Origin of the sequence: Aeromonas sp. 11P (genome assembly GCF_051920165.1) — a bacterium.
GTDB classification, from domain to species: domain Bacteria; phylum Pseudomonadota; class Gammaproteobacteria; order Enterobacterales; family Aeromonadaceae; genus Aeromonas; species Aeromonas veronii.
In genome coordinates, this window is sequence record NZ_JBQBDJ010000004.1 from 2,662,768 (window position 1) to 2,720,000 (window position 57,233).

The 57,233-nt window shown below is 60.9% G+C and carries 46 protein-coding genes, 1 tRNA gene, 3 rRNA genes and 2 pseudogenes (2 of these 52 only partly in view); 16 read left to right on the plus strand and 36 right to left on the minus strand.

The window, feature by feature from the left end:
- Window positions 1–211: the 3' end of a ferredoxin-type protein NapF gene (locus tag ACTG1P_RS12275; protein WP_005339657.1), read on the plus strand. It extends 311 nt beyond the left edge of the window; the window shows 211 of its 522 coding nt (coding positions 312–522); its start codon lies off the left edge, out of view; its stop codon occupies window positions 209–211.
- Window positions 212–283: 72 nt separating this feature from the next.
- Here the strand turns inward: ACTG1P_RS12275 and ACTG1P_RS12280 are convergent, their stop codons facing one another.
- The 6 genes from ACTG1P_RS12280 to ACTG1P_RS12305 all read right to left on the minus strand — a co-directional run bounded on the left by ACTG1P_RS12280 (window position 284) and on the right by ACTG1P_RS12305 (window position 6,892).
- The gene (locus tag ACTG1P_RS12280; protein WP_005339654.1) at window positions 284–736 is read right to left on the minus strand and encodes an Rrf2 family transcriptional regulator; all 453 of its coding nucleotides are present in this window, start codon (window positions 734–736) and stop codon (window positions 284–286) included.
- Window positions 737–1,069: 333 nt separating this feature from the next.
- Window positions 1,070–1,909, minus strand: a complete 840-nt coding sequence (locus tag ACTG1P_RS12285; protein WP_429191534.1) for a PfkB family carbohydrate kinase — start codon at window positions 1,907–1,909, stop codon at window positions 1,070–1,072.
- A 106-nt stretch (window positions 1,910–2,015) separates the two neighbouring features.
- Window positions 2,016–2,987, minus strand: coding sequence for a LysR substrate-binding domain-containing protein (locus ACTG1P_RS12290; RefSeq protein WP_005356189.1), 972 nt, complete (start codon window positions 2,985–2,987; stop codon window positions 2,016–2,018).
- 183 nt (window positions 2,988–3,170) lie between these two features.
- The gene (locus ACTG1P_RS12295) at window positions 3,171–3,899 is read right to left on the minus strand and encodes a glutamine amidotransferase-related protein (RefSeq protein WP_005357481.1); all 729 of its coding nucleotides are present in this window, start codon (window positions 3,897–3,899) and stop codon (window positions 3,171–3,173) included.
- 83 nt (window positions 3,900–3,982) lie between these two features.
- On the minus strand, window positions 3,983–5,479 hold the full coding sequence (locus ACTG1P_RS12300) for a CoA-acylating methylmalonate-semialdehyde dehydrogenase (RefSeq protein WP_440001389.1): 1,497 nt from the start codon (window positions 5,477–5,479) through the stop codon (window positions 3,983–3,985).
- Window positions 5,480–5,560: 81 nt separating this feature from the next.
- On the minus strand, window positions 5,561–6,892 hold the full coding sequence (locus ACTG1P_RS12305) for an aspartate aminotransferase family protein (RefSeq protein ID WP_064337567.1): 1,332 nt from the start codon (window positions 6,890–6,892) through the stop codon (window positions 5,561–5,563).
- Window positions 6,893–7,078: 186 nt separating this feature from the next.
- Between ACTG1P_RS12305 and ACTG1P_RS12310 the strand changes: the two genes are divergently transcribed.
- The 6 genes from ACTG1P_RS12310 (at window position 7,079) to ACTG1P_RS12335 (ending at window position 13,582) form a co-directional block, all read left to right on the plus strand.
- On the plus strand, window positions 7,079–7,621 hold the full coding sequence (locus tag ACTG1P_RS12310; protein WP_224969097.1) for a cupin domain-containing protein: 543 nt from the start codon (window positions 7,079–7,081) through the stop codon (window positions 7,619–7,621).
- Between the two features lie 124 nt (window positions 7,622–7,745).
- On the plus strand, window positions 7,746–9,242 hold the full coding sequence (locus ACTG1P_RS12315) for an aldehyde dehydrogenase (protein WP_422840142.1): 1,497 nt from the start codon (window positions 7,746–7,748) through the stop codon (window positions 9,240–9,242).
- 126 nt (window positions 9,243–9,368) lie between these two features.
- Window positions 9,369–9,539: a hypothetical protein gene (locus ACTG1P_RS12320; protein ID WP_005341999.1), complete on the plus strand. Its 171-nt coding sequence runs from the start codon at window positions 9,369–9,371 to the stop codon at window positions 9,537–9,539.
- A gap of 125 nt (window positions 9,540–9,664) precedes the next feature.
- Complete coding sequence (gene rarD / locus ACTG1P_RS12325) at window positions 9,665–10,561, plus strand: EamA family transporter RarD (RefSeq protein WP_219264990.1); 897 nt, start codon at window positions 9,665–9,667, stop codon at window positions 10,559–10,561.
- A 292-nt stretch (window positions 10,562–10,853) separates the two neighbouring features.
- Complete coding sequence (locus ACTG1P_RS12330; RefSeq protein ID WP_440001390.1) at window positions 10,854–12,350, plus strand: methyl-accepting chemotaxis protein; 1,497 nt, start codon at window positions 10,854–10,856, stop codon at window positions 12,348–12,350.
- Window positions 12,351–12,472: 122 nt separating this feature from the next.
- Entirely contained in the window at window positions 12,473–13,582 is a 1,110-nt protein-coding gene (locus ACTG1P_RS12335; protein ID WP_440001391.1) for a YeeE/YedE thiosulfate transporter family protein, read from the plus strand.
- A 79-nt stretch (window positions 13,583–13,661) separates the two neighbouring features.
- On the opposite strand, the gene ompA is transcribed toward ACTG1P_RS12335, so the two are convergent.
- From ompA to ilvG, 6 genes are all read right to left on the minus strand, one after another.
- Window positions 13,662–14,756 carry a porin OmpA gene (ompA, locus tag ACTG1P_RS12340; RefSeq protein ID WP_440001392.1) on the minus strand — a complete coding sequence of 365 codons (1,095 nt, stop codon included), beginning with the start codon at window positions 14,754–14,756 and terminating at the stop codon, window positions 13,662–13,664.
- Between the two features lie 289 nt (window positions 14,757–15,045).
- Window positions 15,046–16,566, minus strand: a complete 1,521-nt coding sequence (ilvA, locus tag ACTG1P_RS12345; RefSeq protein ID WP_440001393.1) for a threonine ammonia-lyase, biosynthetic — start codon at window positions 16,564–16,566, stop codon at window positions 15,046–15,048.
- Window positions 16,567–16,569: 3 nt separating this feature from the next.
- Window positions 16,570–18,411, minus strand: a complete 1,842-nt coding sequence (gene ilvD, locus ACTG1P_RS12350; protein ID WP_139741313.1) for a dihydroxy-acid dehydratase — start codon at window positions 18,409–18,411, stop codon at window positions 16,570–16,572.
- A gap of 144 nt (window positions 18,412–18,555) precedes the next feature.
- The gene (locus ACTG1P_RS12355; RefSeq protein ID WP_040067634.1) at window positions 18,556–19,500 is read right to left on the minus strand and encodes a branched-chain amino acid transaminase; all 945 of its coding nucleotides are present in this window, start codon (window positions 19,498–19,500) and stop codon (window positions 18,556–18,558) included.
- Window positions 19,501–19,512: 12 nt separating this feature from the next.
- A complete protein-coding gene (gene ilvM / locus ACTG1P_RS12360) occupies window positions 19,513–19,791 on the minus strand; it encodes an acetolactate synthase 2 small subunit (protein ID WP_005342011.1) in 279 nt (92 codons plus the stop codon).
- Complete coding sequence (ilvG, locus tag ACTG1P_RS12365; RefSeq protein ID WP_440001394.1) at window positions 19,788–21,434, minus strand: acetolactate synthase 2 catalytic subunit; 1,647 nt, start codon at window positions 21,432–21,434, stop codon at window positions 19,788–19,790. The genes ilvM and ilvG overlap by 4 nt, the downstream gene beginning before the upstream one ends.
- Window positions 21,435–21,818: 384 nt before the next feature.
- Between ilvG and ACTG1P_RS12370 the strand changes: the two genes are divergently transcribed.
- The 3 genes from ACTG1P_RS12370 to ACTG1P_RS12380 all read left to right on the plus strand — a co-directional run bounded on the left by ACTG1P_RS12370 (window position 21,819) and on the right by ACTG1P_RS12380 (window position 25,331).
- On the plus strand, window positions 21,819–23,333 hold the full coding sequence (locus ACTG1P_RS12370) for a YifB family Mg chelatase-like AAA ATPase (RefSeq protein WP_440001395.1): 1,515 nt from the start codon (window positions 21,819–21,821) through the stop codon (window positions 23,331–23,333).
- A 126-nt stretch (window positions 23,334–23,459) separates the two neighbouring features.
- The gene (locus ACTG1P_RS12375; protein ID WP_440001396.1) at window positions 23,460–24,359 is read left to right on the plus strand and encodes an acyltransferase; all 900 of its coding nucleotides are present in this window, start codon (window positions 23,460–23,462) and stop codon (window positions 24,357–24,359) included.
- A gap of 6 nt (window positions 24,360–24,365) precedes the next feature.
- Window positions 24,366–25,331, plus strand: a complete 966-nt coding sequence (locus tag ACTG1P_RS12380) for an acyltransferase (protein ID WP_278170047.1) — start codon at window positions 24,366–24,368, stop codon at window positions 25,329–25,331.
- On the opposite strand, the gene ACTG1P_RS12385 is transcribed toward ACTG1P_RS12380, so the two are convergent.
- Together ACTG1P_RS12385 and ACTG1P_RS12390 are read right to left on the minus strand one after the other, a co-directional pair.
- On the minus strand, window positions 25,256–25,759 hold the full coding sequence (locus ACTG1P_RS12385; protein ID WP_278170049.1) for a DUF523 domain-containing protein: 504 nt from the start codon (window positions 25,757–25,759) through the stop codon (window positions 25,256–25,258). The genes ACTG1P_RS12380 and ACTG1P_RS12385 overlap by 76 nt on opposite strands.
- Window positions 25,756–26,406 carry an NUDIX hydrolase gene (locus tag ACTG1P_RS12390; RefSeq protein WP_005339607.1) on the minus strand — a complete coding sequence of 217 codons (651 nt, stop codon included), beginning with the start codon at window positions 26,404–26,406 and terminating at the stop codon, window positions 25,756–25,758. Before ACTG1P_RS12390 ends, ACTG1P_RS12385 begins: the two co-directional genes overlap by 4 nt.
- A 74-nt stretch (window positions 26,407–26,480) precedes the next feature.
- On the opposite strand from ACTG1P_RS12390, the gene ACTG1P_RS12395 reads away from it, so the two are divergent.
- Complete coding sequence (locus tag ACTG1P_RS12395; RefSeq protein ID WP_005356142.1) at window positions 26,481–27,116, plus strand: nicotinamidase; 636 nt, start codon at window positions 26,481–26,483, stop codon at window positions 27,114–27,116.
- A 101-nt stretch (window positions 27,117–27,217) separates the two neighbouring features.
- Window positions 27,218–28,396 (plus strand): nicotinate phosphoribosyltransferase, encoded by a 1,179-nt coding sequence (gene pncB / locus ACTG1P_RS12400; protein WP_005339605.1) that lies wholly within the window; start codon window positions 27,218–27,220, stop codon window positions 28,394–28,396.
- A gap of 72 nt (window positions 28,397–28,468) precedes the next feature.
- Here pncB and ACTG1P_RS12405 read toward each other — a convergent pair whose 3' ends face one another.
- The 9 genes from ACTG1P_RS12405 to rph all read right to left on the minus strand — a co-directional run bounded on the left by ACTG1P_RS12405 (window position 28,469) and on the right by rph (window position 38,200).
- Window positions 28,469–29,077, minus strand: coding sequence for a thiol:disulfide interchange protein DsbA/DsbL (locus ACTG1P_RS12405; RefSeq protein ID WP_005356138.1), 609 nt, complete (start codon window positions 29,075–29,077; stop codon window positions 28,469–28,471).
- A gap of 137 nt (window positions 29,078–29,214) precedes the next feature.
- Window positions 29,215–30,204 carry a serine/threonine protein kinase gene (locus ACTG1P_RS12410; RefSeq protein ID WP_440001397.1) on the minus strand — a complete coding sequence of 330 codons (990 nt, stop codon included), beginning with the start codon at window positions 30,202–30,204 and terminating at the stop codon, window positions 29,215–29,217.
- Between the two features lie 103 nt (window positions 30,205–30,307).
- Complete coding sequence (gene ccoG / locus ACTG1P_RS12415; protein WP_005357450.1) at window positions 30,308–31,759, minus strand: cytochrome c oxidase accessory protein CcoG; 1,452 nt, start codon at window positions 31,757–31,759, stop codon at window positions 30,308–30,310.
- Between the two features lie 155 nt (window positions 31,760–31,914).
- Window positions 31,915–32,178 (minus strand): YihD family protein, encoded by a 264-nt coding sequence (locus ACTG1P_RS12420; RefSeq protein WP_005339598.1) that lies wholly within the window; start codon window positions 32,176–32,178, stop codon window positions 31,915–31,917.
- Window positions 32,179–32,208: 30 nt separating this feature from the next.
- Entirely contained in the window at window positions 32,209–33,363 is a 1,155-nt protein-coding gene (locus tag ACTG1P_RS12425; protein ID WP_005339596.1) for a GGDEF domain-containing protein, read from the minus strand.
- A gap of 127 nt (window positions 33,364–33,490) precedes the next feature.
- Window positions 33,491–33,880 carry a Cu(I)-responsive transcriptional regulator gene (cueR, locus tag ACTG1P_RS12430; RefSeq protein ID WP_005356117.1) on the minus strand — a complete coding sequence of 130 codons (390 nt, stop codon included), beginning with the start codon at window positions 33,878–33,880 and terminating at the stop codon, window positions 33,491–33,493.
- On the minus strand, window positions 33,881–36,310 hold the full coding sequence (locus tag ACTG1P_RS12435) for a heavy metal translocating P-type ATPase (RefSeq protein WP_439981496.1): 2,430 nt from the start codon (window positions 36,308–36,310) through the stop codon (window positions 33,881–33,883).
- Between the two features lie 178 nt (window positions 36,311–36,488).
- A complete protein-coding gene (pyrE, locus tag ACTG1P_RS12440; RefSeq protein WP_010676102.1) occupies window positions 36,489–37,142 on the minus strand; it encodes an orotate phosphoribosyltransferase in 654 nt (217 codons plus the stop codon).
- A 341-nt stretch (window positions 37,143–37,483) separates the two neighbouring features.
- A complete protein-coding gene (gene rph / locus ACTG1P_RS12445; RefSeq protein ID WP_005339589.1) occupies window positions 37,484–38,200 on the minus strand; it encodes a ribonuclease PH in 717 nt (238 codons plus the stop codon).
- Window positions 38,201–38,347: 147 nt separating this feature from the next.
- Here rph and ACTG1P_RS12450 point away from each other — a divergent pair, with 147 nt between their 5' ends.
- Window positions 38,348–39,211 carry a YicC/YloC family endoribonuclease gene (locus ACTG1P_RS12450; protein WP_005342032.1) on the plus strand — a complete coding sequence of 288 codons (864 nt, stop codon included), beginning with the start codon at window positions 38,348–38,350 and terminating at the stop codon, window positions 39,209–39,211.
- Between the two features lie 120 nt (window positions 39,212–39,331).
- On the opposite strand, the gene ACTG1P_RS12455 is transcribed toward ACTG1P_RS12450, so the two are convergent.
- Window positions 39,332–40,237, minus strand: a complete 906-nt coding sequence (locus ACTG1P_RS12455; protein WP_199415282.1) for a LysR substrate-binding domain-containing protein — start codon at window positions 40,235–40,237, stop codon at window positions 39,332–39,334.
- A 121-nt stretch (window positions 40,238–40,358) separates the two neighbouring features.
- Between ACTG1P_RS12455 and ACTG1P_RS12460 the strand changes: the two are divergent.
- Window positions 40,359–41,485: pseudogene (locus tag ACTG1P_RS12460) on the plus strand (S-(hydroxymethyl)glutathione dehydrogenase/class III alcohol dehydrogenase).
- Window positions 41,486–41,533: 48 nt separating this feature from the next.
- Window positions 41,534–42,370: an S-formylglutathione hydrolase gene (fghA, locus tag ACTG1P_RS12465; protein ID WP_439981497.1), complete on the plus strand. Its 837-nt coding sequence runs from the start codon at window positions 41,534–41,536 to the stop codon at window positions 42,368–42,370.
- A 50-nt stretch (window positions 42,371–42,420) separates the two neighbouring features.
- Here the strand turns inward: fghA and ACTG1P_RS12470 are convergent, their stop codons facing one another.
- Window positions 42,421–43,143 carry a head GIN domain-containing protein gene (locus tag ACTG1P_RS12470; RefSeq protein ID WP_439981498.1) on the minus strand — a complete coding sequence of 241 codons (723 nt, stop codon included), beginning with the start codon at window positions 43,141–43,143 and terminating at the stop codon, window positions 42,421–42,423.
- A gap of 363 nt (window positions 43,144–43,506) precedes the next feature.
- On the opposite strand from ACTG1P_RS12470, the gene ovoA reads away from it, so the two are divergent.
- On the plus strand, window positions 43,507–45,657 hold the full coding sequence (ovoA, locus tag ACTG1P_RS12475) for a 5-histidylcysteine sulfoxide synthase (protein WP_440001398.1): 2,151 nt from the start codon (window positions 43,507–43,509) through the stop codon (window positions 45,655–45,657).
- A 79-nt stretch (window positions 45,658–45,736) separates the two neighbouring features.
- On the opposite strand, the gene ACTG1P_RS12480 is transcribed toward ovoA, so the two are convergent.
- From ACTG1P_RS12480 to ACTG1P_RS12530, 11 genes and pseudogenes are all read right to left on the minus strand, one after another.
- Entirely contained in the window at window positions 45,737–46,687 is a 951-nt protein-coding gene (locus tag ACTG1P_RS12480) for a bile acid:sodium symporter family protein (protein WP_440001399.1), read from the minus strand.
- Between the two features lie 295 nt (window positions 46,688–46,982).
- Window positions 46,983–48,428 carry an amino acid permease gene (locus ACTG1P_RS12485; protein ID WP_005339571.1) on the minus strand — a complete coding sequence of 482 codons (1,446 nt, stop codon included), beginning with the start codon at window positions 48,426–48,428 and terminating at the stop codon, window positions 46,983–46,985.
- A gap of 166 nt (window positions 48,429–48,594) precedes the next feature.
- Window positions 48,595–48,933, minus strand: coding sequence for a tRNA-binding protein (locus tag ACTG1P_RS12490; protein ID WP_005342042.1), 339 nt, complete (start codon window positions 48,931–48,933; stop codon window positions 48,595–48,597).
- 76 nt (window positions 48,934–49,009) lie between these two features.
- Window positions 49,010–50,453: pseudogene (locus ACTG1P_RS12495) on the minus strand (amino acid permease).
- Between the two features lie 102 nt (window positions 50,454–50,555).
- Window positions 50,556–51,011 (minus strand): beta-galactosidase subunit beta, encoded by a 456-nt coding sequence (locus ACTG1P_RS12500; protein ID WP_440001400.1) that lies wholly within the window; start codon window positions 51,009–51,011, stop codon window positions 50,556–50,558.
- A complete protein-coding gene (ebgA, locus tag ACTG1P_RS12505; protein ID WP_440001401.1) occupies window positions 51,008–54,082 on the minus strand; it encodes a beta-galactosidase subunit alpha in 3,075 nt (1,024 codons plus the stop codon). The genes ACTG1P_RS12500 and ebgA overlap by 4 nt, the downstream gene beginning before the upstream one ends.
- A gap of 321 nt (window positions 54,083–54,403) precedes the next feature.
- Complete coding sequence (gene ebgR / locus ACTG1P_RS12510) at window positions 54,404–55,369, minus strand: transcriptional regulator EbgR (protein ID WP_181269806.1); 966 nt, start codon at window positions 55,367–55,369, stop codon at window positions 54,404–54,406.
- 165 nt (window positions 55,370–55,534) lie between these two features.
- Window positions 55,535–55,649 (minus strand): 5S ribosomal RNA (gene rrf, locus ACTG1P_RS12515).
- A gap of 27 nt (window positions 55,650–55,676) precedes the next feature.
- Window positions 55,677–55,752, minus strand: a tRNA-Thr gene (locus tag ACTG1P_RS12520).
- Between the two features lie 46 nt (window positions 55,753–55,798).
- Window positions 55,799–55,913 (minus strand): 5S ribosomal RNA (gene rrf / locus ACTG1P_RS12525).
- 78 nt (window positions 55,914–55,991) lie between these two features.
- Window positions 55,992–57,233, minus strand: a 23S ribosomal RNA gene (locus ACTG1P_RS12530); it runs 1,648 nt beyond the window's last position.

Here is a 57,233-nt window from a genome sequence, read left to right on the forward strand (position 1 = left end):
GGTGCAGACCCGGGTGCAGATCGAGGAGAGCTGTCAGGCACGGCAGGGCTTCTACTGCCTGCTCTGTGAAGATGCCTGCCCCCAGCAGGCGATCAAGGCCACCGCCGATGGCATCAACGTCAATATGGATGCCTGCAATGGCTGCGGTGCCTGCGGCCTCGCCTGTCTGCACGGCGCCATCACCCTGATCCGCCAGCCGGGCAGTCGTTAAAAACCACCTGTGTACAAAAGCAAAAGGGGCCATCAGGCCCCTTTCACATCTTGTTCGTTATGCCGCGCCCCGTCAGGCCATGGTCACAATAGTCTCTTGCTCGATGCCCAACAGATGGCAGAGACGGTTCGGATCGCGCACCGCATCGGCCAGGGTGTACTCACCCAGCACTTCGAGGAAGGCGTTCATGGCGCGGCGCAGGATGCCCTGAATGCGGCAGCCGCCGGAGAGACGGCAGTTCTCGCGCTTGCAATCGACCGGACAGAGCACATGCTCCATGTCCATCACCACATCCCGCAAATTGATGGAGACCGCCGATCGACCGAGGCGGATACCGCCATGTTTGCCGCGTACCGTCTCGATGTACCCCTTGATGCCAAGCTGGTGCACAATTTTGACCACGTGGTTGCGAGAGATGCCAAAGGTATCGGCCACTTCGGTAATGGTCGACAGACGATCCCCCGGCTGAACCGCCAGGAAGGTCAGGGTACGCAGGGCGTAGTCGGTAAATCGTGTCAGTTGCATGGTCGCACTTGCCTCTTACTACAAGCCAGGAATCAGGACGACAACATTGAGCTAAGAGGCAGGAGACAACCGGTTTGCCTCTGTCCACCAGAGGGGGGCCTGTCTCTTAATCTGAGTTGCGGAGTGACAGGTTAAGAGCAGCACAACCGGGTGTCGATGAAGATGCACATAAATCGACACTTTCTTTGATTGATCGCAAACTTGCCGGGTTAGCCCGGCGTTTACCCGCTTTATGGCGGGTAAATCTCCCGAATAGTCCCCCTCACCAAGCCCCTTCGACCAGCAGTCATATGGCCCGCGAACCGCCCCTCAATCGACCGGCAGAGAGGTGGTTCAGTGGGGCTGTTTCAGCCAGTTTTTCAGCGCGACCGAGGGGATGGAGCTCTCGGAGGCGACGGCAAACGCGCCCCAGTCCACCGCACACTGCAACGCATCCTTGATCGCCATGCCCCGCGCCAATCCGTGTATCAATCCGCCGGCGAAAGCATCTCCCGCCCCCGTGGTATCGACCACCGAGACGGGCCGAGCGGCAACCCGGATCTGCTCATCGCCGTGGATGGCCACTGCGCCCGCCTTTCCTTCGGTCAGCACCAGCCATTCGAGCTGCTCCCCCGCCAGCTGGCGGGCATGCTGCCAGTGGTCGCTCACCTCGCCGAGATCGGAGCGGGAGGCCACCAGCACATGGCAGGGACGGCGCGCTTGGCCGCCCTTGGGATACTGGGCCACCACGAAGCTCTTGCCGAGCATCTGGCGCATGTAGCTGATGATGGCGGTACCGGGATAGTTCACATAGAGGCAATCCACACCCTCCAGCGGCAGATCGCCGGGCAGATCGGGGCGCCGCGGGCGGCGCAGTATGGTGCGCTCGCCGGTGGAGTCCACCAGAATGAGCAGCTCGCCAGTCTCGCCACCAAAGCGCTCCACATGGCTGCAATCCAGCCCGTAACCAGCCGCCTGCTCCAGCAGCCAGTCGCCGGTCTCGTCCAGCCCGATACGGGAAGCGATGGTCACCTCGTGGCCCGCCCACACCAGCCCTATGCCGGTATTGGCGGCACCACCTCCCAGCCTACGACCCTGATCCACATATTGCAGCCGGGCCCCCGCCACCAGAGGTTCGGAGAGGGAGAGCACATGATCACAGTTGAGATTGGCAAGCAGCAGAATGCGGGACATAGAGACCTCGGACGATGGAGATAGCCCAAAAGAGACAGGCTGAACCCCGAGTAGAGCCCAGCCTGACAGAAGAGACAACCGGCAGCGATCGGGAATCCGATCGGGATCAATAGATGGGCAGCTCCACCCCGGCCAGCAGCTCGTCAATGCGCGCCTGACTCGGCTGCTGCATCACGCTCTGAATCACCTCCTTGGTGAGGTGGGGCGAGAAGGAGCTGATGAAGTCATACATGTAGTTCTGAAGCAGGATGCTCTTGCTGAAACAGATCTGCGCCGGGCAGGGCTTGAACAGGTGCTCCAGATTGATGGAGACCAGCCCGGGGCTGTCGGTGTCGTTGGCCACCAGCGAGGAGATGATGCCGATGCCAAAGCCCAGCTCCACATAGCGCTTGATCACTCCGGCATCCATTACCGTCATGTAGTAGCTCGGGGTGAGACCGGCGGCATGGAATACCTCGTCCTGCACCTGCCGACCAGTGGCGCCACTCTCGTAGCTGAGGATGGGGTAGTGGCAGAGCTGCTCCAGGGTCGGCTTCTTCACCTTGGCCAGCGGGTGATCCTGCGGCACCACCAGCGAGAGGGTCCAGAGGTAGGCGGGCAGCGCGATCAGCTCCTTGTCGAAGCCAATCTCGTGGGCAACGATGGAGAAATCGGAGTAACCCTTGCTGATCTGCTCCTTGCTCGCCGACATCACCGGATGGAGGTGGAACGAGATCTTGGGATACTTCTTGGTGAAGTAGGTGACCGACTTGGGCAGCAGGTAGCGGGCGATGGTGTGGGTGGTGTGAATATTGAGGGTGCCCACGGTCGGGTCCAGATACTCGCGGGAGATCGCCTTGATCTTGCTCTCGATGTTGAGCATAGCCTCGGCACACTTGATGATCTCTTCCCCCACCGGCGTGATGCGGTGCAGGTGTTTGCCACGGCGCTCGAAGATCCGCACCCCCAGCTCGCTCTCCAGCAGGCCAATCTGTTTGCTGACCCCCGGCTGACTGGTGAAGAGCGCATCGGAAGCCACGGACACATTGAGGTTGTGGTCCCGGATCGCGATCAAATACTTCAATTGCTGTAGTTTCAAGGCGTCACACTCTCACACTGGTTTGGCTCAGACAGTTTTGGCTCAGGCCGGGACGGCAATCAAGCCAGACAAACAGGCCGCCACATGGGCGGCCAGTGTACCATCCGATCCCGACATCTCAGCGCTTGATCCTTCATTTTGCTACAAAATCTAGCATCCGAAGGGGTGGCTGACAAACCGGGCTCAGGCCGCGCCAGCCCGCAGCGGCAGGATCCCCAGAAACTGCAGCAGCCACTGCATCATGGTCGCCGAATCCACCTCTCCCTCCAGCGAGGAGAGGCTGCTCTGGTAGCGCTCGTCGGGCAACAGGCCACGGCGCCGCTCGATCAGCGCCCGGTTGTACTCCACCGAGAACTCCGGATGCCCCTGAATGGCGACGATGTGATCCCCCTGCAAAAACATGAAGTTGGGACAAAAATCGTTACCCGCCAGTCGGGTTGCCCCCGGCGGCAGCAGGGCCACCTGATCCTGATGGCTCGCCAGAATGCGGATCTGATCCCGCGCCGGCGCCATCCAGGGCTCATCTGCCAGCATGGGATGCACCGATACTCCCAGCCCCCATCCCTTGGTGGACTTCACCACCTCTCCGCCCAGCGCTTGGGCGATCACCTGATGACCGAAGCAGACACCGGCCAGCTTGACGTCGGCATCGTGCGCCTGACGGATCCACGCCCGCAGTGCCTGAATCCAGGGGATATCGCTGTAAGCATCGTGGCGCGAACCTGTGATGAGCCAGGCATCGCACTCGTGCAGATCCTCCGGCAATTCCCCATCAAGAGCCGACCAGACCCGAAATTCCAGCTCGGGGGCCAGGGCCGCAAAGCCCCTGATAAACATCTCGGAGTAAACGGGGCCAAAACGATCCGCCAGATCGGGATCGAGCCGGTCACAATCGAGAATTCCCAATCGCATCTGTTGTTCCTTTACAGAGTTCGCCCCCGCCAATCATTGACCGGCGGGGGCAAGAGGTTAGGCCATGAGCACGCGCCAGCGCGTCACTTCATGGTCGGCATGGAGAACTCGGCACCACTGCGCAGGCTCTGGGGCCAGCGCGCCGTCACCGTCTTCATCCGGGTATAAAAGCGAACCCCGTCCGGCCCGTGCATGTTGAGCGGCCCGAAGATGGAGCGCTTCCAGCCGCCAAAGCTGTGAAACGCCATCGGCACCGGAATGGGAACGTTCACCCCTACCATACCGACCTGCACCCGCGCCGTGAAGTCCCGCGCGGTGTCGCCGTCGCAGGTAAAGATGGCGGTGCCGTTGCCGTACTCGTGCTCGTTGATGAGCCGCAGCGCCGTCTCGTAGTCCGGCACCCGTACGATGGAGAGCACAGGGCCGAAGATCTCCTCGCGATAGATGCGCATCTCCGGCGTCACCTCGTCAAACAGGCAGCCCCCGATAAAGTAACCCTCGTCATGGCTCAGCGTGCGGCCATCGACCCGCAGCGCGGCCCCTTCGGCCACCCCCTGATCCACGTAGCCACGCACCTTGGCCAGATGCTCCTTGCTGATGAGCGGCCCCATCTCGTTCTCCGGGCTCTGGCCCAACCCCGGGCCCACCCGCAGTTTTTCCACCAGCGGCGTCAGCTTGGCTACCAGCGCATCGGCGGTCTCGTCACCCACTACCACGGCCACCGAAATAGCCATGCAGCGCTCACCCGCGGCCCCATAAGCGGCCCCCATCAGGGCGGAGACCGCCTGATCGAGGTCTGCATCCGGCATCACCACCATGTGGTTCTTGGCGCCGCCCAACGCCTGCACCCGTTTGCCGTGGGCCGACGCGGTGGCATAGATGTACTGGGCGATGGGGGTGGAACCGACAAACGACACGGCCCCTACTCGCGGGTCGGTCAGCAGCACATCCACCACCTCCTTGTCACCGTTCACCAGGTTGAGCACGCCGTCAGGCAGACCAGCCTCCTTGAGCAGCTCGGCCATCCGCAGCGAGAGAGAGGGATCCTTCTCGGAGGGTTTGAGAATAAAGGTGTTGCCGCAGGCGATGGCGACCGGGAACATCCAGAGCGGCACCATGGCCGGGAAGTTGAACGGCGTGATACCAGCGCAGACCCCCACCGGCTGCATCATGGAGTAGCTGTCTACCCCGCGACCGACGTTGAGGGAGTGCTCCCCCTTGAGCAGATGGGGAATGCCGCAGGCAAACTCCACCACCTCCAGCCCGCGGGTCAACTCACCCTGCGCATCGGAGAAGACCTTGCCGTGTTCGCGACTGATGAGCTGGGCAAGCTCGTCCCTGTGCTGCTCCATCAACTCCTTGAAGCGGAAAAAGACCCGGGCCCGCACCAACGGCGGGGTTTGCGACCAGTCGGCAAAGGCGCGCTCGGCGATGGCGATCGCCTCCTGACACTCGGCGGCGCTGGAAAGCCCCACGCTCCCCTGCTGCTTGCCGCAGGCGGGATTGAAGATGGCACCCTGGCGCTCGCTGCGACTCTCCTGCGGCTGGCCGTTGATGAAGTTGCTGACCCTGTATGTCATGTATCCTCCGTGATAACTGATGTGGTAAATGCGCTGAGCAAACCAACGCAAAGCCCCGCCAGTGCGGGGCCATCAAATGGGTTAGGGTTGTGCCTGCAGGGCATCCTGCAGCAGGGTGAAGAGATCGTCGATCTGGCTGCGCTCGATGATGAGGGGCGGCGACAGGGCGATGATATCGCCGGTCACCCGGATCAATGCCCCCTTCTCGAAGCAGCGCACGAACACCTCATAGGCGCGCTTGCCCGGCGCATCCGGCATGGACTCCAGCTCGATACCCGCCACCAGCCCGTAGTTGCGCACATCCTTCACATGCTTGCAGCCCTTCAGCGAATGGGCCGCCTCCTCCCAGTAGCCCGCCAGATCGGCGGCGCGGCTGAGCAGGTTCTCGTTGCGATAGATCTCGAGGGTCGCCAGACCCGCAGCCGCAGCCACCGGATGGCCGGAGTAGGTGTAGCCGTGGAACAGCTCGATAGCCCCCTTGCCTGCCGCCATCATGTCGTCATAGATATGCTTCTGCACCAGCACCGCGCCCATGGGGATAGCGCCGTTGGTCAGCCCCTTGGCGCAAGTGATCATGTCGGGGATGACGTCGAACTCCTGTGCGGCGAAGGGGGAGCCGAGGCGACCGAAACCGGTGATCACCTCGTCAAAAATCAGCAGGATGCCGTGCTTGGTGCAGATCTCCCGCAGCCGCTTGAGGTAGCCTTTGGGGGGCATCAGCACGCCAGTACTGCCAGCGATGGGCTCGACGATCACCGCCGCGATATTGCTGGCATCGTGCAGGAAGACGATCTTCTCCAGCTCGTCGGCCAGCGCCACATCCTCCTCGGGCAGCCCTTTGGTGAAGGCGTTCTTGGCGATGTTGAGGGTATGAGGCAGATGATCCACCCCGGTCAGCAGGGAGCCGAACCACTTGCGGTTGCCGGGAATGCCCCCCACCGAGATACCGCCAAAACCAACCCCGTGATAGCCACGCTCGCGGCCAATCAGCCGGGTGCGGGTGCCCTGACCGCGAGCCCGCTGCCAGGCCAGCGCGATTTTGAGCGCGGTATCGACCGACTCGGAACCCGAGTTGGTATAGAAGACGTGGCCAAACCCCTTGGGGGCGATCTCCACCAGCCGGTTGGCCAGCTCGAACGGCAGGGGGTGGCCCATCTGGAATGTGGGGGCAAAATCGAGGTGGGAAATCTGCTGGGAGACCGCCTCGGCAATCTCGCGCCGACCATGGCCCGCGTTGCAACACCAGAGTCCGGCTGTGCCATCCAGTATCTTGCGGCCATCCTCTGAGTGATAATACATCCCCTCTGCCGACTTCAGGATGCGCGGCGCCGCCTTGAACTGCTGGTTGGCGGTGAACGGCATCCAGAAGGCGGACATGTCGGAGGGCGTATTGATGTCGCTGATCGGTTTCATGGTCACCTCATCCTTAAGGTGTTTAGCAACTGTCGGCCAATGCCTATTAAATTAAACACCTGAATCCATAAAAAAGGGCCCGTTATCGCCCTGTCTGGTGCCACCCCTAGCTAGACGCATCAGCAGGGTGGTATAAGATATTTAACACAATTTTAATAATAGTAAACAGTCAAGGAGTGTCTATAGATGGATATCGGTCACCGCCTCAAGGCGGTTCGCACCAAGGCAGCCCTCTCCCAGCGCGAGCTGGCCAAGCGCTCCGGTGTGACCAACGGATTTATCTCCCAGATCGAGAAAAATCAGGTGAGCCCCTCTGTCGCCTCCCTGCGCAAGGTGCTGGAAGGCATCCCCATGTCGCTGGCCAGCTTCTTCACCGAAGAGACTGAAATGGGCACCGAAGTGATCTTCCGCGCCGCCGATATGCCGGATCTCGGCACTCACCCCATCAGCTACCGACTGGTCGGGCACAGCCGTGCCAACCGCGCCATCGGCATGTTGCAGGAGGTGCTGCCACCGGGGGCCGACACTGGCGACGAGATGCTGAGCCACGAGGGTGAAGAGTGCGGCATCGTCATCAAGGGCGAAGTTGAAGTGACCGTGGGCGAGCAGATCTACCTGCTGGGCGCCGGGGATGGCTACTACTTCGACAGCCGCACCCCCCACCGTTTTCGCAATAGCGGCGAGCAGGAGTGCGTGCTGATCTCGGCCAACACCCCCGCCAGTTTCTGACATTCAGACGCGCATCGGCAGGGGAGCAATGTTTAATGAATTGTTACAAGATGGATTTACAAGCGGCTGGATGTTTAGCATATTGATACGCGGAAACTGACTTTTGCCGGTTCAAGGAGTGAACATGAGTGACCTGACCCTGGCCCAGTGGCAACACAAGGCCGCCCATCTGACCCTGCCCTCGCAAGCCTTTATCAACGGCAGCTATCGGGATGCCGTCAATGGCGCCACCTTCGATTGCATCAACCCGGCCAACGGCAAGCTGCTGACCAAGGTGGCAGCCTGCGATGCCGCCGATGCCGAACTGGCGGTACAGGCTGCGCGTGACGCCTTCAACGACAAGCGTTGGAGCGGCCTGCCGCCGAAACAGCGCAAACAGATCATGCAGCGCTTCGCCGAGCTGATGCGCCTCAACAAGGTGGAGCTGGCGCTGCTGGAGTCGCTGGATATGGGCAAACCCATCGGCGATGCCATGGGCTATGACGCTCCGGCCGCCGCCAACTGCATCGCCTGGAACGCCGAAGCGATCGACAAGATCTACGATCAGGTCGCCCCAGTGGAGGAGTCAGCACTGGCACTGGTGACCCGCGAAGCGCTCGGGGTGGTCGCCGCCATAGTGCCCTGGAACTTCCCGCTGGTGATGGCCTGCTGGAAGCTGGGCCCGGCGCTCGCTACCGGCAACTCGGTCATTCTCAAGCCTTCCGAGAAATCCCCCCTGACCGCCCTGCGTATCGCCGGTCTAGCCAAGGAGGCGGGTATTCCGGACGGCGTGTTCAATGTGCTGCCGGGCTTTGGCCACACCGTGGGCGAGGCGCTGGCCATGCACATGGATGTGGACTGCATCACCTTCACCGGCTCCACCAAGATCGGCAAACATCTGGTGGAGTGCTCCGGCAAGTCCAACCTCAAGCGCGCCTTTATGGAGTGCGGCGGCAAGAGCCCCAACATCATACTGGCGGATGCGCCGGATCTGGACGCCGCGGCCAAGAGCGCCGCTGGCGCCATCTTCTACAACCAGGGCGAGGTGTGCACCGCCGCCTCTCGGCTGCTGGTGCAAAACAGCATCAAGCCGCAATTTATGGAGCGACTGCTGGCCCATGCCCGCGAGTGGATCTCGGCCAACCCGCTCGACCCTGCGACCCGTATCGGCGCCATGGTGGATCACATCCAGATGGAGCAGGTGCTGCGCTATATCGAGATTGGCAAGCAGGAGGGAGCCAAGCTGCTGCTGGGCGGCAACCGCACCAATATGGAGAGTGGCGGCTTCTATATCGAACCCACCATCTTCGACGACGTGACCCCGCAGATGCGCATCTTCCGTGAGGAGATATTCGGCCCGGTGCTGGCTGTGACCGGCTTCGATACGCTGGAAGAGGCGATCACGCTGGGCAACGACACCGACTATGGGCTGGCGGCGGCGATCTGGACGGCGGATCTCAACAAGGCGGTCAAGGGCTCCCGCGCCCTACGCGCCGGTACCGTGTTCGTCAACAACTGGGACGGCGGTGACATGACCATGCCATTTGGCGGCTTCAAACAGTCCGGTAACGGTCGCGACAAGTCACTTCATGCGCTGGAGAAGTACACCGAGCTGAAAAGCACCTGGATTCAGCTGGAATAACACGACAAAGCAGCACTATCGGATCAAAAAGGGGGAGAAATCCCCCTTTTGCATTTTTGGCCTTCCATCACCGGGCTCAATCCTTATAATGATAAAAAAGCCAACATGTTAAATATAAAGACAAAAATGCTATTTTTTCTGGGAAGCGTACTTTTTCTGGTGATCGGTTTGCCCCTGCTGTTCTTCGTGCTGGGGCACGGCGAGGCCTACGTGACCTGGGGCCCCTGGATCTCCGCCATCGCCCTGATGTTGTGGCTGTTGATGGATGTCGACAAGATCCGCCGCGGTAAAGGCTGATCGGCCAGCCACACTCCTCTTATTCCTCAAACTTCGTTTATTCGCTTCTTTCCCCGCAAAAGGATCGCTACACTGATTTTTTGCGATGTTTTCCCGCATCCAACGCTTCAGTAAAGGTCATCCGCATGCCGCAACAGATCCAGCGTCAGGGCGTCATCTACGCCCTGTGCGCCTATACCCTTTGGGGCATAGCCCCCATCTATTTCAAGACCATCTCTGCCGTCCCGGCCGCCGAGATCCTGACCCACCGGATGATCTGGTCCTGCGTGCTGCTGATGGTACTGACGCTGGCAGGGCGCCAGTGGCACAAGGTGCAGGCTGTGCTCCGCCAGCCAAAAGTGCTGCTCACCCTGGCGTTTACCTCGGTCACCGTCGGCGGTAACTGGCTGCTGTTTATCTGGGCCATCAACAACGGTCACATGCTGGATGCCAGCCTCGGCTACTACATCAACCCGCTGTTCAACGTGCTGTTGGGAATGGTGTTTCTGAGCGAGAAGCTGCGCCGCCTGCAGTGGTGGGCAGTGGCGCTGGCCTTTGCCGGCGTGGCCATCCAGCTTATCGCCTTTGGCTCCTTGCCCTGGATTGCGCTGGTGCTGGCGTCGAGCTTTGCTATCTATGGGCTGGTGCGCAAAAAACTGGCCCTCGATGCCCTCACCGGTCTGCTGATCGAAACCATGATCATGCTGCCACCAGCGGCCATTTATCTGTGGGGCTTTGCCGACAGCCCTACCAGCCATCTCACCCAGAACGACTGGCACCTCAACCTGCTGCTGATCGCCGCTGGCGCCGTCACCACGGCCCCCCTGCTCTGCTTCACCGCCGCCGCGACCCGGCTCAAGCTCTCCACCCTGGGCTTCTTCCAGTACATAGGCCCCAGCCTGATGTTTATCCTCGCCATCACCCTCTATGGGGAAGCACTGGCGATGGACAAACTGCTCACCTTTGCCTGCATCTGGAGTGCGCTGGTGCTGTTCAGTCTGGATGGGCTGCGCAGCGGTAAAGCCGCGCCAAGCCGGACCTGACCCCTTCGACCCCGGCTCATCTGCCGGGGTTCTTTTTCATGCCACCAGCGGCCTTCAAACTGCGACTTCCCCTTATCCAGAGCCGACTCACCATCGACTGGCCACGGCCGAGTCGCATCATCCTGACAGAGAGCTATGCTATCCATGAACGGAGCCGAATGGAGGCAGCATGCTCAAGCACATTCACAACAGATCCCTGCTTTTTAGCCAAATTCTGGGGGGCATAGTTATTATCACGCTGATCTCTATCAGCTTTTTCGGGCTTTATTCGGTCCGGAGCGCAGCCGACCAGATGGGACAAGGGAAGGACGTGGTAGCTGATATTCTGCCGCCGCCTCTCTACCTCATCGAATCCCAGTTGCAGGTCTACACCCTGCTCCATGCCAAACCGGAGGAGCGGGAGGCCCTGCTGCAAACCCTCACCCGGCTGCAGCAAGAGTTCGAGAGCCGCAACCGCTTCTGGCAAGAGAGCAATCTGAACAATTCCCTCAGGGAGTTGCTGCTGGGGGAACAAAAAGTGCAGGGGGAGCAGTTCTGGCAACTGCTCAACGCCCAGTTTGTCCCCGCCATCAAGGCGGGTGATATTGCAACGGCCACCCATATAGCCACGAAACTTCATGCGATCTATAGCGCCCACCGGCTCGGAGTAGACGCCACCGTCATCAGCGGCAACCAGTATGCCGCCGAACAGATGGCCCATCTCGCCAACACCACCCGGCTCTGTTACGGCCTGCTGTTGTGCGCCGCACTGCTGGGGGCCGGGCTCATCTTCTGGCTGGGACGCCCCACCCTGCAGCGACTGCTGGCCGCCGGCAAGGCCACCGCAGCCATCGCCCAAGGAGAGTTGAATCGCCCCATGCCGGAGCCGGGCCTAGACGCCATCGGCGAGCTGATCCGTCAGATCGGGGCCATGCGTGACCAGCTGGCTACCCTGGTGGAGTCCCTGCAGCGCAACGCCAGTACGCTAGATGATCGCGCCACCAGCCTGACTGCCATGGCACAACGGCACACCGATGACAGTCAGGCACAGGTTGGGGCGGCCCAACATATCGAACAAGCCATCGAGCAGCTCACCCACTCCATTGAACAGGCGGGTAGCCAGCTGCATCAGGTGGGGGAGCAAACCCTCCAATCAGCCAACCGGGCACAAGAGGCAACGCACGCGATTCACACCGTAGAACAAGTGATCGAGGAACAAGCAACGGGTGTGAAGCGGGTCTCCCACACCATTTCGGATCTGGCCGGCCTCTCGCAGCAGATTGCCGGGCTGGCGGGTGCCATTCACGGTATTGCGGAGCAGACCAATCTGCTGGCGCTGAACGCTGCCATTGAAGCGGCACGGGCAGGTGAACAGGGGCGCGGTTTTGCTGTGGTAGCTGATGAAGTACGCTCACTGGCGACCCGCACCGGTAGCGCCACCACCGAGATCAACACCATCATCGGCAAGATCCAGGATGTCAGCCAGCGCGCAGCCAGCGAGATGGATACCGAGCTGACCCGAGTTGAACAGGCTGTCGCCCACGCGATGACGGCACGTCAGAGCGTCGCCCGGATCGCACAGAGCTGCGAGGAGATCAATCAGCGGATCGCTCAGGTCGATCAGTTGATGGACGATGAGACCCGGCTGGTGCAGGGGATCCACCATCAGGTCGGCGAAATGTCGCGGTTGGCGGCCGAGGTCAACCGGAGCGCCAGTCAGGCCGCCGAAGAGGCGACCATCGTCGCCCAGCACGCCCGCATCCTGACCAGGCAGACTCACCACTTCCATCTCGACACCACTCACCATTGATCCTTCGGCGCTGATGAGAGTCAGCGCCCCCTTTTTCTCTGCATTGGTTAAATGGGTAGCATTAGACTCCACGAGGGAATAGGATCCGCCCCTCTAAAAACCAACTGCAAGGATCAACTGACATGAATCGAAAATGGTCGCTCCCCATCGTGGCACTCGCGGGGGGAGCGTTACTCTGGCTCGGCAACACCTTTGGTATGAAATGGGCTTTGATGGCCCTGATCGGATTCGGCTTCGGCTTCACCCTCTCTTTCAGTCGCTTCGGCATCGTCTTCGGTTGGCGCGAAATGCTGACCAAGCGCAACAGCTACTACGTGCGGGTTCACCTGCTCACCATCGCCATCGAAATTCTGCTGTTCACCATATTTCTCTCCTTTAGCCACGCCCTCTTTGGCGATGCCATGGTGGGTAACGTGATGGCTATCGGCATTCCCTTCATCGTCGGAGCCTTCCTGTTCGGCATCGGCATGCAGCTGGCTGGCGTCTGCGCCACCGGCACTCTTTACTGCTGCGGCGAGGGGCAACCCCGCTTCTGGCTGGTGCTGATCTGCTACGGCATCGGCACCCTCATCAGCAACCAGTTCCGCCCCGAACTGGAGGCCACCTTCTCCAGCCATGTGGTGCTGGCCAAGGATTTGACCGGCAATATCTGGAGCGGCATGCTGCTCAACCTGGCTCTGGTCGCTGCGCTGTTCCTGCTGTTTCGCAACAGCGAATTCAAGCGTACCGGCGAACTCAAGCCCCTCTTCAGCGGCGGCAACCTGTTCTGGCGCGATGGCCGCTTCACCGTGCTGACCGGCGGCATCATCATCGCGATACTCAACTCCACTGTCGTTGCCCTGCACGGCTCGGCCTGGACCATCACCGGCGCCGTCTATGACATGGCGTTGCGCGGAGCCTCCCTGTTTGGCCTGTTCGAGGGGAACCCCAAGCTGGCCCAGCCACTCTTCATCAACCCCATGGTCGGCATGTTCTGGCTTGGTATTCTGGGGGCCATGCTGGCGCGCTGTTTGAGCGGTGGCGGCACCTTCGCCCCGATGCGGATCGGCAACAGTCTGGCCTCCATCATTGGCGGCCTGCTGATGGGGATGGGCGCCATGTACGCCGCCTGCAACCTCGGCGGTTTCTTTGATGGCACCGCCTCCGGCAGCCTGCACGGCTGGGTCTGGATGCTGATGGCCCTGGCTGGCAGCCTCATCGGCATCCGCCTGCGCCCGCTGTTCGGGCTCTGAGGCTCGACATCGTAAACACCCCATAAGAAACGGGAGGCCAAGCCTCCCGTTTTTACATTTATCGCTCCCGTCGCTCTGCTTATTGGACAGGCTGGGAAACCCCTTCCAGATGGATTTCCACCCGGCGATCCGGTGCCAGACAGGCAATCAGCTCCTGCTTGGAGCGGCTGGCACAGCTGTTGCCAGTGACAGGGTTGGCCTTGCCACGCCCTTCGACCCGTACCTTGTCGGCATACAAGCCTTTGGATACCAGATAGCTGGCCACACTCTGGGCCCGTTTCTCGGATAGCGCCAGGTTGTAGTTGTCGGAACCGATGCGGTCGGTATAACCGACCACGGTCGCGACGCCATCTTTCGGATTGGCCGCCACAATCTGGCTGAACAGGGCATCGAGCGCCTGATTGGCAGCCGGTTTCAGGGTCGCCTTGTTGAACTCGAACAGCACATCGGAACTCAGACTGAAGGTCTTGGGCTCAACCACGGCTACAGGTGCCGGTTCGGCTGCCGGAGCGGGTGCCGGTGCTGCGACCTCGCCACCTTGCTGACCGAACCGATAGAGCATCCCGAACGAAATCAGGCCGTTATCCATCTCGATACCGGAGCGATCGAGAGACGCATCTCCCAGCGGCGTGGTGTACTGGTACTCCAGACGGGCAGCCCAGTCACGATCGATGGCGTATTCGGCACCCAGCGCCCCGACAAATGCGGCGCCATGCTTCTTGCCGGTCTCGCTGGTATTGGCGAAGCTGATCTCGCTATCCGTCCAGGCATAAGCGCCGCCCAGTCGGCCATAAAGATCGAGCACGTTGGTGGCCGGGAAGCTGATCTTCATGGTGGCCTGAATCATCTGGCTCTTGGCTTCAGTATTGAGAGTATTGGTGCCAGTGCCCGAAGTGGTGTCGTATTTGCCCAGCCAGTCATAACCCAGCTCGAAACCCAGGTTGGGGTTGAGCTGATAACCGGCGAACAGACCCAGACCCAGATCATCCGTGTTCTCGCTGGTATTACCTAACGTCTGGGCAATCGACTCGGCATACTGGTTGTGGTCAACGCCATAGTAATTGGACCAACCGGCCTTGCCACCGACATACCAGGTATTGTCCTGAGCGGCGGCCTGCACGGCGCCGGCCGCCAGCAAACCACTGACCAATACGGCAAGCATGGATTTGTTCATATTTTCGCCTCTGCAATAAGTCGTTATGGGCGCCTGAGTGCGCACTTTCCCTGTGTGAAGCCGTCAGGCGGCCTCTCCGCTATTCAGGGTATCCCATCCGAACGCAGCCTCAAATGACCAAGCCATCAGGAGTGTGAGCTTGCCAGCAATATCCGGCGTAAAAATCACCTGTGTACCTATTCACACTGTTTTGCCAGTTAAACCATGACGTTGCGTCGTACGGAGTGGACCTATCCACACGCAGCAATAGAAAAGGGAGGCATAACGCCTCCCTTGAAGCCCCCCTTGCTCAACTAGCCAGAAACAGCCGATAGGCAGGGTCGTCGCTCACCTCTTTCCAACCGTAGCCAATCTCGTGCAGGTAGTTGTGGAAGGCTGCCACGTCTTCATCCGGCAGCTCGAAGGCGCAGAGCACCCGGCCGTAGTCGGCACCGTGGTTGCGGTAGTGGAACAGGCTGATGTTCCAGCGACAACCGAGGGTCTCGAGGAAGCGCATCAGGGCGCCAGGCTGCTCCGGAAACTTGAAACTGTAGAGCCGTTCGCCGAGGGGCCGGGCTGGGCGGCCGCCAATCATGTAGCGCACATGATTCTTGGCCAGCTCGCTCTCGGTCATGTTGACCACCGGATAGCCGTTGCCACCGAGCTGATCGATGATCTGGCCCAGCTCTTCATCACCTCCGGTGAGGCGCACCGAGACGAACAGCGACGCCTGCTCGGCATCGGCGTAGCGATAGTTGAACTCGGTCACCATGCGGGGTCCCAGCTGACGGCAGAAGTCGAGGAAGGCCCCTTTGCGCTCGGGGATAGTCACCGCCAGCATGCCCTCGCGCTTCTCGCCGATCTCGCAGCGTTCCGACACGTAGCGCAGGCTGTGGAAGTTGACGTTGGCACCGGACAGAATGGCCGCCATCCGCCCCCCTTTGACCTGCTCCCGCTCGCTGTAGGCCTTGAGGCCCGCCAGCGACAGGGCCCCCGACGGCTCGGCGATGGCGCGGCAGTCGTCGAAGATGTCTTTCAACGCGGCGCAGATCTGGTCGTTGGAGACTGTCACCACCTCGTCCAGATACTGGTTGCAGAGGCGGAAGGTCTCCTCGCCGATGCGCTTGACCGCTACACCGTCAGCAAACAGGGAGACGCGCTCCAGATTGACCGGCTCACCGGCCGCCAGCGCGGCCTTGAGGCAGGCGGAGCCCTCCGCCTCCACCCCGATCACCTTCACATCCGGCAGCAGCTGCTTGATATAGACCGCAACCCCGGCGGCCAACCCGCCACCGCCCACCGGCACAAACACGTGGGTGAGGTGGGTATCCTGCTCCAGCAGCTCCTTGCCGATGGTGCCCTGCCCGGCGATCACCTCGACGTCATCAAACGGCGGGATCAGGGTGTAGCCCTCCAGCTCGGCGAGGCGGCGACTCTCGCCGTAGGCCTCATCGAAGCTGTTGCCGAACAGCATGACGTTGCCGCCCTGCCGGCGCACCGCGTCGATCTTGATGTCCGGCGTGGTCTTGGGCATCACGATGATCGCCTTGATACCGAGCTTGGCGGCCGACAGGGCGACCCCCTGCGCGTGGTTGCCAGCAGAAGCGGCGATGACGCCGCGCACCTTCTGCTCCTCGGTCAGGGTGGCGATCTTGTGGTAGGCGCCGCGCAGCTTGAAGGAGTGGACCGGTTGCAGATCCTCCCGCTTCAGGCTGACGTGATTGCCGAGCCGCTCGGAGAGTTTCTTCAGGGTTTGCAAAGGGGTGACCCGCGCCGCCTCATAGACGGGTGAGAGCAGCACCTTGCGTAGATAATCCGCCGCAGAGACCATGATTTATTCCCCCAGCATTGAGCGATCGCGCACCGCGCCTTTATCGGCGCTGGTGGCGAACATGGCGTAGGCGCGCAGGGCAAAGGAGACCTGACGCTGACGATCGAGCGGCTTCCAGCCACGGGCCTCGACGGCGACACGGCGGGCAGCCAGCACGCTGTCGGCCACTTCCAGCACCATGCTGCGGGCCGGGATATTGATGCTGATGATGTCGCCATCCTCCACCAGACCTATGGTGCCGCCGGAAGCGGCCTCCGGCGAGACGTGGCCGATGGAGAGGCCCGAGGTACCGCCGGAGAAGCGACCGTCAGTGATCAGGGCGCACGCCTTGCCCAGGCCCATGGATTTCAGATAGGTAGTGGGGTAGAGCATCTCCTGCATGCCGGGGCCCCCTTTCGGCCCTTCGTAGCGGATCACCACTACCTCGCCCGCTTTCACTGTGCCGTCGAGGATACCGCTCACCGCGCTCTCCTGACTCTCGAATACCCGGGCCGGGCCACGGAAGGTGAGGTTCTCCTCATCTACCCCGGCAGTCTTGACGATGGCGCCGTTGACCGCGAGGTTACCTGAGAGCACCGCCAGACCGCCCTCCTGGCTGTAGGCGTTATCCAGCGAGCGGATGCAGCCTTCGGCGCGGTCCAGATCCAGCTCTGGCCAGCGGCAATCCTGACTGAACGCCTTGGTGGTGCGGATCCCGGCCGGGCCGGCGCGGTAGAAGTCCACCACCTCCTGACTCGGCTGACGGCTGACGTCATATTCATTGAGCTGTTCGACGAGAGAGCAACCCAGCACGGTACGGGTATCCCCATGCACCAGACCCGCTTTTTCCAGCTGGCCCAGAATGGCGACCACGCCGCCGGCACGGTGCACATCTTCCATATGGTACTTCTGGGTAGAGGGTGCCACCTTGCAGAGCTGCGGCACCTTGCGCGACATGCGGTCGATATCGGCCATGGTGAAGTCGACGCCAGCCTCCTGCGCCGCCGCCAGCAGGTGCAGCACGGTATTGGTGGAGCCGCCCATGGCGATGTCGAGCGCCATGGCATTCTCGAACGCCGCCTTGGTGGCGATGTTGCGCGGCAGGGCCGAGGCATCGTCCTGCTCATACCAGCGCTTGGCCAAAGTCACGATGCGCTGGCCCGCCAGCTTGAACAGCTGCTCACGATCGGCGTGGGTCGCCAGCATGGAGCCGTTACCCGGCTGGGAGAGACCCAGCGCCTCGGTCAGGCAGTTCATGGAGTTGGCGGTAAACATGCCGGAACAGGAACCGCAGGTGGGGCAGGCGCTGCGCTCCACCTGTTCGCTCTGGGCGTCCGACACCTTGGGATCGGCGCCCTGGATCATGGCATCCACCAGATCCAGCTTGATGATCTGGTCGGAGAGCTTGGTCTTGCCCGCTTCCATCGGGCCGCCGGAGACAAAAATGACCGGGATGTTGATGCGCAAGGCGGCCATCAGCATCCCCGGGGTGATCTTGTCGCAGTTGGAGATGCAGACCATAGCGTCGGCGCAGTGGGCGTTGACCATGTACTCCACCGAGTCGGCGATCAGCTCGCGCGACGGCAGGGAGTAGAGCATGCCGCCATGGCCCATGGCGATGCCGTCATCCACAGCTATGGTGTTGAACTCCTTGGCAACGCCACCCGCGGCTTCGATCTCGCGGGCCACCAGCTGGCCCAGATCCTTGAGGTGGACGTGGCCCGGCACGAACTGGGTGAAGGAGTTGACCACGGCGATGATGGGTTTGCCGAAATCCTGATCGGTCATTCCGGTGGCGCGCCACAGGGCGCGGGCCCCGGCCATGTTACGTCCGTGGGTGGTGGTGGCGGATCTCAACTTCGGCATTGTCTCTACTCCCTGAATGCCCATATGGGCTCGATGCGTTATGCGGTGATGATACGAGTGGATCGGAATCGATCCTGGTGAAGGCTCCTCTGGAAAGCGCTCACCAGAAGCGACTCGGGGAGGCATGACGCCTCCCCTCTCTCATCAGTCGTTGACTGGGGTAAGCCAGCCCCACTTGTCTTCGGTCTTGCCGTTAAACAGGCCAAAGAAGGCGTTCTGCAGCTGCTCGGTCACCGGGCCACGGCTGCCAGCGCCCACCTTCATCCGATCGACGGAGCGCACCGGGGTCACCTCGGCCGCCGTGCCGGTCATGAAGATTTCGTCTGCGACATAGAGCGCCTCGCGGGGCAGCGCCTGCTCGCGCACCTCGTAACCCAGATCGCGGGCCAGCGTCATGATGGTGTCACGGGTGATGCCCGGCAGGATGGCGGCGGTAGCGGGCGGGGTGAACAGCACACCGTTCTTCACCAGAAACAGGTTCTCCCCCGCCCCTTCGCTCAGGTAACCGTTCACATCCAGCGCCAGCCCCTCGGCGAAGCCATTGCGCTTGGCCTCGCGGCTGATCAGCTGGGAAGATAGGTAGTTACCACCCGCCTTGGCGCCGGTGGGAATGGTGTTGGGAGCGAGCCGGTTCCAGGAGGTGACGCACACATCCACCCCGTTTTTCAGCCCCTCCTCCCCCAGATAGGCGCCCCACGGCAGGGCGGCCACCATCAGGTCGGCCTTGGCATCCAGCGGCGGATGCAGCCCCAGCCCCACATTGCCGACAAAGGCCAGCGGGCGCAGGTAGCCGCTCTTCAGGCCGTTCTCGCGCACCACGGTGCGGCAGGCTTCATTCACTTCGGACTCGCTGTAGGGGACGTCCATCCAGTAGATCTTGGCGGAGTCGAACAGGCGGCGGGTGTGCTCCTGCAGACGGAAAATGCAGGTGCCTTTGGGGGTATCGTAGGCACGCACCCCCTCGAACACCGAGGAACCATAGTGCAGGGCGTGGCTCATCACGTGCACCTGGGCATCTTGCCAGGGCACCAGTTTGCCGTTGAACCAGATGTATTGCGGGTGAGTGGCGGATTGGGAAGGCTGTGACATTGGCTTGGCTCCTTAAGCTCTGATCCGGGGTTGCTGTTCCAGTGCATCGACCCGGGAGACGTCCACCAGCTTCACCAGCTGGCTCCACAACTGCTGGATGGGACGCACCGACTCGACAGTAACCGTGATCCGCAGCTGTTGGCAATCCTGCTCCATATTCAAGGCGCAGAGATTGAAGCCGCGGTGGCGCACCACCCGCAGCACCCGCTCCATTACTTCCGGTCTGGGCTGGGCATGGATATGCAGGGTGTGCTGTGCAAATGCTGGCTGTGCAAGGGTGTGCGGGTTCATGGGCGTTGCTCCATCATCTTGTGGTTGGCGACTCCCGGCGGAACCAGGGGCCAGACATTTTCTTCCTCTGAAATGGCCACATGCAGCAGGTAGGCACTCTCGCTGGCCAGCAGGCGATCGAGGGCGCCAGCTATCTGATCCTTGCATGTGATGGTCTCGCCCGGAATGCCGAAAGCGGCAGCCAGGGCGACGAAATCGGGGTTGTCGGAGAGGATGGTCTCGCTGTAACGGCCATCGAAAAACAGCTCCTGCCACTGGCGCACCATGCCGAGGCGCTGGTTATCCAGCAGCACCATCTTCACCTTGAGCTGGGCCCGGCGGATGGTGCCGAGCTCCTGCACGTTCATCATGAAAGAGCCATCACCGCTCACCAGCACCACTTCATCCTCCGGGCGCGACATCTTGGCGCCGATGGCGGCGGGCAGACCAAAGCCCATGGTGCCGAGACCGGCGCTGGAGAGGTGGTTGCGCGGGCTGGTGAAGCGCATGTGCTGGGCGACCCACATCTGGTGCTGACCCACGTCGCAAGCGACCACGCTGCTCTCCGGCAACTTGGCAGAAAGCTGCTTGAGCAGCGCCGGGGCGTAGATGGCCTTACCCGGGTGGTCGTAGCGAAATGCATATTCGCGGGCCATGGCGGCGCAGTGTTCACGCCATGGGGCGATGTCGAGAGTCATGGCGAGGCGTGGCAACACCTGTTTGAGATCCGTGGTGATACCCACCTCGGCGGCGCGGCGCTTGCCGAACTCGGCGGCATCCACATCGAGATGGATCACCTTGGCCTCGGGAGCAAACTCCTCCAGCTTGCCGGTCACCCTGTCGTCGAAACGGGCCCCCACCACCAGCAGCAGATCGCACTGCTGCACCGCGTAGTTGGCAGCCTTGGTGCCGTGCATGCCGAGCATGCCCAAATAAACGAGGCTGTCGGGATCGAGCGCACCAATCCCCTTGAGAGTGGTGACCGCAGGCATGCCGGTGGCGGTGGCAAAGTCACGCAACTGCTGCTCGGCATTGGCCATGCCCACTCCTCCACCGACGTAGAGCACCGGACGCTCGGCGGCAACCACCAGGGTGCGGGCTGCGGTCAGCTCCGAGGGGTTGAGCGCTTCCGGCTCTTCCACCGCAAACAGCGGGCTCTGGGGCGGCACGGCAGCCAGCTGCACATCCTTGGGGAGATCGATCAGCACAGGACCGGGGCGCCCTTCGGTGGCGATGGCGAAAGCTTCTGCCAACACGCGCCCCAGATCGGCGGCATCGGTCACCATAAAGGAGTGCTTGGTGCAGGAGAGAGACATGCCGAGTACGTCGACCTCCTGAAACGCATCGGTGCCGATAGCAGAACAAGGCACCTGACCGCTGATGGCCACCAACGGCACCGAGTCGAGCAGCGCCTCCGCCAGACCGGTTACCAGATTGGTGGCGCCGGGGCCGGAAGTAGCGATGCAGACCCCCACCTGACCGGAGGCGCGAGCATAACCGACCGCGGCCATGGCGGCACCCTGCTCGTGGCGGCAGAGCTGATGGGCCAGACCACCGTCATACAGAGCATCGTAGACCGGCATGATGGCCCCGCCCGGGTAACCAAACACCTGGGTCACACCCTGTTTCTTGAGAGCCTGTACCAAAAACTGCGCGCCGTTCATGTGGAAAATCCTGTCCTTTGGTCGAAAAAAAACCCCCGAGCTGTGGGGCTCGGGGGTCGCTTGTTTCGTTCTGTCCGGTGGTGGGTCTATCCCTTGTTCCGTGCAGCTAAACGAGCCCCGAGCGGTGAGATAATAATCACCACTAGGACCACAATAATGCTGACGAAACGGGAGGCCATGTTCATAGTTACAACCGGAAATCCTGTGAAATTGGGGCGATTTGCACCGCGAATGGCTATTAGAACTAGCACGGTGATTTTTATTGGGCAAGCCTTTTTTCTGTGACAACCCACTGATTTTGGCTATTCCCCAGCCGGAACTCTGGAATAAAAAACCAACAACAAGCAGTTAGTCAGAACATATATCAACTCAAGGACGGGATTTATGTCATTAGCTGTGGTTTATAGCCGTGCCAGCCTCGGGATCGCGGCCCCGCAAGTTACAGTGGAAGTTCATCTCTCCAACGGCCTGCCCGCCTTCAACATGGTCGGCCTGCCGGAAACCTCGGTGAAAGAGTCGCGGGATCGGGTGCGCAGCGCCCTGCTCAACGGCAATTTCGAGTTCCCGAGCAAACACATCACCGTCAATCTGGCGCCCGCCGACCTGCCCAAGGAGGGAGGCCGCTTCGATCTGGCTATCGCTATCGGCATTCTCGCCGCTTCCAAGCAGATACCGGCAAAATATCTGCTCGATCACGAATTTTTAGGGGAGTTGGCCCTGACAGGCGAAATTCGTCCCGTACTCGGGGTGCTGCCCGCCGTGCTCGCCTGCCGGGATGCGGGGCGCACCCTGCTGGTACCGCGAGAGAACGGCCCGGAAGCCTCTCTCATTCAGGATGCCGAGGTGCGCACCGCCCACCAGTTGCTGGCCGTTACCGCCTGGCTGGCCGGTCAGTACGAACTGCCGCTGCCGGCTCAACAAAGCTCGGAGAGCCTGCCCGACGTACCAGATCTGCAGGATGTTATCGGCCAGTCTCAGGCCAAGCGGGCGCTGGAGATCGCCGCCGCCGGCAGCCACAACCTGCTGTTCATCGGCCCGCCCGGCACTGGCAAGAGCATGCTGGCGAGCCGCCTTCCCGGCATCTTGCCGCCGCTGAGTGAGCAGGAGGCGCAGCAGACCGCCGCCATCCACTCCATCGGTGGCCTCACCCCGCGCGCCGGTCACTGGCACCACAGGCCCTACCGCACGCCGCACCACAGCGCCTCGGCGGTGGCGCTGGTGGGGGGTGGCAGCCACCCGCGGCCCGGCGAAATTTCGTTGGCCCACAACGGGGTGCTGTTTCTGGATGAACTGCCGGAGTTCGAGCGCAAGGTGCTCGACTCCCTGCGCGAGCCGCTGGAAACGGGCCACATCACCATCAGCCGGGCCGCCCGTCAGGTCGATTTTCCCGCCCGCTTCCAGCTGGTCGGCGCCATGAACCCCAGCCCCTGCGGCCACTATGGCGATGGCCAGACCCGCTCCAGCCCGGATCAGATCTTGCGCTACCTCGGCAAGCTCTCCGGCCCCTTTCTCGACCGCTTCGATCTGACTGTGGAAGTGCCACTGCTACCCAAGGGGAGCCTGACCGGCAAGGCGGAGCGGGGGGAGTCGAGCCAGCAGATCCGCGATCGGGTGCTGGCGGCGCGAGAGCGCATGCTGAGTCGTAACGGCAAGCTCAACAACCTGCTGGATAGCCGTGAGATAGAGGATATTTGCCGCTTATCACCGCAAGATGCCGAATTTTTGGAGAACGCCATCCAGAAGCTGGGGCTCAGCATCCGGGCCTGGCATCGCATCCTGCGGGTGTCACGTACCATCGCCGATCTGGCCGGGCAACCCGCCATCGGCAAGGAGCATCTTATCGAGGCGCTCGGTTATCGCGCCATGGACCGGCTGCTGTCGCGACTGCGCAGCAGCTGACAGAAGGGAAAGGGTGAATCCGACCCCATAACGGCTCTGAATGGTCTCACGGGCAATCGGCTGATATTATGGCCACAGATCTGACCACTTGATGGCCCTTTATCGACAGCAAGACGGACCCGACTCATGCCCAACAAGCTGACAGAGCGACTGCGCGGCAGCCTCTCCACCCTGCTCTATTTTTTCAACACCCTCTTCTGGTTTGTCCCCATCTTCTCGCTGGGTCTGCTCAAGCTCCTGCTCCCCCTCAAGGGGTGGCGCACCCTCTGCAACTGGCTGCTCGATGGCTGTGCCAGCTGCTGGATCGGTTTCAACAATCTGATCCAGAAAACCATCATCAAAACCCCTTTCGAGGTGGTCGGAGTGGACAAAGGGCGCCGGAATGAGTGGTATATGGTGATTGCCAACCATCAATCCTGGGTCGACATACTGGTACTGCAGCGGGTTTTTAACCAAAAAATCCCCTTCCTGAAGTTTTTCCTCAAGAAAGAGCTGATTTGGGTACCTTTTCTCGGTCTGGCATGGTGGGCGCTCGACTTCCCCTTCATGCGTCGATATTCCAGGAAATTTCTGGAAAAGCATCCCCATCTGGAGGGAAAAGACATTGAAACAACCCGTAAAGCCTGTGCCAGGTTCCGCCACATTCCGGTGAGTGTGATGAACTTCGTCGAAGGCACCCGCTTCACCAAGGGCAAACATCAGAAGCAGGGTTCGCCCTATCGTCACCTGCTCCACCCGAAAGCAGGCGGCATCGCCTTTACCCTGGCAGCCATGGGTGACCAGTTGCATCAACTGGTGGATGTCACCATCGCCTATCCGGACGGCATCCCCAGCTACTGGGACTTCATGTGTGGCCGAGTCGGGCAAATCAAGGTTCAGGTCCGCTATTTGCCGATCGACCGCAAGCTGGTGGGGGATTACTTCAATGACCCCGAGTTCCAACAAGAGTTTCAACAGTGGTTGAACGGGATCTGGCACGAAAAGGACCAGACCCTGAGCCAACTGCTGGCAACCAAGGCGCAGTAAACATTCATGCTATCCCTGCTTCCCGGCCCGCTGGTGCTGATCATCAGCGCCGGCCTGACCATTCTCTTTACCGCCTTGTGCGCCAGCCTGATCCTGCTGGTGTCGCTGGCCAAACTAATACTGCCGCTCCCGGCCTTTGGCCGCGCCTGCAGCCGCCTCAACAACCGCTTCATGAGACTGTGGCTAGCCTGCAATGCGCTGGTGATCAGCCTCACCACCCGTATTGACTGGCAGGTGGAGGACAATACCAAGCTGCGCAAGGATGGCTGGTATCTCATCATCAGCAACCATATGAGCTGGACCGATATCGTGGTGCTCGGCCACCTGTTCCGGGATAGGTTGCCGGTGCCCAAGTTCTTTATGAAACACGAGCTGATCTATATCCCGCTGTTGGGGCTCGCCTGCTGGGGGCTCGATATGCCCTTTATGCGCCGCTATTCACGAGAATTTCTGTTACGAAATCCGCACCTGCGCGGCAAGGATATCGAGACCACCCGCAACGCCTGCGAGAAGTTTCGCCACATCCCCACCACTGTCATCAACTTCGTGGAAGGGACCCGCTTCACCGAGCAGAAACGGGATGCGGCCCGCTCCCGCTATCGTCACCTGATGCCGCCCAAGGCGGCGGGGCTGGCCTTCACGCTGGCCGCCATGGGCGAACAGTTCGACAGCCTGATCAACGTCACCATCCGCTATCCGGACAACGCCGAGACCCCGTTCAAGGACTTCCTGATGGGGCGGGTAAAACGCATTCAGGTGCGGATTGAGGAGCTGCCGGTGAATGAGCAGCTGATAGGAGATTACTTCAACGACAAGCAGTTCAAGCGCGGTTTTCAGGAGTGGCTAAACCAGCGCTGGCAGGAGAAGGACGAGATGCTGGAGGGGTGGCAGAGCGGTCAGGCGCCGCTGCCGGTTGCCGCCAAATCCGGGGAGGAATCCAAAGAGAGCGCAGAAGCCAACTCGGCCAACTGATCTTCGGAAAAGACAGCAATCCCATGGCGGCGCAGCAGGGCGGTGGTCTTGCCCTCGCCCGCCACAGAAACACCTTCGAAGCGGCCGTTATAGATACGGCCGCTGCCACATGAGGGGCTCCCCTCTTTCAGCAGGGCGAAGCGAATGCCCTGCGTCTGACAGATTTCCAGCGCCAGCTCGGCGCCGCGATCAAACTCGGCAGTCACATCCACTCCGCTCGCCGTCACTACGCGCTCGCCCTGCCGCTCGGCAGGAGGGCGCGGGGTCAGCAAACCGCCCGCCACTTCGGGGCAAAACGCCAGTGCCCGCCCTTCGGCACCCAGCGCACTCAGCCAGTCGCTGACAATCCCCTTGCTCTGACCGTCGTAACGCACCGGCTGACCCAGCAAACACGCGCTGACCAGCACACGAACGGGATCCGCACTCAAGCTTCCGCTCCATGCATCACTTGATCGAACATCACGCAGCAGGGACTCTCCAACCGGTAGAGAATAGCAGGGCGCTGTTTGCCGGTGCGTTTGCGGCCGGTATCTACCAGAATGTCGGCGCGATGGATCCGCTTGCGAAATGCCGCCGTATTCATGGGTGTTTGCAGGATGATTTCGAAGGCGCGCTGCACCTCGGAGAGGGTGAACTCGGGCCCCAGCAGTTGTAGCGGCAGGGTGCTGTAGCGGCTCTTGATGCGCAGCCGCTCCAGCCCTTTGGCGATAAGCTGGACATGGTCAAAGGCGAGGCTCAGCCCCGGCAGGTTGGCGAGTGGATGCCAGCAGCCGTGGATCGCCTCCACTTCCGGATCGACCAGACAGAGATAGACCAGGGTCGTGGACCAGCCGCGGGGATCCCGCTCCAGATTGCCGAGGGTGCAGACCTGCTCGCTGTAGCAGTGACCGAGCCCCCACTCCGCCAAAAGACGGCGCTGGGCGGCATCCAGATCCCGATCCCGGGTCTCGTCGATGCGCAGCGCTGGCAGTTGCCAGCAGTGGGCAAAGGGGGGACGATCGCGGGTCTCGAGGAGCAGCTCGAGCCGCTCCTCATGCAACCGCAGCACCACCATATCCAGACTCATTCTCAGCATGCCGATCGCCCTGCTCGCCTTCCATTAATGTTTGGTAGATAATATCACACGAATAGTATGTGCAGGAGCCAATCATGGGAACCGTCGCCAGCCTGGATATTGATGCGCAGAAGGGCTTTACCCCCCTCTGCCCGAACGAACTGCCCGTCGCGGGCGGTGATGATATTGTGGCTGCGCTCAACGCTCAGGCCACCCTCGCCACGCTGCGGATCGGCAGCAAGGACTCTCACCCTGCCAATGCCGACTGGGCCGTTTCTGATCCCGCAGGCATGCTGCTGCCGCTGGATCTGCCCAACGCCGACCTCACTTGGCCGGTGCACTGTGTACCGGGCAGCAAGGGCTTCGAGCTGCTCGACGGCCTGCCCGCCCCCATCGACTATGACTTCTTCGTCTGGAAGGGGGTCGAACCGGATCTCCATCCCTACGGCACCTGCTTCCACGACCTGGCAGAACGGCGCAGCACCGGACTCATCGAATTCCTGCAAGCCCGCCAGGTCGATACCGTACTGGTCGGCGGCCTCGCCACCGACTACTGTGTCAAAACCAGCGTGCTGCAACTTCGCCGCGCCGGTTTCCGGGTGATCGTCCATCTCGATGCCTGCCGTGGCATCGCGCCCGCGACGGTTGCCAGCGCCCACACCCAGATGATTGAGGCTGGCGCCGAACTGGCCCAGACCCTGATCGATGTACAACGCCTGCTGGACGCCTGATATGCCACCGATTCTTACCAGCCTGCTCGACACCGACGCCTGCACGTTACATATGCGGCAGGGGAGCTCCATCGTGCTCACCAGTCTGCGAGGAGCCTGATATGCCCCCAATCCTCACCAGCCTGCTCGACACCGATGCCTACAAACTGCATATGCAGCAGGCGGTGTTCCATCGCTATCCGGATGCCGAGGTGGTGGCCGAGTTTCACAGCCGCAATGAAGAGGATCTGCTGCCCATGATGGGGCAGATCGAGGAGCAACTGCGCCTCGCCGGATCCCTGCGACTGACCAAGCCAGAGCTCGATTTTCTGGCCGAGCGTCCCTTCTTCACTCCTGACTACCTCGACCACCTACGCCGCAAGCCGCTCGACGCCTCCCTGCTCAAGGTGTTCGAGCAGGATGGCCGCATCAATGTGCGGGTCGAGGGCCCCTGGCAGGATGTGATCCTGTGGGAGATCCCGGTGCTTGCCATCATCAGCGAGATGCGCAACCGCTTCCGCTATCCCCAGTTCGGCGTCAGCCACGCACTGGAGCGGCTCGATCAGAAGATCGACAAGCTGGAGAAGGAGCTGAGCAGCGACGAGATGAGCGAGTTCAACCTCATCGACTTCGGCACCCGCCGCCGCTTCTCTCACGCGGTACAGGATGCGGTAGTGGGTCGCCTCAAGGAGCGTCTGCCGGCGTTTCGCGGCACCAGCAACTACATGCTGGCCCAGAAGTACAAGCTGCCCGCGGTCGGCACCCAGGCCCATGAGTGGTTCCAGGCGCACCAGCAGCTCGGCTTCCCGCTGGAGCACAGCCAGCGCGCTGCCCTCACCAGCTGGCTGGACGAGTTCACCGATCATCTCGGCATCGCCCTGACCGACTGCATCACCATGGATGCCTTCCTGCGCGACTTCGACTTCGAGCTGGCCAGCAGCTATCAGGGCCTGCGTCACGACTCCGGCGATCCCGTAGTGTGGGGCGAGAAGGCGATCAGCCACTATCAGCGCCTCGGCATCGACCCCACCGACAAGACCCTGGTCTTCTCCGACGGGCTCAACCTCGACAAGGCGGTGCAGCTGTTCCGCCACTTCCGTGGCCGCATCAATACCAGCTTCGGCATCGGCACCAAGCTCACCTGCGATCTGCCCGGTGTCAGCCCGATGAACATCGTCTTCAAGCTGATCGAGTGCAATGGCGGCCCGGTTGCCAAGATCTCCGACAGCCCGGGCAAGACCCTCTGCCGGGATGCGGAGTTTATCCGCAACCTCAAGCAGGCGTTCCACGTCGGGGTCTGATCTTTCCGAGCACCAGAAAACAAAAAGCCCGCCGGTTCGCACCGGCGGGCTTTTTTATCGACTCAAGGGGTATCAGTCTTTCTTGGCCAGCAGGAACTGCACCAGCTTGTTGAACTGCTCTTGAGAGGTGATGGATTCAATCTTCACCATGTACTTGCCGTTCACCAGGAAGGCCGGTACACCGCGAATGTTGTAGCTCTCGGTGTTGCGATCGAACTGGGAGACCATGCCGGAGACGGCGAAGCTGTCGACGGCACCGTCGAACTCTTCAGCCGGTACGCCGTTGTCCACGAAGATCTTCTTCACATCGTCACGGCTCATCGGCGGCTGACGCTGGGTGTGGATCTTGTTGAAGATGGCCGGAGTCAGCTTGGCTTCGGCATTGAGCAGGCTGGCAACGGCGTAGGCACGCTGCATCTCGGGGCCCATCTCGCGGCCGAGGAAAGCAACCGGGTTCTTCTTGAGGGGCACACCCTCTGGCAACCCGGCCTTCAACTGTTCAACGATCGGTTCGAAGGTAGCGCAGTGCGGGCAGTAGTAGGAGAAAAACTCCATCACTTCCGGCTGGGCACTGCCAGTCTGTTTGACCACATCGTAGTTGACGCCTTCCTTGAACTCGGGGGCGGCGTGAACCATGGGGATCATCAGCATGGCAGCAAGGAAAAATAGAACTTTTTTCATGATGTTTCCTGTTAAGGGATCACTGTGAGGCACGCCCGGCGAACCGAAGCAGTGCCAAGCCTATTGTTTCGCCATGCTGACGTCAATGGTCAGAGCCGGAGATCGAGTCCCCCTTGCCGCGCAAGATCCCTTCTATTTCACCAGTTTGGCATCAGGCTCAACGGCGGTGCCTTCAGCGCCTCCAGCTGATCGTGCAGGGTCGCTATCTGCTGGCGCCAGTAGTGATCGGTATTGAACCAGGGGAAGTGACGGGGGAAGGCGGGATCTTCCCAGCGCCGAGCCAGCCACGCCATGTACTGAACGATGCGCATCGCCCGCAGCGGCTCGATCAGCGCCAGCTCCCGCGAGTCGAACTCCATAAACTCCTCGTAGCCCGCCAGCAGGGTGTCGAGCTGGATCTGCTGCTCGTGGCGCTCGCCGCTGAGCATCATCCAGAGATCCTGAATCGCGGGGCCGGTGCGGCAATCATCGAGGTCGACAAACATGGGGCCATCACGCCACAGGATGTTGCCCAGGTGACAATCGCCATGCAGGGAGATCTGCGCCACATCGAGGGTCATGGCGTCGCTGACATGTTTAATCAGCTCGTCGAGTACCCCGAAGAATTGCTTCGCCAGCCCGCTTGGCAGCCACTCGCCAGACGCCAGCAGCTGACGCGGTTCATGCAGCATGCTCTCCACATCGAGCCGCACTCGATGGTGGAACGGCTTGCTGGCACCGATCTGATGAATGCGGCCGAGGAAACGCCCCACCCACTCCAGTTGATCGAGATTATCCACCTCGAACTGGCGGCCACCGACGCTCTGCCAGATGGCAAAGGGGTAGCCCTCGTGCTCCAGCAGGGTCTCGCCAGCAAAGGCGAGTGGCGCAGCGACCGGGATCTCAGCCTCTGCAAGGCGGGTGGCAAACTCGTGCTCCTCGAGGATCTGGGCCCGACTCCAGCGGCCGGGACGGTAGAACTTCACCACATAGCGGCGACGATCCTCATCCTGAAACTGATAGACCCGGTTTTCGTAACTGTTGAGCTCGATAAGGCCGGAGTCGAGCCGCAGGCCACTGAGATCGAGCGCATCCATGATGAGGTCGGGATTGAGGTCGGAATAGTTGAAACGCATGTCATCCACCATAAGAAAGGGGCGCCGTTGCGCCCCATTCTATCACTACTGACCAGCATTGCCGTGCTCGCTGGTGACCGGACTGGTGTCACGCCAGGCCCGCAGCCACACGCAGTTACAACCGGCTGATAAACTTGCTGCCCTGGCGCAGGTTGCCCTTGCTGTCATCGGGCGCCGCCCCCTCCCGTTTCAGCACGAACTGGATATCCAGCGCCGGCCGTTTCAGGTTGTAGGGATCGACCGCCAGACTGACCGGCAGGGTGTAGATCTCGCCCGCCTTCAGGGTCACTTCACGGGGGCCGAACCACTGATACTCGGGCAAGCCCTCCACATCCAGCTGGTAGGTCTGGGACTGCAGGGTCTTGTTGAGGATCTTGAGGGTATAGGTGTTCTCGATAAGCCCCTCGCTGTTCTCGCGGAACAGCTGGTTGCGATCCCGCAGGATATCGAGCCCCATCGGCATGATGGACATGGCGTTGTAGACAAAGACCCCCAGCATCACTGCCATCACCAAGCCGTAACCTATCAGCTTGGGCCGCGCCACATGAGTGGAGTCGTTGGCCAGCTTGTGTTCTGTGGTGTAGCTGATGAGCCCTTTCGGGTAGCCCATCCGCTCCATGGTCTGGTCGCAGGCATCGACGCAGGCGCCGCAGTTGATGCACTCATACTGCAAGCCGTCGCGGATGTCGATACCGGTCGGGCAAACCTGCACGCAGAGATCGCAGTCGATACAGTCTCCCAGCCCCATCGCCTTGGGATCCGCCTTGCGGGAGCGGGCGCCACGGGTCTCGCCACGCTTGGTGTCATAGCCGACGATGAAGGTGTCCTTGTCGAACATGGCGGACTGGAAGCGGGCATAGGGGCACATGTGGATACACATGATGGCACGCATCCAGCCCGCGTTGCCGTAGGTGATGATGGTGAAGAAGATCACCCAGAACAGCACCCATCCGCTGGCCTGCAGAGTGAAGAGGTCCGGCACCAGTTCAGTTACATCCTGGAAGTAGGCGACAAAGGTCAGGCCGGTCACCAGCGAGATCGCCAGCCAGGCCAGATGCTTGGCTCCCTTGCGGGCCAGCTTCTCGCCGCTCCAGGGCGCCTCGTCCAGCTTGCGCCGCTTGTTGGCGGGCCCTTCCAGCTTCTCTTCAAACCAGATGAACATGAAGGTCCAGACCGTCTGCGGGCAGAGATAGCCACACCAGACCCGACCGAGGAAGGTGGTAATAAAGAAGAGTCCGAAGGCGGCGATCATGAAGAGCCAGGCGAGCAGAGTCAGATCCTGCGGCCAGATGGTGGCGCCAAAGATATGGAACTGCTGGTGACCGAGGTCGAACAGCACCGCCTGTCGCCCGTCGTAACGCAGCCAGGGCAGCAGCACGAACAGCGCCACAAAAAACCAGCCCATGGCCTTGCGCATCCGCTGCCAATAACCTTTCTGGGCCCGCACATAGATGCGGTTGCCCGGATTGAATCTGTCGTCGCTGGCTTTGAACGTATTGGGGTTGAAGGTCCCGGTTACGCCCTTGTCGGTGACGTCCTTGATATCGATTTTATCGTGGTCGGCCATTGCAAGACATCGCTCCCTTATTTGTTATGGAGCGGATTATATCTTAAACAGCATGCTAATTGTGTGGATTAGATGTATCTAATATTGGGGTTGGATCGCAATTTTTGGCAACAAAAAAGCGCATCACCCCAGGGTGATGCGCTTCCAACAAAGATTCACTTGATTCCGCGTGCCTTGAGCAGTGCCTCTTTGAAATCGGGCACATGATCCTTGGCCAGACCGGGGATCATCGCCTGCTTGTCGGATTCCCGCATCTTGAGGTGATAGATCAGCATGTCGTCGGTCAGCTCGGACAGAGGCCCTTCAAATCCCGCTTCTTGGGCCAGTTTGGCAACAAACTGCACCAGGCTGAGATCCTGTTCCTTGATCCAGGCAGGCTGCAACAACTCCAGCAGCTCTTCGATACGATGACATTGCATAGACAACCTCTTTAATCTGTCACGTTAAATTCAGGCAACCTTACCCATCAAGGCTACTTCGATTCGATCCCGCCCATTATGCTTGGCCTGATAGAGTGCCGCATCCGCTTTTTGGATCAAATCGGCGATTTTCATGCTGTTGTCCGGTATCAGTGTCGCAACACCAAAACTACATGTGACCCGACCGGAGACCAGTGACTTCTGGTGCGGGATGGCCAGCTCCTTGAGCGCCTGCCGCACATTGTCCGCCACCTGCAGTGCCCCCTGCATGCCGGTGCAGGGCAGCAGCAAGGCAAACTCTTCGCCCCCGTAACGGGCCGCCAGATCGTCCTCGCGCCGCTCCACCTCGGCCAGCAGCCCCGCCACCTGTTGCAGGCAGTCATCCCCCAGCTGATGGCCGTAGAGATCGTTGAACTGCTTGAAGTAATCCACATCCACCAGCACCAGCGACAGCGGCGCCCGGGCGCGGTGACAGCGCCGCCAGGCCCGCTCCAGAGAGTCGTCGAGGTGAGCGCGGTTGGCGATGCCGGTCAGGCCGTCGAGGCGGGAGGTGAGACGCAAATGCTCGGAGACCGCCTTCAGTTCGGCAACCAGCTCGGCGTTGGAGAAACGGTGGTGGAGCGAGGCGATCTGATCCCGCCGCATCCGGCGCAGCAGGGTCGGCAGAAAGACAAACAGATAGCCCGCCAGCATGCAGGAGACGATCCGCTCCTGCTCGTTGCCATTGCCAAGCTCGAACAGCATCGCCATACCCAGCGGCAGGGCGGAACCATAGAGGGTACGGCGGCTGCCAAACAGCATGATGGCGCTGCCGGTAAGAATGAGGCTGGAGAGCATCATCATGGCGGCCCGATAGGTATCGGGCAACTTGTCCATGTAGAGCAGTACCCCGAGAGCCCAGATGATTGAGGTGATGGTGGCTCCGATAAAGAGCTCCCGCTCCAGCACTGGCAGCGGTGTCTGGTGCAGGCGGGCTCGACGCCAGCGCAGGTGCCAGCCCCGACCCAGCAGCCACAGAAAAGTGCCTGCCAGCCAACCGAGCGCTTCGATGGCGGGTAGATAGTCGTGAAACAGCAGACTCCAGCCAAATGCCAACACGCCCAAACAGGGGAGACTGAACGATGCATGGGTATAGAGCTGGGCCATAATGGCCTGCTTAACCTGGCGTGTCACACTCTGGGTCAACTGAGTACTCCTGTACAAGAGCCGAGCAGTCTACCATTACCCCCTGACCCGCAACAATAAAGCGCCGCTTATTAAGAAGTTAATCAATCAATAACGATTTCTTCTGCGCTGGCAGGTGAGTCCTTGCTCACCCCTTCTCCAATTCGTCGAGGATCGGGCACTCGGGATTTTCATCCCCGTGGCAGCAGCAAACCAGCCCTTCCAGGGAGGTAAGCATGGCCTGCAAACCGGCAATGCGGGCGCGCAGATCGACGATCTTCTCCTGCGCCAGCTTCTTCACCTGGGCGCTGGTTCTGTGTTCGTCCCGATAGAGCGCCAGCAGCTCCTGACACTCCTCCAGATTGAAGCCGGTCTCCCGCGCCCGCTTGACGAAACGCAGCTCGCGCAGCGCCCCTTCGGTGTAACTGCGATAGCCGTTGTCACTGCGTACCGGGGCTGTGATGAGGCCAATGCTCTCGTAATAACGGATGGTCTTGGCGGTCAGCCCAGTGGCCTTGGCAACCTTGCTGATGTTCATTTATGCCTCCTTACTGATCGGGTTGGATGCTGGCCCGTGCGCCGCCCTGGGCTGCCAGCGTTTCAATAACAGGGAATTGCTCAAAACGGTAATGCTGCTCAGGGCCATGGCCCCCCCCGCCAGCTCGGGGCTCAGGTAGCCCAGCGCCGCCAGCGGAATGCCGATGATGTTGAACACGAAGGCCCAGAACAGATTCTGCTGTATGGTGCGCCAGGTGGCCGCCGAGATGTCGATGGCATCGGCCACCAGCCGCGGGTCGGATCGCATCAGGGTGATGGAAGCGGTCTCCATCGCCACGTCGGAGCCGGAGCCCATGGCGATGCCGACGTCCGCCGCCGCCAGCGCCGGGGCATCGTTCACCCCGTCCCCCACCATAGCCACCAGCCCGCGGGTTTGCGCCCGCAGCGCCTCCACTTTCTCCACCTTGCCCGCTGGCAGCACGGAGTCAAAGGCCCCGTCCAGCCCCAGCTTGGCGGCAATATGGGCCACCGGCGCCGGTGCATCGCCGCTCACCAGCCAGCTGGCGATGCCGCGCTGGCGCAGGGTGGCGATGGCTTCCGGACTCTCGGGGCGCAGGGTATCGGCCAAAGCAGCGATACCAACCACAGCACCGTCGATGGCCACCCAAACCCGGGTCGCCCCATCGGCGGCTTGTTCATCCTGTTGCGGCGGTTCAATGCCGAGCTGGGCCAGCAGGGCGGCGTTGCCGATGGCCACCTCATGGTCCGCCACCAGGCCTTTGATCCCGGCACCGACCCGCACCTCGACCTCCTCCGGCTGGGGCAGCACCACGTCTGTGCCGACCGCCTCTCGCATGGCCAGCGCCAGCGGGTGTTCGCTCGCCTGCTGCAGGGCGGCAGCCAGATGCAACTGCTCAGCAGTGCCGCTCCAGCTGGCCAACACAGGCTTGCCCTGAGTGAGGGTGCCGGTCTTGTCGAAGATCAGCGCCTTGATGGCGTGGGCCTTTTGCAGGGTATCCACATCCTTGATCAGGATGCCGTGGCGCGCCGCCCCCCCGGTGCCAGTGACGATGGCGGCGGGAGTCGCCAATCCGAGGGCGCAGGGACAGGCGATCACCAGCACTGCCACCGCTGCCAGCAGCGCCTGCGCGAAGTCATTGCTGATGGCGTACCACACCAGCAGGGTAAACAGGGCGATGGCCATCACCACCGGCACAAACACGGCGGAGACCTTGTCCACCAGCTGTTGCAGCGGCGCCTTGCCCATCTGGGCGCTCTCGACCAACGCGATGATCTTGCTGAGGCTGGAATCCTCCCCCACGGTAGTGGCCTCGATCTCCAGCACACCAGAGCGGTTGATGGCACCGCCCAACACCTTGTCGCCCTCGCCGCGCGGCACTGGCAGGCTCTCGCCGGTGAGGATCGACTCATCCAGCTCGCTGGCACCGCTCACGATTTTGCCATCCACCGGCACCCGCTCACCCACCAGCACCCGCAGCCGATCGCCACGCAGCACCTCGTCGATGGCGACGCTCTGCCAACTCTCGCCACGCCAGACGGTGGCGGTTTCCGGCCGCAGCGCCATCAGTTCGCGAATGGCGGACTGGGTGCTGCGTCTGGCCCGAGCTTCCAGCAGTTTTCCCAACGAAATCAGGGTAATGATGATGGCGCTCGCCTCGAAATAGAGCTTGCCGCTGGCAGCCATCCCCAGCGTCAACAACAGATAGAGGCTGTAGAAGTAGGCGGCGCTGGTACCGGTGGCCACCAGCACATCCATATTGGCTGCGCGGTTCTTGATGGCGAGCCAGGCGCCTCGATAGAAACGAGCGCCGATCCAGAACTGCACCGGGGTGGCAAGCAGCAGCTCCAGCCAGGCGGGTAGATGCCAGGGGAACAGTCCGGCCATGGCCAGCATCCCCACCAGCAGCGGCAACGTCAGCAAAGCCGAGACGATGACCCGGATCTGCGCCTGACGGGCTGTGGCAGCCTCCTGCGCTTCCCGCTCCAGCAACTGCTGGCGGCGGCCGCTGGCCGAGCCTTGTGCCAGCTGAGCGCCAAAGCCGAGCGCTTCGATCTGCCCGCGCAAAGCGGCCGGGGTCTGCATCCCGGGTACCAGCACAATCCGGGCCTGTTCGATGGAGAAATTGACCTCGGCCGAGATAACGCCGGGCAGTGCGGCCAGCATCTTGTTCAGTCGAGCCGAACAACCGGCACAAGTCATGCCGGTAATTTGGAACAAAAAGGTCTCGCTGCCGTAGTCATAACCCTGACTCTTGATACTGTCGAGCACCGCAGGCAAACGGTCGGGGCTGGCCAGCTCGATGGCCGCCTGCTCCAGCGCGAAGTTGACGGTGGCCGATACCCCGTCGAGTTTGTTGAGACTGGCCGCGATACGGCCTGCACAGTTGGCACAGCTCATGCCGCTCAGCGGCAACTGCAGATGAATCGGTGATTGAAGATGAGTGGTCATGTTGTTCCTCCCCGGAACCCGTCGGCACCACAAAACGCCGACTGGCAAACCCTAACCTTTACCGTAAGAGTAAGCTCAAGCCACATGATCCACTTTTTGCAGATGAAAAAACGGCACCCGTTTGCTGCCAGAGAGCAAACGGGTGCCGCATTCAGCTATTGCGCGGTGTGAGCGGAGCTCAGATACCGTACTGGGCGCGATAAGCCTTCATGGCCGCCAGTTGCGCCGCCAGCTCCGGCTGCTCGGCCTGCTTCTCCTCCAGATACTGGATCAAGTCGCTCATCTGGATGATGGCGATGATGTGAGCGCCGTAGTCACGCTCCACCTCCTGAATGGCGGAGAGCTCGCCCTTGCCCTTCTCCTGACGGTCCAGCGCGATCAGTACGCCAGCCAGCGAGGCGCCGTTGGCCTGGATCAGATCCATGGATTCACGGATGGCGGTGCCGGCGGTGATGACATCGTCCACCAGCATGATCCGTCCCTTGAGCGGGCTGCCCACCAGATTGCCACCCTCGCCGTGATCCTTTGCCTCCTTGCGGTTGAAGCACCAGGGCACGTCCACATCGTGCTGCTCCACCAGTTGCACTGCGGTAGCGGAGGCGATGGGGATCCCCTTGTAGGCCGGACCAAACAGCACATCAAACTCGATACCGGCATCCATCAGAGCTGCGGCATAGAAGCGGCCGAGACGGGCCAAATCGCGGCCGCTGTTGAACAGACCGGCGTTGAAGAAGTAGGGGCTTTTACGACCGGATTTCAGGGTAAATTCACCGAATTTGAGAACCTGTTTCTCCAGGGCGAACTCGATAAATTGACGCTGGTAGGCTTTCATTCTGGCTCCTTGCTTGGCTTGTCGTTGTCTTGTGTGGGGGTATAAAAAAACGCGGTCAATGCCGCGTTTGCAGGATCTGTTGACGCTTCGTCACAGCCGCGACGGAGTCGGTTTTTGCGCAGAACTAGGCATGAGATGCGAAGTTTGGTAATCCAAACGAGGCATCGAATAACGACGTTATGCACAAAAACCGCCCCGTCCCTACGGGTTGCGTGGCAAAGGATGCCACGCGTTGTTGCAGGACTTGCCAAGGGAATAACCATTGGCGGCATCCTGCGCCTAGCCTGGCATCCTTTAACACTGCAACGCGACTTGTGCCGAAACATCAACAGGTCCTGGTATCAGGAGAGCGACTGCTTCTGCAGCGCAATGATGTCGGCGATGCCGCCCTTGGCGAGCGCCAGCATCTCCAGCAACTCCTCATGGGTGAAAGGCTCGGCCTCCGCGGTGCCCTGCACCTCGATGATGCGACCATCTTCAGTCATCACCACGTTCATGTCGGTCTCGGCGGCGGAGTCTTCGATGTACTCCAGATCGCAGATAGCTTCGCCCTGATACATGCCGACGGAGACGGCGGCGATCATCTGCTTGAGCGGGCTCTGCTTGATCATGCCCTTCTCGACCATCCAGTTCAGCGCATCCACCAGCGCCACGCAGGCACCGGTAATGGAGGCGGTACGAGTGCCGCCATCGGCCTGCAGCACATCACAGTCAACTGTGATGGAGTGCTCGCCCAGCGCAGTCAGGTCTACCGCCGCGCGCAGGGAGCGGGCGATCAGACGGGAGATCTCCAGAGTACGGCCACTCTGCTTGCCGGAGGCCGCTTCGCGGTTCATCCGGGAGTGGGTGGAGCGCGGCAGCATGCCGTACTCGGCGGTCACCCAGCCTTGGTTCTTCCCTTTCAGGAAGCGCGGCACGCTGGTGTCAACGCTGGCGGTGCAGAGCACGCGAGTATTACCGAACTCCACCAGCACTGAGCCTTCTGCATGTTTGGTGAAATTGCGGGTAATGGTAACCGGGCGAAGTTGCGCGGCACTGCGATCGCTTGGACGTGACATGGAACGGACCTCTGGGCTGGCTCAAATTGGCGGGGGATTATAAGTGATCCCGCCCCAAATATCAGCCGCTAAAACCACGGCATCGGCTGACGAGCAGGGCCGGGCTGAGTATACTGGCCGCACACTTCATCAAGCCCGGAACAATCAATGATTCACAGCATGACCGCCTACGCCCGCAAGGAATTCAAGGGCGACTGGGGCACAGCCGTTTGGGAAATTCGTTCGGTCAACCAGCGCTATCTGGAAACCTACATTCGCCTGCCGGAGCAACTGCGCAGCCTGGAGCCGGTTCTGCGTGAGCGTTTCCGCGCCAAACTGCAGCGCGGCAAGGTGGAGTGCAACCTGCGCTTCGAGGCCGCTCAGGCCGCAGCCAGCCAGCTGCACATCAATGAAGAGCTGGCCAAGCTCATCATCGACAGCGCCAGCTGGGTAATGAAAGAAGCGGGCCAGGGCCAGCTCAACCCGGTCGACGTGCTGCGCTGGCCGGGTGTCATGGCTGCCGCCGAACAGGACATGGATGCGGTCGCCACCGAGCTGCTCGGCGGTTTTGACCAGACTATGGAAGATTTCCTCGCCTCCCGCGCCAGCGAAGGGGCCAACCTCAAGGCGCTGATCGAACAGCGTCTGGCCGGTATTCAGGTGGAAGTGAAGAAGGTGCGCGTCCACCTGCCGCAGATCATCGAGTGGCAGCGCCAGAAGCTCACCGACCGGCTGGCCGAAGCCAAGGTGGAGCTGGATCCGGCCCGCATCGAGCAGGAGATCGTGCTGCTGGCCCAGAAGATTGACGTGGCCGAAGAGCTGGATCGTCTGGAGATGCACATCAGCGAGACCAACAAGATCATGAAGAAGGGTGGCGCCTGCGGCCGTCGTCTCGACTTCATGATGCAGGAGTTCAACCGCGAGTCGAACACGCTTGGTTCAAAGTCGATCAACGCCGAAGTGACCCAGTCCGCCGTCGAGCTGAAGGTCCTCATCGAGCAGATGCGCGAGCAGATCCAGAACATCGAGTGATGGGTCGCTGACTCTCCGGTTGTTACCTGCAAAAGAGCCCTTGATTCCTCAAGGGCTCTTTTATTTTCCGGCCATCGCACCGCTCGCCCGCCGCCAGTGAATCAACGAGCGGGAAATGCCCTAGCCTATCGGCATCACCAGCGCCGGTTGGTGAGGGTCGCTCAGCCGTTCGGCCAGATAGTCCACCAGCAGCCGCACCTTGGGAGAGAGGTGGCGGTTGTGGGGATAGAGGGCCCAGATCCCCTCCGCCGGCGCCCGCAGCTCGGGCAGCAGCTCGATCAGCTCGCCTCGGGCAAGATGGTCGCTCACGTAGTAGTCCGGCAGCTGGATGATGCCGATCCCTTTGAGCGCCGCATCCAGCAGGGCGTGGCCGCTGTTGCACTGCAACAAGCCGCGCACCCGCACGCTGTGGGGGCGGCCATCCAGAGTGAAGTGCCACTCGTCGCTGTTGCCCACCAGACAGGTATGGCGGGTCAGCTCGGAGAGGCTGTTTGGTATACCGTGGCGGGCGGTGTAAGCCGGTGAGGCACAGACATAAGGCACCCGCTGCGCCAGCTTGCGCGCCACCAGCGTCGAATCCTTGAGATGGCCGAGCCGCAGCGCCAGATCGTAGCCTTCGTGCACCAGATCCAGCTGCTGATTGGTGAGGTTGAGCGTCACCTCCAGCTGGGGGAAACGCACCATGAAGTCGTTCACCAACGGGGCGATGCGGCTCTCGCCGTAGGAGACGGGTGCCGTAATGCGCAGCGAACCTTGCGGCACCGCCTGATGGCGACCTACCGCCAGCTCCGCCTCGTAGAGGTTGTCGAGCAGCTGGCGGCAGTGGCGATAGTAGATCTCGCCAAGCTCGGTGAGCCGCACCTGACGGGTGGTGCGCAGCAGCAGCTTGGCCTGCAGCCGATCCTCCAGCTGTGCCACCTGACGGCTCACCTGGGCTACCGACACCCCCAGCTTGCGCGCCGCCGGAGTAAAGCCCCCCTGCTCCGCCACGCTGACAAATTCACAGATCCCTTCCCAGCCGAACATTATTACCTGTGTGTAAAAGTGATTTGATATTTCACCTTATTATCACCAAATCGAATGGAAACTACACTGGGTACCTGAGTTCATCTCTGTCCATCTACCTCAAAAAATAAGGATCTCATCCATGACACAGGTTCAAAGCATCAAGTGTAAAGCCGCCATCGCCTGGGGCCCGGGTCAGCCCCTCTCCATCGAAGAGATCGAGGTCATGCCGCCGCAAGCGGGCGAGGTGCGGGTACGCATCGTCGCCACCGGTGTCTGCCACACCGATGCCTTCACCCTCTCCGGTGAGGATCCGGAAGGAGTCTTCCCCTGCATTCTCGGTCACGAGGGGGGCGGCATTGTCGAATCGGTCGGCGAAGGGGTCACCAGCGTCAAGGTGGGCGATCACGTGATCCCGCTCTACACCCCGAGTGCGGCGAGTGCAAGTTCTGCAAATCCGGCAAGACCAACCTGTGCCAGAAGATCCGCGCCACCCAGGGCAAGGGGCTGATGCCGGACGGCACCACCCGCTTCTCCAAGGACGGCCAGCCCATCTACCACTACATGGGCACCTCCACCTTCAGCGAATACACGGTACTGCCCGAAATCTCCATCGCCAAGGTGGATCCGGCCGCCCCGCTGGAAGAGGTCTGTCTGCTGGGCTGCGGCGTCACCACCGGCATCGGCGCCGTGATGAACACCGCCAAGGTGAAAGAGGGTGAGAGCGTCGCCATCTTCGGGCTGGGTGGCATCGGCCTCTCGGCGGTCATCGGCGCCCGTCTGGCCAAGGCCGGCCGCATCATCGCCATCGACATCAACGAGAGCAAGTTCGAACTGGCCCGCAAGCTGGGCGCCACCGACTGCATCAACCCGAACGACTATGACAAGCCCATCCAGGAGGTGATCGTCGAGCTCACCGACGGCGGCGTCGACTTCTCGTTCGAGTGCATCGGCAACGTCAAGGTGATGCGCGCGGCGCTGGAGTGCTGCCACAAGGGTTGGGGCGAGTCGGTCATCATCGGCGTCGCCGGAGCGGGTCAGGAGATCAGCACCCGTCCGTTCCAGCTGGTGACCGGTCGGGTCTGGCGCGGCAGCGCCTTCGGCGGGGTACGCGGTCGCAGCGAACTGCCGAGCTATGTGCAGCGCTACATGCAGGGCGAGTTCCGCCTCGATGACTTCATCACCCACACCATGCCGCTTGAGCAGATCAACGAGGCATTCGATCTGATGCACGAAGGCAAAAGCATCCGCACCGTCATCCACTACTGAGCATGATCGCCCCGCCCGCTATCGTGGGCGGGGTGCAGGAGTCCTTCGATGAATCTGGAGATTATCAGCAGCAACAAGAGCTTCGGCGGCTGGCACAAGCGCTATCGCCACAGCGCCAGCGTGCTCGGCTGCGAGATGAATTTTGCCATCTATCTGCCGCCTCAGGCCCTCACCGGCCAGAAGGTGCCCGTGCTCTACTGGCTCAGCGGCCTCACCTGCACCGATGAGAACTTTATGCAGAAGGCGGGCGCCCAGCGTATCGCCGCCGAGCTTGGCATCGCCCTGGTGGCGCCGGACACCAGCCCCCGCGGCGACGGCGTAGCGAACGATCCCGGTTATGACCTCGGCATGGGAGCAGGCTTTTACGTCAATGCCAGCCAGAGCCCCTGGCAGGCTCACTACCAGATGTATGACTACGTCACCCGCGAGCTGCCTGACTTGATAGAGACCCACTTCCCGGTCTCGACCCGACGCGCCATCAGTGGCCACTCCATGGGCGGTCACGGTGCGCTGATCGCCGCGTTGCGGGAGCCCGGTCGCTACCGCTCGGTCTCGGCGTTCAGCCCGATCTGTCACCCGAGCCGCTGCCCCTGGGGCCAGAAGGCGCTCGGGGCGTATCTCGGCAGCAATCCTCTGCTGTGGCAGGAGTGGGATGCCTGCCAGCTGCTGCGCCACCAGCCGGTCACGCCGCTGCCAACCTTGGTAGATGTGGGGCTGGATGATCCCTTCCTCGCCGAGCAGTTGCATATCGATGCGCTGGCCGAAGTGGCCGCCAGCAAGGGGTGGCCGCTCGAGCTCAACCGCCATGAGGGCTATGACCACAGCTACTACTTCGTGGCGAGCTTTATCGAGGTGCACCTGCGCTTTCACGCCCGCCACCTCTGATCAAAACAGGCCCGTGATGGGCCTGTTTCAGTTGTGGTGATCGGTTGATATCAGCTGCCCGCTCGGGTCACGCCGCCGGAGCCTGCGATCTGCTGCTCCACCTTGGGATCGCCCCAGTAGGCGATGTTGCCTGAGCCGGCGATGCCGACTTTCAGCGTCTCCTGCGCCCGCACCGCCACATCACCGCTGCCGGCGATATTGACCTCTACCTCGTTGCCGCGCATCTCGCTCCCGAGCACATCGCCAGCACCGGCAATGTTCAGCTCGATGGCCTGTGCCGAACCGCTGCCCAGCTCCAGACTGCCGGTGCCAGCGATATTCCCTTCCAGCCGTTTCAGCTCCAGCTGACTGGCGACGATGTCACCGGTACCGGCCACCGACAGCACCAGCTCATCGCCCTTGAAGCCGCTCAGATCGCCGTTGCCGGTCCCGGCCAATGCCAGTTCGTTCAGCACCGGCAAGGTGATGGTCAGCTCCAGCGGCTCGGTAGGATCGAGCCGGTAACCCTCCTTCACCTCGATCTCCAGCTGGTCGCCGCTCTCGGTCAGTACCAGATAGGGCAGCAGGTTCTCCTGCCCCTTGATCAGGATACCGCGCGGCTCCCCCGCAACCAGATGGAGGGTGGCAGGCACCCCCGCCAGCACCCGGGTCACCCCGTCACCAAGCGCCTGCTGGCGCTCGACCACAGCCCCCGTTCCGGTCACTCTGGTCTGATCCAGCCAGTGACAACCACTGATCCCTGCCATCAACATGACAACCATCATCCATTTCATCGCTACTCTCCTCCTTATGTGTTGGCCATCCCGGGCCAATTGGTTTTCATGCTCTGCAAAGCGTGAGCCAAAAATTAACATGATGATTCAAAAGGAAATAACCATTTACACCAGAACAGACAGAAAAATTTAGAGAGCCATTTAGACCATATTTTGGTGAAAATAACCATTCTCGAACGGATATGATTGTGGCTGATTGGCGGGTCACCCTGTCGGTCACTATGCTGACAGCCCGTGGAAGTTTTTAATTGCCCTGCCGGTCTGTTGAGCCAATAGTGGTACTTCGTGCGTACCAAGCTCTCCATTGCGGTAATGTCATTACCACTGTCTTGTCAGTCTTCACTGCCAACAAGGAGTCAGAGCGTGATCCAAGCAAGCCCTCTCTATGCCACCGCCACCGGTCTGCCGGAACCGACTCGCACCCCGTTGCTGACCGGCAGGGATCCCGAGCAGAAACGGCGCGAGCTGCTCGCCTACTTCTGCCAGACCTTCGATCTCTACGACTCACTGTTCGACTGTCTGGCCGATGAGCGGGCCTGGTTCAACAAGGCGATCCCGCTACGCCACCCGCTCATCTTCTACTACGGCCACACCGCCGCCTTCTTTATCAACAAGCTGCTGGCGGCACGCCTGATCGATCAGCGGCTGGATGCCCGCATCGAGGCCATGGTCGCCATCGGGGTGGACGAGATGAGCTGGGATGATCTCGACGAGACCCACTACGACTGGCCCAAAGTCAGCGAGCTACGCAGCTATCGGGCCAAAGTCCGTTCGCTGGTGTGCGATTTCATCCGCCAGATGCCGCTCACCCTGCCCATCGACTGGCAGAGCCCGGCCTGGGTGATCCTGATGGGGATAGAGCACGAGCGCATCCACCTCGAGACCTCCAGCGTGCTGATCCGCCAGTTGCCACTCGCCTGGGTGCGGCCACAGCCATATTGGCCCGCCTGCCCCGAAGCACGCCACCGCATTGATCAGGTGCCAGCAAACAGTCTCCTGCCGGTGGCTGGCGGCAAGGTGCGCCTTGGCAAGCAGGACGCCACCTACGGCTGGGACAACGAATATGGCGAGCGCCAGATCGAGCTGGCCCCGTTTCAGGCCAGCCGCATGCTGGTGAGCAACGCCGAGTACCTCGCCTTCGTCCAGGCGGGGGGCTATGGCCAGCAACAGTGGTGGGATGAGGAGGGGTGGAGCTGGTGCCAGTACGCCAAGGCGCAGATGCCCACCTTCTGGGTGGGTGACCCCGCCGAGCCCGGGCAATTGCAGTTGCGGCTGATGACCGCGCAGGTCGCCATGCCCTGGGACTGGCCGGTGGAGGTGAATCAGCTGGAGGCGGCTGCCTTCTGTCGCTGGAAGGCGGCCCGGACCGGACTCCCCATCCAGCTGCCGAGCGAGGCGGAATGGATGCTGCTGCGCGAGTGGCTACCCGGCGATCAGCCGGACTGGACGGAGGCCCCCGGCAATATCAATCTGGCCCGTTTCGCCTCCTCCTGCCCGGTGGATGCCTGCCCGCAAGGGGAGTTCTTCGATCTGGTGGGCAATGTCTGGCAGTGGACCAGCACAGCCATCGATGGCTTCGACGGCTTTAAAATCCACCCGCTCTACGACGACTTCTCCACCCCCACCTTTGATGGCAAACATACCCTGATCAAGGGCGGCAGCTGGATCAGCACGGGTAACGAAGCGCTCAAATCATCCCGTTACGCCTTCCGGCGTCACTTCTTCCAGCATGCGGGCTTCCGCTATCTGGTCTCCCGTTATCAGGAACCCGTTATCGTGAATCCCTATGAAACCGACACGCTGGTCGCTCAGTACCTCGACTTCCAGTACGGCCCGAGCCACTTCGGGGTAGCCAACTACGCCAAGACGCTTGCTGATCTTGCTGGCGAGCTCTGCAGCAACCACCAGCGGGCGCTGGATATCGGCTGTGCCACCGGCCGCGCCAGCTTCGAACTGGCCCGCCACTTCCAGCATGTGGACGGGGTGGACTACTCGGCCCGCTTCATCGATGTGGCGCTGGCCCTCGCCAGTCAGGACAGTTTCCGCTACGCCATTCCGCTGGAGGGTGAACTGGTGGAGTATTGCGAGGCGCGCCTGTCGAGCCACGGGCTGGGGGCGAGCCAGGCTGAGCGCATCCACTTCAGTCAGGGGGATGCCTGCAACCTCAAGCCCAAATATGACCACTATGATCTGGTGCTCGCCTCCAACCTGATCGACCGGCTGCGGGAGCCCGCCCGCTTCCTGCGGGATATCGCCCCCCGGCTGCGCAGCGGTGGCCTGCTGGTGCTCACCAGCCCCTACACCTGGCTGGCGGAATATACCCCGCCCGCCAACTGGCTCGGTGGCATTCGTGAAAACGGCGAGGCGCTCACCACCTATCAGGCGCTGCAACGGCTGCTGGCGGCGGAGTTCGAGGAGCACTGCCCGCCGCGGGATGTGCCCTTCGTCATCCGCGAGACAGCCCGCAAATACCAGCACACGGTGGCGCAGCTCACCGTCTGGCGCAAACGCTAATCCGCCGGTCGGCTTATAGATAAAAAGAGGGAGGCCAACGGGCCTCCCTCTTTTTATGGCAGTAAAAACGGCGCGAGTATCAATGCCCCTGCTCGTGATAGCGGCGGGCCAGCACGGCGCAGACCATCAGCTGGATCTGGTGGAAGATCATCAGCGGCAGCACCATCACCCCGACGCTGGCGGCCGGGAACATGACGTTGGCCATCGGCACCCCGTTGGCGAGGCTCTTCTTGGAGCCGCAGAAGACGATGGTGATCTCGTCTGCCTTGTTGAAGCCGAGGCGACGGCTGATCCAGACGTTCCAGCAGAGCACCAGCGTCAGCAAGACGCAGCTCAGCAGCACGATACTGGCCAGATCGTACCAACCTACCTGATGCCAAATACCCTGCACCACCGCCTCGCTGAAGGCGACGTAGACCACCAGCAGGATGGAGCTCTGATCCAGCTTGCCGATGAGCGGACGGTGGCTATCGACCCAGCGACCAATGAGCGGGCGCGACAGGTGGCCCACCACAAACGGCAGCATCAGCTGCATCATGATGGACTGGATGGAGTGCCAGGTGTCGATCCCCTCCCCCTGCACATGGATCATCATCCCCACCAGCACCGGCGAGAGGAAGATGCCGAGGATGCTGGAGGCCGAGGCGCTGCACACCGCCGCCGACACATTGCCCCCCGCCATCGAGGTAAAGGCGATGGCCGACTGCACGGTGGCTGGCAGGGCGCAGAGATAGAGGAAGCCGAGGTAGATGGCCGGGCTCAGCCAGCCTGGTACCAGCGGGGTGAGCAGCAGCCCGAGCAGCGGAAAGAGCACGAAGGTGCTGAGCATCACCACCAGATGGAGCCGCCAGTGACCGAGGCCCGCCAACAGGTTCTGGCGCGACAACTTGGCGCCATGCATGAAGAACAAGAGCGCCACCGCCAGCTTGGTCAGCAGACCGAACCAGACAGCCACCTGCCCCTCGCAGGGAAAGAGAGAGGCCAGGGTGACCACCGCAATCAGCACAACAGTAAAGGGATCCAGACGCACGAAAGGTCTCCATCAGAAGGGCATCCTGCTGCCGTGGCGACAGTCAGGATTGGGGAGGACAAGAAACAGAGCGGGAGATGTCTGGCACCTCCCGCTAAAACGAACCTCCAGCTTACCCCGATAACGGAGAGGCGCAAAGTTGAGCGGCGAATAATTGTTCATCAATGCTTAACGCATTCGCCATATTGCGCAGCAAAAGTTGACGATAAACCGGCTGTGACAGCTACCCAACGGCTAAAAATGGATAAAAAAACGGGCGACCAAGGCCGCCCGTTCCGCTTTTTCACCCAGCCGATCAGCGCTGGCTGACCAGCTTGCCGTTGCCGGTTTTCTTCTCATTGCCGCCGAGCTTGCGGGCCTGCCGCTTCTCGAAGCGGGAGATCCACCAGTAGGCCAGCGCCGAGAAGACCGCGGTCATAAAGACGTTGATGAAGAAGGCGCGCACCAGATCCACCCCGGCCGGGAAGGCGGAGGCACTCATGCTCACCACGAAGATGGCGATCAGCACCGACACCACGCCCATCCCGAACTTGCGCGACCCCATACGGAAGTCGCGCGGGGTGTCGTCATGTTTCCAGCGGAACACGAAGTAGGCCACCATGATGAAGATCGGCGGCAACATGGCGGTGCCGGCGGTGAGGTTGATGGCGGTGTTCATCATCTGCTGCACCGACTCGGAGCCGAAGCCGTTGACCACCAGCATCGCGAACACGAAGACAAACTGCCACCAGGCGGCGCGCACCGGCACGCCGTGCTCGTTGAGCTGGGTGGTCTTCTCGCCGTAAACCCCCTGCGGGATCTCGGAGAAGTGGATCTTCACCGGCGCCGAGGTCCACATCATCATGGAGCCGAACATGGCGATGAACAGCACCACGCCGACGAAGCGGCCCACCAGCGCCTCGGAAAGCCCGAAATACTGCGCCATGCCGGTGAAGATCTCCACCATGCCGCCGGCATAAGTGAGGCTCTCGCGCGGCACGAACACGTTCACCAGCAGGGAACCGACCGCATACATGGCACCGATGACGATACCGGCACTGATGATCACCTTGATGAAGGACTTCTGGCCCCCCTTCACATCATTGAGGTAGGCCGCTGCGGTCTCGGCACCGCCCGCCGCCTGGAAGATCCAGCACATGATGCCCAGCGTCGCCCAGTTGACGGTAGGGGTCATCGCCTCCAGCGTGATGGGCTGGGCCGGCACATGATCGCCACTCAGGGCCATGAGGGCGCCCAGCACATAGATGGCGAACAGGGCAAACACACCGTAGGCCACGATCTCGGCAATCTTGCCGAGCCAGCTCGCTCCCTTGGTGGAGATGTGGGTCGCCGCTGCAAACAGCACGATGGAGATGATCGAGGTGACCATGGGTGAGAAGCTGTACTCATAGCCCAGCATGGCGTAGGAGGCGTAGGCGATGACGTTGGGCAGCAATGAGACGAACCAGAACAGGTTCACGAACCAGTAGAGAAAAGAGCCCAGATAGGCCATCCGGGTGCCGAGCGGTTTTTTCAGCCAGTCGTACATCCCCGACTCGGAGTTTTTGTTGGCCGAGACGAACTCGGCGATGATGAAGACGAACGGGATGAAGTAGACGATGGTCGCCAGCAGGAAGATGGGGGCGGAGCTGAGCCCCAGCTCGATGTTGTTGTTGACGATGTTGCGCACGTTGAACACGGCGGCAAAGGTCATCGACAACAAGGCAAACTTGCCTATGGTGCCGCGTACGGATTCAGACATGGTGTCCTCCAGTGGACTCGCGCTCCCGGTGGGGAGCGCAGTGACTCTGTGATGTGTTCGGCAAGGGTCTGTCGGCCCCGCGCTTTACTCTCTTGTTATGATCGGGCCGCGTGCACGGCCTCGTTGCTGAACCGGTACCGTCTCCCGCACCGGCTCGCAATACCATTCAGACGATCGGAGTGCCCGGCGCCATCGGCACCCGCGGTTGCAACAGCACACTCTGGCTCTCGTCCGGGGTCTCGGCGCACAGCAACATGCACTCGGATCGCTCACCGCGCATCTTGGTCGGCTTGAGGTTGGTCAGCACCACCACCTCGCTGCCCATCAGCTCCTCTTCGCTGTAGTAAGGCACCAGACTGGTGACGGTCTGCAGCGGCCGCTCGCCACCCACGTCGATCTGGACGATGTAGAGTTTGTCGGCACCGGGGTGGCGCACCACCTCCAACACCTTGCCCACCTTCATCTCGACCCGTTTGAATTCGGCAAACTCGATCGTCTCGCTCATGCTCTTTTCCTTTTCTGGTTCAACGGTTTGCGGGTGGCCAACGGCCACCCGGTTTGATTGGGAGTAAATGCTGTGTTTATGGTGCCTGCATGGCAACCTGCGCTGTCGGCTGGGCCTCTTTGGCACGCGCTTCGGTACTGAGGGAGGCCTCGTATCTGTTGTATTTCCACCAAGCGAAGCCGAGGAAAATCACGATCCCGCCGACGTTGTAGAAGATGATGGTCATGATGTCGGCGCCGGTCGGGAAGGTGGAGGCGAGGAAGCCCACCGAGAAGATGGCGATCAGCACCGAGACCACGGCGATGCCGGTGGTACGCGAACCCATCTTGAACTCCCGCGGCAGGTGGTCGAGTTTCAGGCGCAGATTGAGGTAGGCCAGCATGATGAACAGCGGCGGCAGCATGGAAGCGGCGGCGGTCATGTTGATGACGGTGTTCATCAGATCCTGCGCTGTGTTGGAACCCAGAGTCGGGATCACCATCAGCGGCAGCACGATGAGGTACTGGATCCAGGCTGCACGGGCGGGCACGCCGTTTTCGTTCAGCTCGACGGTTTTCTTGCCGAAGATACCGGCCGGGATCTCGGAGAAGAAGATCTTCACCGGGGTAGCGGTCCACATCAGCAGGGAGCCGAACATGGCGGTGAAGGAGACCAGCCCGACGAAGCGGTTCATCAGGATCTCCGGCAAACCGAAGTAGGCAGCCAGCCCCGAACACCTGCACCGAGCCGCCGGTATATTTCAGGGTGCCGCTCGGTACGAACACGTTGATCAACAGCGAGGCGATGGAGTAGAGCACGCCGATAAAGATCCCGGCGATGATGATCACCTTCACGAATGACTTGGAGCCCCCTTTCACGTCATTGACGTAGACCGCCACCGACTCGGCGCCACCGGCTGCCATAAAGATCCAGGTGGTGATGCCGAGGAAGGCCCAGCTGAAATCGGGAACCATGGCCTCTACCGTGATGGGGTCGGCCGGCTGTACGCCGCCCACCAGTGCCGCACCTGCCAGCAGGATGTAGGAGAGGGTTAGCAGCAGCATCAGGGACGAGGTCACCGAGGTGATGGGGCCAAGCATCTTGGCGCCGTTGGTGGAAACGTAGGTGGCAAAGGCAAACAGCACCATGCTCAAGGCCGTGGTCGCCACCGGAGTGAGAATGTACTCGTAGCCGAGGAAGGCATAGGAGGCGTAGGCGATAACCCGCGGCAGCAGCGAGGTGAAGAAGAAGAGGTTCACGAACCAGTAGGTGTAGGCGGAGATAAAGGCCCAGCGACCGCCGAGGGAGCTCTTCACCCAGGCATACACCCCCGCTTCGGAGTTTTTGTTCAGTGACACAAATTCCGCAATGATCAGGCAGAACGGAATGAAGTAGAAAATGGTGGCCAGAAAGAACATCGGGGCCGAGGCCAGACCGATCTCGATGTTGTTGTTGATGACGTTGTTGAAGCTGAATACCGCCGCGAAGGTGAGCGACAGCAGACCAAACTTGCCTATCGTGTTGCGTTTGGAATCAGACATGGTGCATCTCCAGACCTGTAGTTATCTAGCGAAAGGGCGGGGCATGGGTTGTAGGGTGAACCCCGCCCTTCCGGCTTTTATCAGTGCAGAACCGGCGGCTTGTTATTTGTTCTTGAAGTAGCCGCCTTCGACGGTGACCTTGATGATCACCTTGCGCACCGGCGCATCGCCGACGAAGCGGTAGGCCTCGTCGTTCTCGAAGATCACCACCTGACCGTTGCCGACTTTCTGGCACGCACGCACCTCGCCGGCCAGCCACTCGCGGTCGGTGGTGTCGTCATACACCTGCTCGACCCCCAGCTCCGACTTGAGGGCCCACTCCACCGTCTCTGCCCCTTCCAGGTAGTAGTGAACGTCGAAGTAGCGGCGCTGCCCCTCGAACAGGGAGGTGGCCGGGCTGGCTCCCTCCTGCAAGCGATAGGTGAGGGAGTCACCGATGGAGTGGCAGATGCCGGGTTTGAGGTTCGGCAGGTTGTTGATGGCCTCCACGCAGCGGCCCCACTTCTTGCCTTCCCGGTAGATGTTTTTGAACAGGGTCAGGTTGTCCAGGGTGATCATGCGAGGCTCCTCCCGCCGTTGATGGTGAGATCGAGCCCGGCCAGCGCAGCCGGATTGAGGTTGCCACGGGCGATGGGCAGCAGGGTCAGGCCGAAGCTGAATGGCTCGAAGCGCACCCGCCAGGAGTCAAGCACCTCGGAGCCCCAGGAGTTGGAGCCCAGCCCCAGCACCTTGTGATCCAGATTGAGGGTGAGATAACCGCAGGGCTCCAGCTCGTTGATGTGCTGCGCCGCATGGATATGCTCCCAGCTGTAGGGCCAGACGCTCAGGTTGATGGGGGCATCGGGTCGCACGTAGAGACCGGCGCCGTGACGGTTGGTCAGGGTCGCCCAGCGCACCTGCTGGCGGTTGCCGTTGTCCTGCGGGAAGGGGTAGTGCTCCCACATCTCGCTGACTGTGCTCTGGAAGCTGTCGATCCAGTTGCTCTGGCGGCTGTCCTGATAGTTTTCGCCCGGCCCCATGCCGTAGTAGTGCACCCGGTCGAGATCCTGACGAATGCCCAGCTCGAAGCCGATCTTGGGGATGATGTCGTCATAGCCGCCGTAGGGCTGGCCAGAGAGCGCCACATGTAGCTGACCGTTCGGGCTCAGGGTGTAGACGTAGCGGCAGCGCATACCGAAGTCGAACACCGGCGGCGCGATCAGGCTTTCCACCGTCACCTCGACTGCCTCGCCCAGCTGACGCCAGCTCAGAGTGCGGAAGTGCTCCTGCATGATCTGCAGGTGATTCGGGTGCCACAGACTCTCGTACTCCTGCTTGTGGTTGTCGATCATCGGCTTGAAGAAGGTGAGGCGCGGCGAGCGCTCAATCAGCTCATTGCCATCCTGCTGCCAGCTCACCAGCTTGCCGTCGAGGCGTGAGAAGCGCAGGGCAAAGCCGCTGCCACTCAGGGTCAGCGAGAGGCGCTCGTCGGCGATCTGCAACGCAGTGGCGTTGGGATTGGCAAAGGGCTGCAGCTGGCGAGTCAACTCTTTCAGCTGGAACTGGTACTGGCCAAGCTCGTGCTCCGCCGCGCTGTAGCGGGTGGCGGTGGCCTTGATGACCCGCAGCTGGACGAAGGTTTCCCGCCCATCTAAAGAGGGCAGCTCGAGTTGCAGCTCTGTGGTGGCACCGGGGGCAACCCCTTCCAGCCGGATTTGCTGGCTGGCCAGCAGCTCGCCCTCGGCCTTCACTTCGACCAGCAGGCGGATATCGTCGAGAGTGGAGAACCAGTAGCGGTTTTCCACCACCAGCTTGCCGCTCGCCAGATCCAGCGCCCGCACCTTGACCGGGCAGATCACCTGCTTGTATTCGCGCAGGCCAGGCCCCGGGGTCTGATCTGGATAGATGAGGCCATCCATGCAGAAGTTGTAGTTGTTGGGGTAGTCGCCGTAGTCGCCACCGTACTTGTAGACCGGGCGGCCCTGCTCGTCCTGATCCAGAATGCCGTGATCGCACCACTCCCAGATGTAGTGGCCCTGAATGTGGGGATGGCGGTCAAACACCTGCTGGTATTCGCTAAGACCACCCGGGCCGTTGCCCATGGCGTGGGCGTATTCGCAGAGGATGCGTGGCTTCTCCATCGGGAACTCGCCAAAGCAATTCATCTGGGAGACGCGGGAATACATGGTACTGACCACATCCACCACCTCGGCATCGCGATCCTCTTCGTAGTGCACCAGCCGGGTCGGGTCGATCGCCTTGCAGCGCTGGTACATGGCTCTGATGTTGCAGCCGTAGCCGGACTCGTTGCCGAGCGACCAGATGATGATGGAGGGGTGGTTCTTCTGGGCGTGCACATGGCGCTCGATGCGATCCACGAACACCGGCTCCCAGAAGGGATCGTCGGTGATGCGGCTGAGATCGCCGACGTTGGCAAAACCGTGGGTCTCCACGTCAGTCTCCGCCATCACGAACAGACCGTACTGGTCGCACAGCTCGTAGAAGCGAGGATCGTTCGGGTAGTGGGCGGTACGTACCGAGTTGAGGTTGTGCTGCTTCATCAGCACGATATCGCGTTCAACACGATCCATGCCGACCGCACGGCTCTTGAGATGGTCGTTGTCGTGGCGGTTCACCCCGTGCAGCTTGAGGTAGTGGCCGTTGACGTAGAAGAGGCCATCCTTGACCTTGATTTCACGCACCCCGACCCGCTGCGGGATCACTTCCAGCAGCTCGCCCTGCCCGTTGTAGAGGGAGAGTTGCAGCTGATAGAGGTAAGGATCTTCGGCACTCCACAGATGGGGGTGGGCCAGATCCAGCGTGAAGCGGCAATCACACTTGCCGTCGATGGCGAGATGGTCGAGGGAGCCGCTGGCGATCTCACTGCCCTGATCCAGCAGCGACCAGACCAGACGGTGATCACGGGCGGGCGCCCCCAGATTTTCCAACTGGATATCGCAGCTCAGGGTGGCGCTTTGATTGTCATCAGCCAGCGCGGTGCGGATGAAGAAGTCCTGCACATGGGCGGCCGGTTTGCCCACCAGGTAGACGTCGCGGAAGATGCCCGCCATCCACCACATGTCCTGATCTTCGATATAAGTGGAGTCAGCCCACTGCATCACCCGCACCGACAGCAGGTTCTCGCCAATGTTGGCGTAGGCGCTGATATCGAACTCGGCGGTGAGACGGCTCCCCTTGCTGAAGCCGACATAGTGGCCGTTCACATAGACCTCGAAGTAGGTCTCCACCCCGTCAAACTTGATGATCACCTGCTCGCCATCCCAGGCCGGGCTCAGTGTGAAGCTTCGCTGATAGGCACCGGTGGGGTTGTTGGTCGGCACGAAGGGCACGTCGATGGGAAAGGGAAAACCCTCGTCGGTGTACTGCAGCTGGCCGTGCCCTTCCATCTGCCACATGTTGGGCACGGTGATCTGGCCCCACTCGCTCATGGGGCTGTGATAGAAGGCCTCCGGCACCTGCAGGGGGTGGTCGAAGTAGTGGAACTGCCACTGGCCGCCAAGGCTCAGAAAACGGCGGCTCAGCTCGCGCTGCATGGTGACCGCCAGCCCGTGGGCGGCATAAGAGAAGAAGTAGGCGCGCGGGGCCAGCCTGTTTTCACCAACGAATTGGACGTTTTCCCAGTTATTCACATGTCCTCCCGGAACAAGGCAACTTTGACTGGGTAAACTCTAGATAAACATTTACTAAATATCAGCTTTGAATTGGTAAAATTTTAACCTGATCACAATGAACAGATGGTTTTGTGAGCGAGATCAGAAGCGGGAGATAAAGGAGGGCAAGATATGGATGAGTGGCATGGATGTTGATAGCAGCTGGCTGAACCACAATAAAATCAACTATAAAACAATATGATATGAAGTTGTTGGATGATATGGGAAAGAGGTTTGCTAGGGAGATGTGTCGCACCACCGCAAGGTGGTGCGACTAAAAGACAGAATGTTTTACTAAAACTACCGGGTAGTACCGCGCAGGGTGAGCTTGCTCGGCACGAGCACCCTCAGCGGGATATCCCGCTCGTCTCGCAGCCGCTCAACCAGCAAATTGACCCCCTGGGTGCCCATCAACTCGGAGTGGATCCGCACCGTTGAGAGCGGCGGGAAGGTGAACTTGGCGGTCGGGATATCGTTGACGCTGATAAGCTCGATCTGCTGGGGAATCGCCAGTCCCTTCTCGTGAATGGCACGCAGCACACCAATGGCGATGGAGTCGGAGGCGACGAACAGCGCCTTGGGCCAGTCGCCAGCCAGCATCTCCTTCGCCAACTGGTAGCCGGAAGCGCTGGAGAAGTCCCCACGATAGAGATCGCTCTCCTGCACCACACCCAGCCGCTGGCCATAATCGCGGAAAGCCAGTTCACGCAGGTCCGGATTCTCATCCTGGCCACCGATATAACCGATGCGCTGGTGCCCCTGCGCAATAAAGTAGTCGACGACCTGCTGGCTGATCAGAGCGAGATCCACATCGACCGAGTCGAACTCTCCCTGTGAACGGCAGTCGACAAACACCAGCTGACTGGAACAAGCCCTTAGCTGGACGAGACGCTCGGCTGTGAGGGTACCGACCACCAGAATGCCATCCACAGCGCTCAGTTCGCGCCCTTCACCGCAGTTGTAGAGATGGGTCAGTTCGATATTGAGGCGGGCACTCTGGGTCTCGATGCCATAACGGATAGCGAGATAGTAAGGGTCGTTGACCTCGGTACTCTGGGGATAGGCATAGACCACCAGAAAGTGCAGCTTGCTCTTGTGTACCCCCTTGCGGGCGCTGCTGGTCTTGTACTCCAGCCGTTCGGCAATCTCGAAGATCCGCTGCTTGGTCTCTTCCTTGACGCTCAGGCTGGGATCCTCGTTCAGTACCCGGGATACCGTGGCGAGAGAAACCCCCGCTTCCTGTGCAATTTCCTTCAACGTAGCCATCAATACCTCGCTGGCAGCATCACGTGTTAATCGGTAACGGCTAAAGAGTAACGGGCAATCCCTTGATAGCCCAGCACTTTTACTAAAATGCCGTCGGGATGGCAGATTCTTGGAAAGCAGAAATGCAAAAAGGCCTCCCGAATGGGAGGCCTCTTCTAAATAGGTGCCTGACAGTGTCCTACTCTCGCATGGCGAATGCCACACTACCATCGGCGCTACCGCGTTTCACTTCTGAGTTCGGCATGGGATCAGGTGGTTCCACGGCGCTATTGCCGTCAGGCAAAAGCTTTTAAAACTAACTTGAAAATGGTGCTGATACCCAGAATCGAACTGGGGACCTCATCCTTACCAAGGATGCGCTCTACCGACTGAGCCATATCAGCACACTAACCGGTAAAGACCACGCTGGGCGTAATCTTGAAATTGGGTGCCTGGCAGTGTCCTACTCTCGCATGGCGAATGCCACACTACCATCGGCGCTACCGCGTTTCACTTCTGAGTTCGGCATGGGATCAGGTGGTTCCACGGCGCTATGGCCGCCAGGCAAATTCTTCAATCTGTGAAAGCTGATGTAAGTAGTTTCGTATTCGTTACAAGGCTCGAAACACTTCTTGGGTGTTGTATGGTTAAGCCTCACGGGTAATTAGTATGGGTTAGCTCAACACATCGCTGCGCTTACACACCCCACCTATCAACGTTGTGGTCTCCAACGGCCCTTTAGGACCCTCAAGGGGTCAGGGATGACTCATCTCAGGGCTCGCTTCCCGCTTAGATGCTTTCAGCGGTTATCGATTCCGAACTTAGCTACCGGGCAGTGCCACTGGCGTGACAACCCGAACACCAGAGGTTCGTTCACTCCGGTCCTCTCGTACTAGGAGCAACTCCCTTCAATCATCCAACGCCCACGGCAGATAGGGACCGAACTGTCTCACGACGTTCTGAACCCAGCTCGCGTACCACTTTAAATGGCGAACAGCCATACCCTTGGGACCGACTTCAGCCCCAGGATGTGATGAGCCGACATCGAGGTGCCAAACACCGCCGTCGATATGAACTCTTGGGCGGTATCAGCCTGTTATCCCCGGAGTACCTTTTATCCGTTGAGCGATGGCCCTTCCATTCAGAACCACCGGATCACTATGACCTACTTTCGTACCTGCTCGACCTGTCCGTCTCGCAGTTAAGCTGGCTTATGCCATTGCACTAACCTCCTGATGTCCGACCAGGATTAGCCAACCTTCGTGCTCCTCCGTTACTCTTTGGGAGGAGACCGCCCCAGTCAAACTACCCACCAGGCACTGTCCGCGAGCCCGATTCAGGGCCCTGCGTTAGAACATCAAACATACAAGGGTGGTATTTCAAGGACGGCTCCAGCGCAACTGGCGTCACGCCTTCAAAGCCTCCCACCTATCCTACACATGTAGGTTCAATGTTCAGTGCCAAGCTGTAGTAAAGGTTCACGGGGTCTTTCCGTCTAGCCGCGGGTACACCGCATCTTCACGGCGAATTCGATTTCACTGAGTCTCGGGTGGAGACAGCATGGCCATGGTTACACCATTCGTGCAGGTCGGAACTTACCCGACAAGGAATTTCGCTACCTTAGGACCGTTATAGTTACGGCCGCCGTTTACCGGGGCTTCGATCAAGAGCTTCGCTTGCGCTAACCCCATCAATTAACCTTCCGGCACCGGGCAGGTGTCACACCCTATACGTCCACTTTCGTGTTTGCAGAGTGCTGTGTTTTTGATAAACAGTCCCAGCCATCTGGTCACTGCGACTCCCAACTGCTCCATCCGCAAGGGACTTCACTGTCAAGAGCGAACCTTCTCCCGAAGTTACGGTTCTATTTTGCCTAGTTCCTTCA

Excerpts from the sequence above, each read along its gene's own strand:
- ACTG1P_RS12280 (WP_005339654.1), bottom strand. The coding sequence starts at position 736 with ATGCAACTGACACGATTTACCGACTACGCCCTGCGTACCCTGACCTTC.
- ACTG1P_RS12285 (WP_429191534.1), bottom strand. The coding sequence starts at position 1,909 with ATGTCCCGCATTCTGCTGCTTGCCAATCTCAACTGTGATCATGTGCTC.
- ACTG1P_RS12295 (WP_005357481.1), bottom strand. The coding sequence starts at position 3,899 with ATGCGATTGGGAATTCTCGATTGTGACCGGCTCGATCCCGATCTGGCG.
- ACTG1P_RS12300 (WP_440001389.1), bottom strand. The coding sequence starts at position 5,479 with ATGACATACAGGGTCAGCAACTTCATCAACGGCCAGCCGCAGGAGAGT.
- ACTG1P_RS12305 (WP_064337567.1), bottom strand. The coding sequence starts at position 6,892 with ATGAAACCGATCAGCGACATCAATACGCCCTCCGACATGTCCGCCTTC.
- ACTG1P_RS12310 (WP_224969097.1), top strand. The coding sequence starts at position 7,079 with ATGGATATCGGTCACCGCCTCAAGGCGGTTCGCACCAAGGCAGCCCTC.
- ACTG1P_RS12315 (WP_422840142.1), top strand. The coding sequence starts at position 7,746 with ATGAGTGACCTGACCCTGGCCCAGTGGCAACACAAGGCCGCCCATCTG.
- ACTG1P_RS12320 (WP_005341999.1), top strand. The coding sequence starts at position 9,369 with ATGCTATTTTTTCTGGGAAGCGTACTTTTTCTGGTGATCGGTTTGCCC.
- rarD (WP_219264990.1), top strand. The coding sequence starts at position 9,665 with ATGCCGCAACAGATCCAGCGTCAGGGCGTCATCTACGCCCTGTGCGCC.
- ACTG1P_RS12330 (WP_440001390.1), top strand. The coding sequence starts at position 10,854 with ATGGGACAAGGGAAGGACGTGGTAGCTGATATTCTGCCGCCGCCTCTC.
- ACTG1P_RS12335 (WP_440001391.1), top strand. The coding sequence starts at position 12,473 with ATGAATCGAAAATGGTCGCTCCCCATCGTGGCACTCGCGGGGGGAGCG.
- ompA (WP_440001392.1), bottom strand. The coding sequence starts at position 14,756 with ATGAACAAATCCATGCTTGCCGTATTGGTCAGTGGTTTGCTGGCGGCC.
- ilvA (WP_440001393.1), bottom strand. The coding sequence starts at position 16,566 with ATGGTCTCTGCGGCGGATTATCTACGCAAGGTGCTGCTCTCACCCGTC.
- ilvD (WP_139741313.1), bottom strand. The coding sequence starts at position 18,411 with ATGCCGAAGTTGAGATCCGCCACCACCACCCACGGACGTAACATGGCC.
- ACTG1P_RS12355 (WP_040067634.1), bottom strand. The coding sequence starts at position 19,500 with ATGTCACAGCCTTCCCAATCCGCCACTCACCCGCAATACATCTGGTTC.
- ilvM (WP_005342011.1), bottom strand. The coding sequence starts at position 19,791 with ATGAACCCGCACACCCTTGCACAGCCAGCATTTGCACAGCACACCCTG.
- ilvG (WP_440001394.1), bottom strand. The coding sequence starts at position 21,434 with ATGAACGGCGCGCAGTTTTTGGTACAGGCTCTCAAGAAACAGGGTGTG.
- ACTG1P_RS12370 (WP_440001395.1), top strand. The coding sequence starts at position 21,819 with ATGTCATTAGCTGTGGTTTATAGCCGTGCCAGCCTCGGGATCGCGGCC.
- ACTG1P_RS12375 (WP_440001396.1), top strand. The coding sequence starts at position 23,460 with ATGCCCAACAAGCTGACAGAGCGACTGCGCGGCAGCCTCTCCACCCTG.
- ACTG1P_RS12380 (WP_278170047.1), top strand. The coding sequence starts at position 24,366 with ATGCTATCCCTGCTTCCCGGCCCGCTGGTGCTGATCATCAGCGCCGGC.
- ACTG1P_RS12390 (WP_005339607.1), bottom strand. The coding sequence starts at position 26,406 with ATGCTGAGAATGAGTCTGGATATGGTGGTGCTGCGGTTGCATGAGGAG.
- ACTG1P_RS12395 (WP_005356142.1), top strand. The coding sequence starts at position 26,481 with ATGGGAACCGTCGCCAGCCTGGATATTGATGCGCAGAAGGGCTTTACC.
- pncB (WP_005339605.1), top strand. The coding sequence starts at position 27,218 with ATGCCCCCAATCCTCACCAGCCTGCTCGACACCGATGCCTACAAACTG.
- ACTG1P_RS12405 (WP_005356138.1), bottom strand. The coding sequence starts at position 29,077 with ATGAAAAAAGTTCTATTTTTCCTTGCTGCCATGCTGATGATCCCCATG.
- ACTG1P_RS12410 (WP_440001397.1), bottom strand. The coding sequence starts at position 30,204 with ATGGTGGATGACATGCGTTTCAACTATTCCGACCTCAATCCCGACCTC.
- ccoG (WP_005357450.1), bottom strand. The coding sequence starts at position 31,759 with ATGGCCGACCACGATAAAATCGATATCAAGGACGTCACCGACAAGGGC.
- ACTG1P_RS12420 (WP_005339598.1), bottom strand. The coding sequence starts at position 32,178 with ATGCAATGTCATCGTATCGAAGAGCTGCTGGAGTTGTTGCAGCCTGCC.
- cueR (WP_005356117.1), bottom strand. The coding sequence starts at position 33,880 with ATGAACATCAGCAAGGTTGCCAAGGCCACTGGGCTGACCGCCAAGACC.
- ACTG1P_RS12435 (WP_439981496.1), bottom strand. The coding sequence starts at position 36,310 with ATGACCACTCATCTTCAATCACCGATTCATCTGCAGTTGCCGCTGAGC.
- pyrE (WP_010676102.1), bottom strand. The coding sequence starts at position 37,142 with ATGAAAGCCTACCAGCGTCAATTTATCGAGTTCGCCCTGGAGAAACAG.
- rph (WP_005339589.1), bottom strand. The coding sequence starts at position 38,200 with ATGTCACGTCCAAGCGATCGCAGTGCCGCGCAACTTCGCCCGGTTACC.
- ACTG1P_RS12450 (WP_005342032.1), top strand. The coding sequence starts at position 38,348 with ATGATTCACAGCATGACCGCCTACGCCCGCAAGGAATTCAAGGGCGAC.
- ACTG1P_RS12455 (WP_199415282.1), bottom strand. The coding sequence starts at position 40,237 with ATGTTCGGCTGGGAAGGGATCTGTGAATTTGTCAGCGTGGCGGAGCAG.
- fghA (WP_439981497.1), top strand. The coding sequence starts at position 41,534 with ATGAATCTGGAGATTATCAGCAGCAACAAGAGCTTCGGCGGCTGGCAC.
- ACTG1P_RS12470 (WP_439981498.1), bottom strand. The coding sequence starts at position 43,143 with ATGAAATGGATGATGGTTGTCATGTTGATGGCAGGGATCAGTGGTTGT.
- ACTG1P_RS12485 (WP_005339571.1), bottom strand. The coding sequence starts at position 48,428 with ATGTCTGAATCCGTACGCGGCACCATAGGCAAGTTTGCCTTGTTGTCG.
- ACTG1P_RS12490 (WP_005342042.1), bottom strand. The coding sequence starts at position 48,933 with ATGAGCGAGACGATCGAGTTTGCCGAATTCAAACGGGTCGAGATGAAG.
- ACTG1P_RS12500 (WP_440001400.1), bottom strand. The coding sequence starts at position 51,011 with ATGATCACCCTGGACAACCTGACCCTGTTCAAAAACATCTACCGGGAA.
- ebgR (WP_181269806.1), bottom strand. The coding sequence starts at position 55,369 with ATGGCTACGTTGAAGGAAATTGCACAGGAAGCGGGGGTTTCTCTCGCC.